This is a genomic window from Streptomyces sp. NPDC085927 (assembly GCF_044540975.1).
Classification (GTDB): Bacteria; Actinomycetota; Actinomycetes; order Streptomycetales; family Streptomycetaceae; genus Streptomyces; species Streptomyces hirsutus.
Map to the genome: position 1 here is coordinate 56,563 of NZ_JBITSN010000001.1, position 55,102 is coordinate 111,664.

The following is a 55,102-nucleotide window of genomic DNA, read 5'->3' on the forward strand; positions in this document are numbered from 1 at the left end:
CACGTCCACGTGGCCCACGACCCGTCGCCGTACTGGTCGGCCCCCACCTGCGGGATCTGACGGACCGGCCCGGCGCACCGGAGCCGGACGGCACGACGGGCGGGCCCGCACCGGGACCCGCCCGTCGTGGCACCCGGACCCGTCCGCCCGTCGGGGTCTTGGGACCCGCCTTGCCGCCGCACCGTTCGCGCCGGGGCGCAACTAAGGTGGGCCGTATGGTCAATCTGACGCGTATCTACACCAGGACCGGCGACAAGGGCACCACGAACCTGGGTGACATGAGCCGGGTCCCCAAGACCGATCTGCGGATCTCCGCCTACGCCGACGCCAACGAGGCGAACGCGGTGATCGGCACGGCGCTCGCCCTGGGCGGCCTGGAGACGGAGGTCGCCCAGGTCCTCACCCGCGTCCAGAACGACCTGTTCGACGTGGGCGCGGACCTGTCGACGCCGGTCGTGGAGAACCCGGAGTACCCGCCGCTGCGGGTCGAGCAGTTCTACGTGGACCGGCTGGAGGCGGACTGCGACCGCTTCAACGAGCAACTGGAGAAGCTGCGCTCGTTCATCCTGCCGGGCGGGACGGCGGGCGCCGCCCTGCTCCACCAGGCGTGCACGGTGGTCCGCCGCGCGGAGCGCTCCACATGGGCCGCGCTGGAGGCGCACGGCGACGCGATGAACCCCCTCACCGCCACCTACCTCAACCGTCTCTCCGACCTCCTGTTCATCCTGGCGCGCATCGCCAACAAGGAGACCGGCGACGTACTGTGGGTGCCGGGCGGGGAGCGCTGAGCCCTACCGGGACCCGGCCGAGGTCCGCGCGGCCCGGTACAAACCCAGCAGGAACTCCGCACCGCCGACGCACATCATCACCACCCCCGCCTTGGTGGGGGTGACCACCGGCAGGTCCACTCCCTCGGCGAACAGCCACAGCCCCAGGCCCGCCACCAGCGTGGCGGCCCCCGCGGAAAGATTCCTGGACGCCCGGGTCATCGGCCCACACGCTCCTCGGCGATGTCCGTCCCGGTCCGGGACCCGCCCGCCGGGGCCTTCTTCGGCCAGATCCAGTAGGCCAGCGCCACCAGTCCGTGGATCCCGGCGATGCGCAGGGCGGCGAAGCGCCAGTCCTCCAGCGGGCCGGAACGGCTCGCGTCACCGACGTACCAGACGGCGAGCTGGAGCAGCGCGACGGCCACGGCGGCGCCCGCCAGCGTGCCCAGCCACAGCTTCGTCTCGTACCGGGCGCGGGCCGTTCCGTAGCGCGGCGGTCCGGCCGGCTTCGGGGCGCCGCCGAAGCGGTGGGCGGCATGGCCGTCCAGCCACTTCACGGTGCGGTGGCCGTGCCCGACGGTGTAGCCGATGTAGAGCGCGGCCAGGCCGTGCGCCCAGCCCGGCTCGGCGCCGTTCCTGAGGTCGACCGCGGTGGCGACCAGCAGGACGACCTCCAGCAGCGGCTCGCACAGCAGCAGCGCCAGGCCGGTGCGCGGCATTTTCAGCAGGTAGCGGAAGGCCAGTCCGGCGGCCAGCAGCACCCAGAAGCCGATCTCACAGGCGGCGATCAAGGCGACGATCACGGTTCGCTCCTCTCGGTCACTCTTTCAGGCTCCCGCGCGCACCGGCCGTCGGCGCCGTCGCCGCCGACGAACTGCCTGTACATCGAAAGATGCAGTCCAGCGGCCCCGAGGAACGTTCTCGGGCATCAGGCGGCGGCCGCGCGCAGCGTGTTGGATGGGGTCATGGCCCTACGACCACCCCGGTCCCACCGCTTCGACGTGTGGGCGTCGCTCGCCGGACTGCTCGGCGGGCTGCTGCTGTGGGGCATCGGGCTGGGCATGCGGCCCGCCGACGCGAGCTACGTGGTCTTCGACGGCCGGTGGCCGGTCCTGCTCCCGCTCGCCGTGATCGCCGGCTGCGAGCTGCTGCGCCGGAGCGCACCGCGCACCGCGCTGCTCACCGGCACCGCGGCGCTGCTCGCGGACTGCCTCACCCAGGGCAGCCTGGCCACGATCATCATGTACACCGACCTCATGTACGCCGCCGTCCTCTACGGCACCCCCGCCGCCGCCCGTCTCCTCCCCCGGCTCACCGCGCTGCTCACGGTCGTGGGGACACTGGTGCCGTACGCGCTGTGGCGGGTGCCCGAGGCGCTGCTGGTCGGGTTGATCATCGGTGGCGTCGCGTTCACGCCCGCGTCGACCGGGCTGATCGTGCGCAACCACCGGGAGGCCGCCGAGGCCGCCCGGCTGCGCGCCGAACAGACCGCGCTGCTGGCCGAGATGGACCGCACCCAGGCGGTGACCGCGGAACGCGCGCGGATGGCGCGGGAGTTGCACGACATGGTCGCCAACCACCTGTCCGCGATCGCCATTCACTCCACGGCCGCGCTCTCCCTGGACGACGAGGACGCCTCCCGGAACGCGCTCACCGTGATCCGGGAGAACAGCGTCCAGGGACTGGCCGAGATGCGCCGTCTCATCGGCATCCTGCGCGACCGCGCCGACGACCGGGAGCCGGCCGCCACCCCGACCCTGGACGGTCTCGGCGCCCTGGTGGAGGGGGCCCGCGCCAACGGCCTGGAGGTCGTCCTCGATCCCCTGCCCGACGCCGGGCACGGCGTTGTCCCGCCGCCGGTGGAGCTGGCCGCGTACAGGCTCGTGCAGGAGGCGCTGACCAACGCGCTGAAGCACGCCGACAAGGGGCCGGTCACCGTGCGGCTGCGCCGTGCGGCCGACGCCCTGGACATCCGCGTGGTCAGTCCGTACGGCGGCCGGGACGCCCCGCGCGCCCCGGGCTCCGGGGCCGGTCTGGTGGGGATGCGGGAGCGGGTCGCCCTGCTGCACGGCACCTTCGGGGCCGGCCCGGAGGACGGCGCAGACCCCGCGCACCCCAAGGTCTGGGTCGTGCGCGCCCGCCTGCCCCTCACCGACACCCCCGCGGGCGCCACGGCCACCACCTCCGCGCCCACCCCCCGAGGAGAGACCGAATGATCCGCGTCCTGGTCGCCGAGGACCAGTCCGCCGTCCGTGCCGGACTGGTGCTGATCCTGCGCAGTGCGCCCGACATCGAGGTGGCGGGCGAGGCGGCGGACGGTGAGCGGGCGGTGGCGCTCGCCCGTGAGCTGCGGCCGGACGTGGTGCTGATGGATGTGCAGATGCCCCGCCTGGACGGGGTGTCGGCCACCCGGCAGGTGGTCGCGGAGGAACTCGCCGACGTGCTGGTGCTGACCACCTTCGATCTCGACGAGTACGTCTTCGGGGCGCTGCGGGCCGGCGCCTCGGGGTTCCTGCTGAAGAACACGGAGGCGAAGGACCTCATCGCGGCCGTGCGCACGGTGGCGCGCGGTGAGGGAATCGTCGCCCCGGCCGTCACCCGGCGGCTGATCGCGGAGTTCGCCGCGAAGCCCGCCCGCGCGTCCACGGCCGATCCGGCGGTGCTGGGCTCCCTCACCCGGCGTGAACGGGAGGTGCTGGCCTGTCTCGGCGAGGGTCTGTCCAACGCCGGTGTCGCCGAGCGCCTCGACATGGCGGAGGCCACGGTGAAAACGCACGTCAGCCGCCTGCTGGGGAAGCTGGGCCTGCGCAGCCGGGTGCAAGCCGCGGTACTGGCGCAGGAGTTGGGTGTCCAGGGGCCATAACGGCTTAGTGGTCCAGACCTATTGACCCGTGGTCCAGACCTTTCTATCCTCACGGCACCGCGGGTGTGATGGCTCAGTCATACCCCCGACGACATCCGTCACCACAAAGGAGGCGCAGCATGCGCTTCAGACACAGAGCCGTGGCCGGGTTCGCCACCCTCCTCCTCCCCCTCTCCGCCCTCGTCGCCCTCGCGAGCCCCGCCCAGGCCGCGACCTCCGCTACCGCCACCTACGCCAAGACCCAGGACTGGGGCTCCGGCTTCGAGGGCAAGTGGACGGTGAAGAACACCGGCACCACCGCCCTGAACTCGTGGACCGTCGAGTGGGACTTCCCCTCCGGCACCTCCGTCACCTCCGCCTGGGACGCCGACGTGACGTCCTCGGGCAACCACTGGACCGCCAAGAACAAGTCCTGGAACGGCACCCTCGCCCCCGGTGCCTCCATCAGCTTCGGCTTCAACGGCTCCGGCACCGGTGCTCCCGCCGGCTGCAAGCTCAACGGCGGCAGCTGCGACGGCACCTCCGTCCCCGGTGACAAGGCGCCCTCCGCGCCCGGCACGCCCTCCGCCTCCAACGTGACGGACACCTCGGTACGGCTGTCCTGGTCCGCGGCCACCGACGACAAGGGCGTCAAGAACTACGACGTCCTGCGCGACGGTGCCAGGGTCGCCACGGTGACCGGCACCTCGTACACGGACAGCGGCCTGAGCAAGGGCACCGACTACTCGTACAGCGTGCAGGCCCGTGACACCGCCGACCAGACCGGCCCGGTCAGCGGCTCGGTGCGGATCCGCACCACCGGCAACACCGAGGAACCGCCGCCCACCGGCGACAAGGTCAAACTCGGCTACTTCACCGAGTGGGGCGTCTACGGCCGCAACTACCACGTCAAGAACCTGGTGACGTCCGGCTCGGCCGCCAAGATCACGCACATCAACTACGCGTTCGGCAACGTCGTCAACGGCCAGTGCAAGCTCGACGACGCCTACGCCGCCACCGACAAGGCCTACACCGCGGACCAGTCCGTCAGCGGCACCGCCGACACCTGGGACCAGCCGCTGCGCGGCAACTTCAACCAGCTGCGCCAGCTGAAGGCGAAGTACCCGCACATCAAGGTGCTGTACTCGTTCGGCGGCTGGACCTACTCCGGCGGCTTCGGCCAGGCCGCGCAGAACCCGGCCGCCTTCGCCAAGTCCTGCAAGGGCGTCGTGGAGGACCCGCGCTGGGCCGACGTCTTCGACGGCATCGACATCGACTGGGAGTACCCGAACGCCTGCGGCCTCACCTGCGACACCAGCGGTCCGGCGGCGTTCAAGAACCTCTCCCAGGCCCTGCGCGCCGAGTTCGGCAAGGACTACCTGGTCACCGCCGCGATCACCGCGGACGGCTCCTCGGGCGGCAAGATCGACGCGGCCGACTACGGCGGCGCCGCCCAGTACCTCGACTGGTACAACGTGATGACCTACGACTACTTCGGCGCCTTCGACAAGGACGGCCCCACGGCCCCCCACTCGCCGCTGACCTCGTACAACGGCATCCCGCAGGACGGCTTCAACTCCGCGGCCGCGATCTCCAAGCTGAAGGCGAAGGGCGTCCCGGCGAGCAAGCTGCTGCTCGGCATCGGCTTCTACGGCCGCGGCTGGACCGGCGTCACCCAGGCCGCCCCCGGCGGCGCGGCCACCGGCCCGGCGCCCGGCACCTACGAGGCCGGCATCGAGGACTACAAGATCCTCAAGAACAGCTGCCCGGCCACCGGCACCGTCGCCGGCACGGCCTACGCCCACTGCGGCGGCAACTGGTGGTCCTACGACACACCCGCCACCATCGCCGGCAAGATGAGCTGGGCCAAGAACCAGGGCCTGGGCGGCGCCTTCTTCTGGGAGTTCAGCGGTGACACCGCGAACGGTGAGCTGGCCACCGCCATCGACAGCGGTCTGAGGTAATCCACAGACCCGTGCGCCCCTGAGGCAATCCACAGGCCCATGGCAACAGTGCTCCCCCGGACCTCGTCCGGGGGAGCACGCGCGTGTCCGGCGCCCGGCTACGCGACGTTCACCCTCCCCCAACAGCTCCGCTGCCGGGGGCACCCCCACCCAGCGGGACCCTGAACGTCGCTCTACGCGACGTTCACCCTCTGGCCGGGCGGGGCCGCCTCCAGCCAGGCGAGGAAACCGGTCAGCGCGTCGTCGCTCATCGCGAGTTCCAGCCGCCTGCCCCGGTGCAGACAGGCGAGGATCACCGCGTCGGACAGCAACGCCAGTTCCTCCTCGCCCTCGGGCACCCGGCGGCCGGCCACCTCGATCGCCGAACGCTCCAGGACGCGGCGCGGACGCAGCGAGTAGGAGAAGACGCGGAACCACTCCACCCGGTCGCCGTTGTAGCGGGCCACCCCGTACGCCCAGCCCTTGCCGCCGGAGTCGCCCGGTTCCGGAGCGTCCCAGCGCAGGCTGCAGTCGAAGGTCCCGCCGGAACGCTGGATGAGGCGACGGCGCAGACCGAAGACGAAGAGTCCCACCACTACGAGAGCCACGACACTTCCGCACACAGTCAGAGCGAGGACCATCGACACCGACCTCCTCGTCTCCTAGGTAACGGAACGGAAAAATCATCCAGATCTGCCTCAGCCGCGACCGGGTCCGGATCGCTCCGGTCCCAGCCGCGGCTGAGTGACGTCATCGTACGGCTCCCCCCGGAGCCTAGACGGCCCGGAAGGTACCTCGGTCGTTCAGCGCCCCGTCGCCACCGCACGGAGTCGGACGTCCGCGCGACGCTCCGCCGAAGTGTCGTCCTGCGACTTCGCGCGCTCGCGCGCCTGCTCCGCGCGCGGGACGTCGATCTCCTCCGACAGCTCGGCGATCTCCGCCAGCAGCGACAGCTTGTCGTCCGCGAACGAGATGAAACCGCCGTGCACCGCGGCGACGACCGTCCCGCCCTCGCTCGTACGGATGGTCACCGGGCCCGACTCCAGCACACCGAGCAGCGGCTGGTGACCGGGCATGACGCCGATGTCGCCGGACGTGGTGCGCGCGACGACCAGGGTGGCCTCGCCGGACCAGACCTCTCGGTCGGCCGCGACCAGCGCGACGTGCAGCTCAGCAGCCAAGATGGCTCCTCGGGTCACCACCCGGCAGGTCCGCCGGGTGTTGGTTACAAGTCTAATGGGCGTGGATCGGGGGGCGGGACGGTGCCCCGCCCCCCGATTCAGATCACTCGAGCACGGGGCTCAGGAGACGCCCAGCTCCTTCGCGTTCTTCTTCAGGTCCTCGATACCACCGCACAGGAAGAACGCCTGCTCCGGGAAGTGGTCGTACTCGCCGTCGCAGATCGCGTTGAACGCGGTGATCGACTCGTCCAGCGACACGTCCGAACCGTCGACGCCGGTGAACTGCTTGGCGACGTGGGTGTTCTGGGACAGGAAGCGCTCCACGCGACGGGCACGGTGGACGGCGAGCTTGTCCTCCTCGCCGAGCTCGTCGATACCGAGGATCGCGATGATGTCCTGCAGGTCCTTGTACTTCTGCAGGATGTTCTTCACCCGCATGGCCGTGTCGTAGTGGTCCTGCGCGATGTAGCGCGGGTCCAGGATGCGGGACGTGGAGTCCAGCGGGTCCACGGCCGGGTAGATGCCCTTCTCGGAGATCGGACGGGAGAGCACCGTCGTCGCGTCGAGGTGGGCGAAGGTGGTGGCCGGGGCCGGGTCGGTCAGGTCGTCCGCGGGGACGTAGATCGCCTGCATCGAGGTGATCGAGTGACCGCGGGTCGAGGTGATGCGCTCCTGGAGGAGACCCATCTCGTCGGCCAGGTTCGGCTGGTAGCCCACCGCGGAGGGCATACGGCCGAGCAGGGTCGAGACCTCGGAACCGGCCTGCGTGAAGCGGAAGATGTTGTCGATGAAGAACAGCACGTCCTGCTTCTGGACGTCACGGAAGTACTCGGCCATGGTGAGGCCGGCCAGCGCGACGCGCAGACGGGTGCCCGGCGGCTCGTCCATCTGACCGAAGACCAGGGCGGTCTTGTCGATGACGCCCGACTCGCTCATCTCGTCGATGAGGTCGTTGCCCTCACGGGTGCGCTCACCGACGCCGGCGAACACGGACACACCGTCGTGGTTGTTGGCGACGCGGTAGATCATCTCCTGGATGAGCACCGTCTTGCCGACACCGGCACCGCCGAACAGGCCGATCTTGCCACCCTTGACGTACGGGGTGAGCAGGTCGATGACCTTGACGCCGGTCTCGAACATCTCGGTCTTCGACTCGAGCTCGTCGAAGTTCGGCGCCTTGCGGTGGATCGGCCAGCGCTCGCCCGTGTAGGACTCGTCGCTGTTCAGAACCTCACCGAGGGTGTTGAACACCTTGCCCTTGGTGAAGTCACCGACGGGGACGGAGATGGCCGAGCCCGTGTCGGTCACCGCGGCCTGGCGGACCAGGCCGTCGGTGGGCTGCATGGAGATGGTGCGCACCAGGCCGCTGCCCAGGTGCTGGGCCACCTCGAGCGTCAGCGTCTTGAGCTCGCCCGCGTTCGCCGGGTCGGCGACCTCGACGTGCAGGGCGTTGTAGATCTCCGGCATCGCGTCGACGGGGAACTCCACGTCGACGACCGGGCCGATGACCCGGGCGACACGGCCCGTGGCCGTCGCGGTCTCAACAGTGGTGGTCATTAATTGTCACTCCCCGCGTTTGCGTCGGCCAGAGCGCCTGCGCCACCGACGATCTCGCTGATTTCCTGGGTGATTTCGGCCTGGCGGGCCGCGTTGGCAAGACGGGAGAGCGTGTTGATCAGCTCGCCCGCGTTGTCGGTGGCCGACTTCATCGCGCGCCGCGTGGCGGCGTGCTTCGAAGCGGCCGACTGGAGCAGCGCGTTGTAGACGCGGCTCTCGACGTAGCGCGGCAGCAGGGCGTCGAGGACGTCCTCCGCCGAGGGCTCGAAGTCGTACAGCGGAAGGATCTCGTCCTTGGTGGACGACGTCTCCTCCGCGACCTCTTCGAGACGGAGCGGAAGCATCCGGGAGCCGACCGCGGCCTGCGTCATCATCGAGATGAACTCGGTGTAGACGATGTGGAGTTCGTCCACACCGCCGTCCGCCGTCTCCTTCTCGATGGCCTCGATCAGCGGCGCCGCGACCTTCTTGGCGTCCGCGTACGAGGGCTCGTCGGTGAAACCGGCGAACGACTCCACGACCGTGCGCTCGCGGAAGTTGTAGTGCGCCAGACCGCGGCGGCCGACGATGTACGTGTCGACCTCCTTGCCCTCACGCTCGAGACGCTCGGTCAGCTGCTCCGCCGCCTTGATCGCGTTGGCGTTGAAGGCGCCGGCGAGGCCGCGGTCGCTCGTGAGGAGCAGGACCGCGACACGCGTCGGGTTCTCCGCCTCCGTCGTCAGCGGGTGCTTGGCGTCCGAACCGGTGCCGACCGCCGTGACCGCACGGGTCAGTTCCTCGGCGTACGGCGTGGAGGACCGCACCTTGCGCTGCGCCTTGACGACGCGCGAGGCGGCGATCATCTCCATCGCCTTGGTGATCTTCTTGGTCGCGGTGACGGATCGGATGCGACGCTTGTAGACCCGGAGCTGGGCTCCCATGAGTCAGGTCCCTTCCTTGAACGTCACTTGGCGGCAGCGGCCGGAGCGTCCTCGCCGAGCAGCTTGCCGTCGCTCGTCTCGAACTGCTTCTTGAAGGCCGCGACCGCGTCGCCGACGGCCTGGAGGGTGTCGTCCGACATCTTGCCGCCCTCGCGGATGGAGGTCATGAGGCCCTGCTCGCTGCGGTGCAGGTACTCGAGCAGCTCCTTCTCGAAGCGGCGGATGTCGGCGACCGGCACCTCGTCCATCTTGCCGGTGGTGCCGGCCCAGACGGAGACGACCTGGTCCTCGGTGGCCAGCGGCTGGTACTGGTCCTGCTTCAGCAGCTCGACCAGACGCTGACCGCGCTCCAGCTGCGCCTTCGACGCGGCGTCCAGGTCGGAACCGAAGGCGGCGAACGCCTCCAGCTCACGGTACTGGGCGAGGTCCAGGCGCAGACGGCCGGAGACCTGCTTCATCGCCTTGTGCTGGGCGGAGCCACCGACACGGGAGACCGAGATACCGACGTTCAGGGCCGGACGCTGACCGGCGTTGAACAGGTCGGACTCCAGGAAGCACTGGCCGTCGGTGATGGAGATGACGTTCGTCGGGATGAACGCCGACACGTCGTTCGCCTTGGTCTCGACGATCGGCAGACCCGTCATCGAGCCGGCACCCATCTCGTCGGAGAGCTTGGCGCAACGCTCCAGCAGACGGGAGTGCAGGTAGAAGACGTCGCCCGGGTAGGCCTCGCGGCCCGGCGGGCGGCGCAGCAGCAGGGAGACGGCGCGGTAGGCGTCGGCCTGCTTCGACAGGTCGTCGAAGATGATCAGGACGTGCTTGCCCTCGTACATCCACTGCTGGCCGATGGCCGAACCGGTGTACGGCGCCAGGTACTTGAAGCCGGCCGGGTCGGACGCCGGGGAGGCGACGATGGTCGTGTACTCCAGGGCACCGTTCTCCTCCAGCGCGCGGCGGACCGACGCGATGGTGGAGCCCTTCTGGCCGATGGCGACGTAGATGCAGCGGACCTGCTTGTTCACGTCGCCCGTGCGCCAGTTGTCACGCTGGTTGATGATCGTGTCCACGGCCAGCGCGGTCTTGCCGGTGCCGCGGTCGCCGATGATCAGCTGACGCTGACCGCGGCCGACCGGGGTCATGGCGTCGACGGCCTTGTAGCCCGTCTCCATCGGCTCGTGCACCGACTTGCGGTCCATGACCGTGGGGGCCTGCAGTTCGAGGGCGCGGCGGCCCTGGGTCTCGATCTCGCCGAGGCCGTCGATCGGGTTGCCGAGCGGGTCGACCACGCGGCCGAGGTAGCCCTCGCCCACGGCGACGGACAGGACCTCGCCGGTGCGGGAGACCGGCTGGCCCTCCTCGATGCCGCTGAACTCACCGAGGACGACGGCACCGATCTCGCGCTCCTCGAGGTTGAGGGCGAGGCCGAGGGTGCCGTCCTCGAACTTCAGCAGCTCGTTGGCCATGGCCGAGGGAAGACCCTCGATCTTGGCGATACCGTCGCCGGCGACGGTGACCGTGCCGACCTCCTCGCGCGAGGCCGCGTCCGGCTTGTACGACTGGACGAAGTTCTCCAGCGCGTCCCGGATCTCCTCCGGCCGGATCGTGAGCTCCGCCATCTGAGTTCCCTGCTCTCCTTGTTGGGCCCGAAGTTTCACTTTGGGGGGATGTGGACTCCCCCCGGAAAGAGGTGAATCCTCTGCACGGCCCAACCAGGGCCGTAGGTACGTTCTACGTGTTCAGTTGCCGCGTCCGCCGCGTCATGCGCGACTGCCGCGTGAGGGCTAGCTCGCCAGTCGGCGGCTCGCGTCCTCCAGCCGGTCCGCGAGGGAGCCGTTGATGACCTCGTCGCCGACCTGCACCCGCATCCCGCCGACGACCGAGGGGTCGACGTCGAGGTTGAGGTGCATGGGGCGGCCGTAGAGCTTCGCGAGGGCGGCGCCGAGGCGCTGCTTCTGCACGTCGCTCAGCGGCACCGCGGAGGTGACGACGGCCACCATGCGGTTGCGGCGCTCGGCGGCGAGCTTGGACAGGGACTCGAGTCCCGCTTCCAGGCTACGTCCGCGGGGCGCGTTGACCAGACGCGTCACCAGACGCTCGGTGGTCGCGTTCGCCCTGCGTCCGAGCAGGCTGTGCAGCAGCTCGCTCTTGGCCGGGGCGGTGGCCTTGCGGTCGGTCAGCGCGGCGCGCAGGTCGTTGTTCGCGGAGACGATCCGGCCGAACCGGAACAGCTCGTCCTCGACGGTGTCGAGTGCGCCCGCCTTCTGCGCGGCGGTGAGGTCGGCGAGGTCGGCCAGCTCCTCGAGTGCGTCCACCAGGTCGCGGGGCTGCGACCAGCGGGAGCGCACCATGCCGGCGACCAGGTCGGCGGCGTTGCCGCTGAGCTGGGTGCCGAGCAGGCGCTGGGCCAGGTCCGCCTTGGTCTCACCGGGCTGCGCCGGGTCGGTGAGGACCCGGCGCAGCGACACCTCGCGGTGGAGCAGCGCGGTGACGGCGGCCAGCTCTTCGGCGAGCGAGCCGGCGTCCACGGACGTGGAGTCCGTCAGCGCATCGAGACGCTCACGTGCGGCTGCCAGGGCCTCGCGGCTCGCTCCGTTCATCGTGCGGCCTCGGCCTTCTGGTCGAGGTCGTCGAGGAAGCGGTCGATCACACGGCTCTGCCGGGCGTGGTCCTCGAGGGACTCGCCGACGAGCTTGCCGGCCAGGTCGGTGGCGAGCTTGCCCACGTCCTGGCGCAGCACCGACGCGGCGGCCTTGCGGTCCGCCTCGATCTGGGTGTGACCTGCAGCGATGATCTCCTCACGCTGCCGCTGGCCTTCCGCGCGCATCTCTGCGATGAGCGTGGCGCCCTGCTCCTGCGCCTCCTGGCGCAGACGCGCGGCTTCGTGCCGGGCCTCGGCGAGCTGAGCCTTGTACTGCTCAAGGACGCTCTGTGCCTCGGTCTGGGCGGCCTCGGCCTTCTCGATACCGCCTTCGATGGACTCGCGACGCTCTTCCAGAACCTTGTTGATGTTCGGGAGGAGCTTCTTGGCGAGGATGCCGAAGACGATGACGAAGGCGAGCAGGCCGATGACGAGCTCGGGAATCGGCGGGACGAGGGGGTTCTGCAGCTCCTCGGCCGCGATATGAAGCTGTGGGCTCATATCAGAGTGCCTTTCGTCTGGTGAACCGGTCGCGGATCAGCTGATCACGTGCCGTAGACGAACGGCATGACCAGGCCGATGAGGGCGAGCGCCTCACAGAAGGCGAAGCCGAGGATCTGGTTGGCGCGGATCAGACCGGCGGCCTCGGGCTGCCGGGCGAGCGCCTCGGTGCCCTTGCCGAAGATGATGCCGACGCCGATACCGGGGCCGAAGGCGGCGATGCCGTAACCGATGGAAGCAATCGAGCCGCTGACGGCGGCCAGGGTGTAGGACATTCCGGTTCTTCCTTTTCTTCACGGGCCGGTGGGGATGGGCCACCGGACGACTGGGGCAGGAGGGGGACGCTCAGTGCTGCTCGGAGAGCGCGCCCTGGATGTAGGTGCAGGTCAGCAGAACAAAGACGTACGCCTGCAGGGCCTGGATGAAGAGCTCGAAGACGGTCATCACGAGGACCATCACGAACGAGACGCCGGCGTAGGCGATCCCGATGCCGTTCAGCAGGTACCAGCTGGCGATGGTGAAGAGCACCAGCAGGATGTGGCCCGCGAACATGTTCGCGAAGAGTCGCACGGCGTGGGTGAAGGGCCGCACGAGCAGGTTCGAGAAGGCCTCGATGATCATGACGACCGGCAGTGCCGCACCGAGCGACTTGTCGTAGCCGGTGAAGTTCTTCAGGGCGCCGACGAAGCCGTGCCGCTTGAAGGTCAGCGAGACCCACACGACGTAGACGAGCAGCGCGAGTCCCAGCGGGTAGGCGAAGATCGACGTCACCGGGAACTGCGCGAGCGGGATGATCGACCAGAGGTTCATCATCCAGACGAAGAAGAACAGGGCGACGACCAGCGGAACGTACTTCTCACCCTGACGCTTGCCCATCGTCTCGTAGACGACGTTCTTGCGGACGAAGTCGTAGCCCGTCTCGGCGACCATCTGGAGCTTGCCGGGGACGACCTGGGGCCGGCGGAACGCCGCCCAGAAGAAGCCGACGATGATGATCGAGCCGAGCAGAGCCAGCAGCATCGTCTTGTTGAAGTACAGGTTGCTGTCGCCGTCGCCCCACATGGGCTCGAACAGGAACGAGTGCAGCCCGGGAGACGGGAAGCCACAGCCGTCGAAGATGTGGCAGTCGGTCTCGAAGGCGAGCACCTGTGTCGGGTCAGCACTCACCGCGGGCTCCTTCAGCGTGGCGCATGGATTCGGCAACCTCGTGGTGTCGGCGCGGCACGGGGCCGCGGTTCGGCACGGGACTGGTGTTACGGATGGGGGGGCGGCGATGGGGCATCTCGCCTCGCGATGTGACAGGCGTCAGCGTGGATGCCCGCGCCCGCGATGCCGCAGTTGGCACCGGACGATAGCAGGGTCCGTCATGCGCGCTTATCCCGGCCCTACGTCTCACGACGGCCGCTCCGCGGGTTCCTTCTTCTCCGCCGTGTCACCGGTCGTCGCCGGAGCGGGGTCCACGTAGAAGGTCTTGGCCTTCATCGTGGCCCGCGCCTGTGCGGCGACCCAGGTGAGGGTGGAGACGAGCAGCGAGAGGGCGAAGACCTTCGGGTGGAACAGCGTCGTGTCCTTGAAGAGCGCGATGAAGACGAAGATCAGCAGGATCTGCGTCATGTACATCATCAGCCCCATCGCCTGGAACAGATGAGGCACCGACTTCGCGATCCACTGGAGGACGTACAGGCCAGTGCCCATGAGCAGGATCACGAGCAACGCCCCGATGACCGCGCCGATCGCTCCCTGGCCGCCTTCGACGGCAGCACCGACCGCGACCGCGACCGCACCGACGGCAGCGGTGGGTACGGCGGCCTGAATCAGGATCCGGACGTCGTTGGACGGCATGGCGGAACTCCGCATGTTTGGAACAGGGGGCAAAGGATGGTCGTCAGGGACGAGCGTAGTCCCCCGGATGGAGTGTGATTTCCCCCCACCGACGAACCGTCGCACTGCGGTCCTTCGGCGCTCTCCGGCGAGACTCGTGAACGGTATCACAAACTATTTGATGCAGTCTTTACCTAATGACTCCGCATGGGGTCACGCATGAGGGTGACCCTGCCTGCCTGAGAGTGCAAGAGGTCGGCTTGTCTGGTATTAGGGCGCTTCGCACCCCCAAGGGTGCCCCATCGGGGCCCCACGACTTGGCAATGCTCTAGTCGGATTCTTACCTTGACCGTGATGCGGCCGTGCCCTCGGCGGGAGCTGCCGGCCTTTCCCGGTCGCCCCCCCGTGCGCGGTGGCCCAGGGCGGTCGCGCCGTTGACCCCGGAGACCCCGGAGACCCCGGAGACCCCGGCGGTCACCGGGGCGCGGTGGTCGTCCGCTTCCGGAGTGGCCGCCTCGGCGGCCGTACCCGTGGCTTCCTCCGCCGTTGCCCCGGTGACGGCCCGGGGGGCCTGTGCGGCGGCCCGGCGGCGCCGGTAGCGCGGCGGCACGATGTGCTGCGCCCACATCGGCGCGCGCGGGGTGAACCGGGGCAGCAGGAGCAGCAGCAGACCGAGGGCGCTCAGGATGACCACGCTCAGCACGATCCACATGGACGCCGAGTTGACCGAGTAGGCGAGTGCTCCGAAGCCGATCAGCGCGGACCAGAAGTACATGATCAGCACCGCCCTGCTGTGCGAGTGGCCGATCTCCAGCAGGCGGTGGTGCAGATGGCCCCGGTCCGCCGCGAACGGCGACTGGCCGCGCCAGGTGCGCCGCACGATGGCCAGGATCAGGTCGGCGGCCGGCACCGCGATGATCGTCAGCGGCAGCAGCAGCGGGATGTAGACCGGCACCGTCTGGTGCACGGCCTCCTTCTCCCCGCCCGCGTACAGGTTCAGCGCGTCCGGGTCGACCTGGCCTGTGATGGAGATCGCACCGGCGGCGAGGACGAGACCGATCAGCATGGAGCCGGAGTCGCCCATGAAGATCCGCGCGGGATGCATGTTGTGCGGCAGGAAGCCCAGGCACATGCCCATCAGGATCGCCGAGAACAGCGTCGCCGGGGCGGCCGCCTCGATGCCGTACGAGTACCAGATGCGGTACGCGTACAGGAAGAACGCCGCCCCCGCGATGCACACCATGCCGGCCGCGAGACCGTCCAGGCCGTCGACGAAGTTGACCGCGTTGATGGTGATGACGACCAGGGCGACGGTGAGCAGGGTGCCCTGCCACTGGGTGAGCGCGACCGAGCCGACGCCCGGGACGGGCAGCCACAGGATCGTCAGACCCTGCATGACCATCACACCGGCGGCGATCATCTGCCCGCCCAGCTTGATCAGGGCGTCGATCTCGAACTTGTCGTCCAGCACACCGATCAGCCAGATCAGCGCCGCCCCGGAGAGCAGTGCCCGCGGCTCGTTGGACTCGTCGAAGAGGTGGCCGAGGTTGGTGAGGTGGTCGGCGACCAGCAGTCCCGCGCACAGTCCGAAGAACATGGCGATCCCGCCGAGCCGCGGAGTGGGTTCCCGGTGCACGTCACGTGCCCGGATCTCCGGCATCGCCCCCGCCACGATCGCGAATTTCCGTACCGGCCCGGTCAGCAGGTACGTCACCGCGGCCGTGATGCAGAGCGTCAGCAGGTATTCACGCACGGGCTTCCCCACAGGTCTCGCTGGCCATCACAGCTCCACACCCTAGCGAGGGACGCATACGGGTGAGGACTTCCGGGTAGCGACGATGGTTGCACGTGTGGCTGTGCGGATGCCCGGGCACGTGGTGCGCCTCCCCCGCATCGGCACCGATACGGTACGAAACCGCGAACGGCCCGGGACGTCCCCACCGGCCCCGACCGGTCCCAACCGGCCCCAACCGGTCTCCGTCGGCCTCAGCCGATTTCCACGGGGGTCCTCAGCCGGGATACGGATGGGGCGGAAAGGCCGCGGTCAGTTCGCGTACGTCCGCGCGGGCCCGCGCCGGATCGGTGCCGCCCCGCAGGACGCTCGCCAGCAGCCCGGCGATCAGCGTCATCTCCGGCTCCCCCATGCCCTGCGTGGTCACCGCCGCGGTGCCCAGGCGCAGCCCGCGGTCGTCGGCGTGCGGCAGGGCGCAGCAGTCCAGGACCAGTCCGGCCGCCGCGAGCCGGCCGCGGGCGTCGCGCCCGTCGACGCCGAGCGGGGCCGGGTCGGCGGTGATCAGGTGGGTGTCCGTGCCGCCGGTGGTGACGACCAGTCCCTCGTCGGCCAGGCCCTTGGCGAGCGCCCGCGCGTTGGCGACCACCTGGTGGGCGTACGCGGCGAAGGCCGGGGTCGCCGCCTCCCCGAAGGCGACCGCCTTGGCGGCGACGGTGTGCATCTGGGCCCCGCCCTGGGTGAAGGGGAAGACCGCGCGGTCGACCCGTTCGGCCAGCTCCGCACCGCACAGGATCATGCCGCCGCGCGGCCCGCGCAGCACCTTGTGCGTGGTCGCGCAGACGATGTCCGCGTACGGGACCGGGCTGGGGGCGGCTCCCCCGGCGACGAGGCCGATGGGGTGCGCGGCGTCCGCGATGAGGTGGGCGCCCACCTCGTCGGCGACCTCGCGGAAGAAGGCGTGGTCGATGTGGCGGGGGTAGGCGATGGAGCCGCAGACGATCGCCTTGGGGCGGTGGGTGCGGGCGAGGGTACGGACCTGCGCGTGGTCGATCAGGCCGGTCTCGGCGTCCACGCCGTAGCCGACGAAGTGGAACCAGCGGCCGGAGAAGTTCGCGGGCGAGCCGTGGGTGAGGTGGCCGCCGTGGGCCAGGCCGAGGGCGAGGACGGTGTCCCCGGGGCGCAGCAGGGCGGCGTAGGCGGCCAGCACGGCCGACGAGCCGGAGTGTGCCTGGACGTTGGCGTGGTCGGCGCCGAAGAGTGCCTTGGCCCGCTCGACGGCGAGGCGTTCGGCGACGTCGACGATCTCGCAGCCGCCGTGGTGCCGGGCACCCGGGTACCCCTCGGCGTACTTGTTGGCGAGCGGTGAGCCGAGGGCGGCCAGCACGGCGGGCGAGGTGAAGTTCTCGGCGGCGATCAGCTGGAGCGTGGTCGCCTGCCGCTCCCGCTCGGCGTGCAGGATCCCGGCGAGTTCGGGGTCCTGCCGGCGCAGGACATCGGCCTCGAGGGGATGGGTGACCGTCATGGTGGGCTCCCGGACGTCGACGCTGACGTACGACCAATGTAGGCCCGCCACCCCCGCCCCGCTCGGCCGCCACACCCTCCCGGGGAGCCCCGGACACCATCCGGGGGACAGCGTCCTCATGACCCTTCACTCACGCCCGGGACGCCCCTGACGGCCCGTACGGGGCGCACAGGTGGCCGGAGCCGACAGGCGGGCCCACACCGACGGCCGGGCGGCCCTGAGGGCCTGTCCGGCGGGATCAGGTCGGAGCGGGGGGCCGGCACGCCCTCCTCCGCCGTGCGACCGAACGCACCGGACCCCGCTCGTCCCCCGCTGGACGGCTACCACCGGCCACCCCCGGCTCGGTCCGCCGGACAGGCCCCGCGGAGCGGTCAGGCGCGGGTGGGGACGCCCGTGAGGGCGGTGACGACCGGGTCCAGGGCCTGGTGTATCTCGTCCCCGATGGAGCGGAAGAACGGCAGGGGCGCCCCGTACGGGTCGTAGACCTCGTCCGCCTCGGCGGTCGGGGCCAGCAGCCAGCCGCGCAGTGCGGCGGCGGCGCGGACCAGGGCGCGGGCGCGCATGACCAGGCCCTCGTCCAGCGGGGGCAGGGTCGCCGGGTCGATCGCGTTCACCAGGCGGGTGAACTCCTTCAGCGTGAAGGTGCGCAGGCCCGCCGAGTGGCCCATGGAGATGACCTGGGCGCGGTGGTCGCGGGTCGCGGTCAGCACCAGGTCGGCGCGGATCACGTGCTCGTCCAGCAGTTCACGGCCGGTGAAGCCGGAGGGGTCCGCGCCGAAGTCGGCCAGCACGGTCTCCGCGTGGGACTCCATCGGCGCGCCCTCGTGACCCCAGGTGCCCGCGCTCTCCACGATCAGCCCGCCGCCCAGGATGCCCAGCCGCTGACTCACGAAATGCCGGGTCAGCCGCTCGGTGATGGGCGAGCGGCAGACGTTTCCGGTGCTGACGTGGAGGATGCGGAAGGTGTCGCGCGGAAATCCGAAGGTGGTCGTCTCTTCCGCGCTGCGTTCCCCGTTGCCTATGCCACGCCCCGACTCGGGGGCCGTCAATTCGCCACCTCGAGGTCGGGTACCACTTTGCGCAGCTCCTCCGGCGAGAGGGCGCCTTCGCGCAGCAGCACGGGCACGGGGCGCGTGACGTCGACGATCGACGAGGGGACGATGCCCGGGGTGGGCCCGCCGTCGAGGTAGACGGAGACGGAGTCGCCGAGCATCTCCTGGGCCGCGTCGCAGTTCTCCGGCGCGGGGTGGCCCGTCAGGTTGGCCGAGGAGACGGCCATCGGGCCGACCTCGGTGAGCAGCTCGATGGCGACCGGGTGCAGCGGCATCCGTACGGCGACCGTGCCGCGGGTGTCGCCGAGGTCCCACTGGAGGGACGGCTGGTGCCGGGCGACCAGGGTCAGCGCGCCCGGCCAGAACGCGTCGACCAGTTCCCAGGCCTGCTCGGAGAAGTCCGTGACGAGGCCGTGCAGGGTGTTCGGGGAGCCGATGAGCACGGGAGTGGGCATGCTGCGGCCGCGCCCCTTGGCCGCCAGGAGGTCGGCGACGGCCTCGCCGGTGAACGCGTCGGCGCCGATGCCGTAGACGGTGTCCGTCGGCAGCACCACGAGCTCGCCACGACGGACGGCGGACGCGGCTTCACGCAGACCGGTCGCGCGATCGGTCGCGTCGTTGGTGTCGTATCGCCGAGCCATCTGGCGGGCCTCCTCGTACACATGCGGCTGGGGTGGTTGAAGTCTGCCGGACGCTCACGGCACCGCCTTGCGGGCGGTGGCGAACCGGGGCCGGTTGTTCAGGTCGGGGTGGTCGGCGGCGTCGGTCCAGCCGCGGTCCTCGGCGAAGATCCACGGCACCTGGCCGCCCTGGGTGTCGGCGTGCTCGACGACGACCACGCCGCCGGGGCGCAGCAGGCGGTGCGCGGTGCGTTCCAGGCCCCGGATGAGCTGGAGGCCGTCCTCGCCGGAGAACAGGGCCAGCTCGGGGTCGTGGTCGCGCGCCTCGGGGGCGACGTACTCCCATTCGGTGAGCGGGATGTACGGCGGGTTGGAGATCACCAGGTCGACCTGGCCGTCGAGGTCCGGGAAGGCCGTCAGGGCGTCTCCCTGGCGCAGCTCGACGCGTGACCCCTCCATGTTCTTGCGGGTCCACACGAGGGCGTCCTCGGACAGCTCCACGGCGTACACGCGCGAGCGGGGCACCTCCTGCGCGAGGGCGAGCGCGATGGCGCCCGAACCGGTGCACAGGTCGACGACGCACGGCTCGACGACGTCCATGGCCCGGACCGCGTCTATGGCCCAGCCGACGACCGACTCGGTCTCCGGGCGAGGCACGAACACCCCGGGCCCCACCTGGAGTTCGAGGTAGCGGAAGTAGGCGTGGCCGGTGATGTGCTGGAGCGGTTCGCGCGCCTCGCGGCGGGCGACGACCTCCCAGTAGCGGGCGTCGAAGTCGGCGTCCCGCACCGTGTGCAGTGCGCCGCGCTTGACGCCGTGCACGAACGCGGCGAGTTCCTCCGCGTCGGTGCGCGGCGAGGGCACACCGGCGTCGGCGAGCCGCTGGGTGGCCTGGGCCACCTCCGCGAGCAGCACGCTGCGGGGGCTTGGGGGTCGCCCCCCACTATGTTGCTGCACGCTCATCCTCCGGAAGTTCTTGTGCGGCCGGTACGACGGCCCGGTGTTCGGGTCCGGTGCTCAGGCCCTGCGGGCCCGGGCCGGCGTCATGCCGCGGCGAGTTTGGCGGCCGAGTCCGCGTCGACACAGGCCTGGATCATCGCGTCCAGGTCGCCGTCCAGGACCTGGTCCAGGTTGTACGCCTTGAACCCGACGCGGTGGTCCGAGATGCGGTTCTCCGGGAAGTTGTAGGTGCGGATCTTCTCGGAGCGGTCGACGGTGCGGACCTGGCTGCGCCGGACGTCCGCGGCCTCCTTCTCCGCCTCCTCCTGCGCCGCCGCGAGCAGCCTGGAGCGCAGGATGCGCATCGCCTGCTCCTTGTTCTGCAGCTGGCTCTTCTCGTTCTGGCAGGAGGCGACGACTCCGGTCGGGAGGTGCGTGATGCGCACGGCGGAGTCGGTGGTGTTGACGGACTGCCCGCCGGGGCCGGAGGAGCGGTAGACGTCGATCCGCAGGTCGTTCGGGTTGATCTCGACGTCGACCTCCTCCGCCTCGGGCGTCACCAGGACACCCGCCGCGGAGGTGTGGATACGGCCCTGCGACTCGGTGGCCGGCACCCGCTGCACGCGGTGCACCCCGCCCTCGTACTTCAGCCGGGCCCACACGCCCTGGCCGGGCTCGGTGGCACCCTGGCCGCCCTTGGTCTTCACGGCGACCTGGACGTCCTTGTAGCCGCCCAGCTCGGACTCGGTGGCGTCGATGATCTCGGTCTTCCAGCCCACGCGCTCGGCGTACCGCAGGTACATGCGCAGCAGGTCGCCGGCGAACAGGGCGGACTCGTCGCCGCCCGCGCCCGCCTTGACCTCGAGGATGACGTCCTTGTCGTCGTTGGGGTCGCGCGGGACCAGCAGCAGGCGGAGCTTGTCGGTGAGCTCCTCGCGCTGCTTCTCCAGGTCCTTGAGCTCGGCGGCGAAGTCCGGGTCGTCGGCGGCCAGTTCACGCGCGGCCTCGATGTCGTCACCCGTCTGCCTGAAGGAGCGGTACGTGGTGACGATCGGGGTGAGTTCCGCGTACCGCTTGTTCAGCCTGCGCGCGTTGGCCTGGTCGGCGTGGACCGACGGGTCGGCGAGCTTCGTCTCCAGGTCGGCGTGTTCGGTGACGAGTTCCTCGACGGCCTCGAACATCTTGGGCTCCTGCTACTGCGTGGGAAGGGGAAGGCGGGCGACCAAAAACGCCGGTCCCGGCGCGCGCCCCTCCCACCTGCGCGGGGAGAGAAGTCGCGGCCGTGGACCGGCGGAATGGAGCTCGCTACTTCTTGGAGCCGGCGGCCTTGCCGAAGCGGGCCTCGAAGCGGGCCACACGGCCACCGGTGTCGAGGATCTTCTGCTTACCCGTGTAGAACGGGTGGCACTCGGAGCAGACCTCGGCCCGGACGGTGCCGGACTCGATGGTGCTGCGGGTGGTGAACGACGCGCCGCAGGTGCAGCTGACCTGCGTCTCGACGTACGCGGGGTGAATGTCGCGCTTCAAGGTGACTCCTAGGTTCGGGAGGGCGCCGGGTCGCAGCCGCGGGATGCGGGAGCGTGAACCGGAGCCGACGTACCAGTCTGCCAGGACTGGCGCCATCCCCCAAAACCGGGGGCCGCCGTCATTTGTTCCCGGGGCGGTGGCGGCGGCTCTCCCGGCGGTGACGGCGGCTCTCCCGGGAGGGTGAGGGCTCTCCGGGGCGTTGGCGGGCTTGCGGGGAGCGGCCCTCGAGGCGGTGCTCACGGGGCGCTGACGACGTCCTTGGCCTCGCCGGTGGCCGTGCGGTCCGTGGCCGCCCCCGGGACCGGCTCGTCGTTCCTCAGGGCGTCCCAGACCAGCCGCGCCTTCTCCGTCTCGGGAACGACGCGGTTGGGGTCGGCGGGGTCGTACCGTACCGGCATGGTCACCATGTGCAGGCCGGCGGGGTCGATGTCCCTCAGGCCGCTCGCGAAGGCCGTCAGGGAGTTCACCGAGCTCAGGCCGGAGTCGGTGGTGAGGGCCCTGGTGGCCGTCTCGGTGATGTCGTAGAGCTTCTTGGGGTCGGTGAGGAGGCCGATGTCGCCCACCTGCCGGACCAGGGCCCTGACGAAGGCCTGCTGGAGCTGGATGCGGCCGAGGTCGGAGCCGTCACCGACGCCGTGCCGGGTGCGGACCAGGCCGAGGGCCTGGGTGCCGTCGAGCCGATGGGTGCCGGCGGCGAGCTCCAGGTGGCTGTCGGGGTCGTCGATGTCCTCGGTGGTGGTGATCTCGACGCCGCCCAGCTCGTCGACGAGCTCCCGGAAGCCGCTGAAGTCGACCTCCAGGTAGTGGTCCATGCGCAGGCCGGTCATCGACTCGACGGTCTTCACCGTGCAGGCGGCCCCGCCCGTGGTGTACGCGGAGTTGAACATCACGCCGTTCGCGACGGGGTGGGTGCCGCCCCCGGGGCCGGTGCACTCGGGGCGGTTGACGAGGGTGTCACGCGGGACGGACACCACGGAGGCCTCGTCCCGCCCCTCGTGGACGTGCACGATCATCGCGGTGTCGGAGCGGGCCGTGCCGTCGTCGGTACCGCCGCCGAGCTCCTTGTTGCCGCCGGAGCGGGTGTCGGAGCCGAGGACGAGGATGTTCTCGGAGCCGTCGTCGGCCTTCCCGGGCCGGTCGGAGCCGAGTATCCGGTCGATGTCGACGCTCCTGAGGTTGCCGTTGAGCGTGACGTACACGTACCCGAGGCCGGCCCCGCCGAGCACGACGAGGGCGGCGGCGGTCCAGGCCACGGCCTTCATGCCCCGCCGCCACCTCCGACGGCCGTCCCCTGCCGGGGGACGGTCGGTCCGGCGTGTGCTCTCGGCAGACATAGGCTTCACAGCTCCCGTCCGCCCGAGTACCCCTTCGGCCGTACCGGAACCACTCCCGGACCGCGAGGGCCGACGCCCCGCGCCACAAGGGCCGCTCCCCGGATGTCCGGGGAGCGGCCCTTGCGGTGAGACAGGCGGGACGAACGTCAGTCGCCGTTGCCCGGCGTCGGCGTCGTCTTCTGGATCTGCAGCAGGAACTCGCCGTTCGACTTCGTCTGCTTCATCTTGTCGAGAAGCAGCTCGATCGCCTGCTGCGAGTCGAGCGCGTGCAGCACCCGGCGGAGCTTCCAGGTGACGGCCAGCTCGTCGCTGCCGAGCAGGATCTCCTCCTTGCGGGTGCCGGACGCGTCGACGTCCACCGCGGGGAAGATGCGCTTGTCGGCGAGCTTCCGGTCGAGCTTGAGCTCCATGTTGCCGGTGCCCTTGAACTCCTCGAAGATCACCTCGTCCATGCGGGACCCGGTATCCACCAGGGCGGTGGCGAGGATGGTCAGCGAACCGCCGTCCTCGATGTTGCGGGCCGCACCGAAGAAGCGCTTCGGCGGGTACAGCGCCGTCGAGTCGACACCACCGGACAGGATGCGGCCGGAGGCCGGGGCGGCGAGGTTGTACGCACGGCCCAGACGCGTGATCGAGTCGAGCAGCACGACGACGTCGTGACCCAGCTCCACCAGACGCTTGGCGCGCTCGATGGCGAGCTCGGCGACCGTGGTGTGGTCCTCGGCGGGGCGGTCGAAGGTCGAGGAGATGACCTCGCCCTTCACCGACCGCTGCATGTCGGTGACCTCTTCCGGACGCTCGTCGACGAGGACGACCATCAGGTGGCACTCGGGGTTGTTGTGCGTGATCGCGTTGGCGACCGCCTGCATGATCATGGTCTTGCCGGTCTTCGGCGGGGCCACGATCAGACCGCGCTGTCCCTTGCCGATCGGCGACACGAGGTCGATGATCCGCGTGGTGAGGACCCCGGGGTCGGTCTCCAGACGGAGGCGGTCCTGCGGGTACAGCGGGGTGAGCTTGTTGAACTCCGGTCGGCCGCGGCCGTGTTCGGGCGCCATGCCGTTGACGGAGTCGAGGCGGACCAGCGCGTTGAACTTCTCGCGCCGCTCGCCCTCCTTCGGCTGACGCACCGCGCCGGTGAGGTGGTCGCCCTTGCGCAGGCCGTTCTTGCGGACCTGGGCGAGGGAGACGTACACGTCGTTCGGGCCGGGCAGGTAGCCGGAGGTCCGGATGAACGCGTAGTTGTCGAGGATGTCGAGGATGCCCGCGACCGGGATCAGGACGTCGTCCTCGGCGATCTGCGGCTCCTGCACCTCGTCACGGCCGCGACGGCCGCGACGGTCGCGGTAGCGGCCGCGACGGCCGCGACGGCCGCCTCCGTCGTCGTCGTAACCGTCGTCCTGACGGCCGCCGCCCTGCTGCTGGTTCTGCTGACGGCCCTGGCCGCCCTGGTTCTGCTGCTGGTCGTCGCCCTTGCCGCGACGGTCCCCGCGGTCGCTCCGGTCGCTCCGATCGCCGCGCTCAGCACGGTCGTTGCGGTCACTCCGGTCGCCACGGTCGGTGCGCTCACCGCGGTCGGTGCGCTCACTGCGGTCGGTGCGCTCACCGCGGTCACGGCCGCGCTCGCGGCGGTCACGGCGGCGGCCGTCACCACCGTCGTTGTCGGACTTGGCGTCGCCCTGCGACGGGGACTGCTGCGACTGCGCCTGGCCCTCGGCCTTCGCGTCGCTCTTCGTCTCGGCGGGGGCCTGCTCGGCGGCGGCCGGAGCGCCCGCGTCCGCGGTGGCTCGACGGCGACGCGTGACGGGGGCCTGCTCGGCCGGAGCCTGCTCGGCCGCGGCGGAGGCCTTCGGGGAGGGCTGGCCGGGAATGTCGATCTGCTGCTGGGCGGTGGCCTGTTCGGCGGGAGCCTCGGCGGCGGACTTCTTCTCGGCGGTGTCACCCGTACGGGTCCGGGAGGTGGCGCGACGCTTGGGCTTGGTCTCCGCCGTCTCGGCCGGGGCCTCGCTCTTCGGCGCGGCGGAGCCGCCCGACGCCTGGGCCTCCTTGATGACCTCGATCAGCTGGCTCTTGCGCATACGCGCGGTGCCCCTGATGCCGAGGCCGGATGCGACCTGCTGAAGCTCGGCCAGCACCATGCCTTCGAGGCCGGTACCCCGGCGCCGCCGGGAGCCGGCACCGCTGGCAGGCGCGGAGGCGTCCGTGGCGGGCGCGGCAGCGGTCTCCTCGACACGTGCGCCCATCAGATCGGTGGTGTCGCTCACGAAGGGTCCTTCCCTGGAGCGGACGTCGGCCTGTCTGGCTCGGCGACCGGTTGTGCTGTCCGGCTTCGGTCCTTGCTGTGCGAACCGTGCCGGGGCGGTGGTCCGCCTCGACGGCGGAAGAGATATCTGGTGATGGCGCTTCCCGAGCCGTGGCATCCAGTGTCACGTGGCGTGGTCGCACCGGTTCCGGAGCGTGCCCGGCGGGCCGTTCAGTGTCCGCGTACGACGTACTGCTCGCGTACGAAGCAGAGAACACAGTTGGGCTTGGGGGGCTCCCGGAAGGATGTCTGTCCCGAGCGGGGACACGAGGCACCTCGCCATGGTGGGGTCGGGTGCAGACTTGAGGTTAACACTACCGGATCCAACAAACATTCCCCCTCTCCTTATCCGGCAACCGTGTGTCAGGTGGCGAGCGGAAGCACGCTCGCTCCCTGCAGATCGAGGCTGAGCCGGTTGGCGGCCCAGTCGTTGCCGGCCAGTGCTTCGACCTTGTCGGCGGTGTCCGCGTCGGCCAGTGCCATGACGGTGGGGCCGGCGCCGGAGATCACCGCGGGGACGCCGTCCGCGCGCAGCCGCTCGACCAGCGCCGCGCTCTCGGGCATGGCGGGGGCGCGGTAATCCTGGTGCAGACGGTCCTCGGTGGCGGGCAGCAGCAGTTCGGGACGCCTGGTCAGAGCCTCTACGAGCAGGGCGGCACGGCCCGCGTTGGCGGCGGCGTCGACATGGGGCACGGTGCGCGGCAGCAGGCCGCGCGCGGTCTCGGTGAGGACGGGTTTGCCGGGGACGAACACCACCGGCACGACGGATTCGGCGGGCTCCATCCTGATCGCGCGGGCCGCGCCGCTCTCCATCCAGGAGAGGGTGAAGCCGCCCAGCAGGCAGGCCGCGACGTTGTCGGGGTGGCCCTCGATCTCGGTGGCGAGTTCGAGCAGCGCGGTGTCGTCGAGCCTGGCCTCGGCGCCTATGGTCACGGCGCGGGCGGCGACGATTCCGGCGCAGATGGCGGCGGAGGAGGAGCCCAGGCCCCGGCCGTGCGGAATGCGGTTGGCGCAGACGATCTCCAGGCCGCGCGGCTGCCCGCCGAGCAGGTCGAAGGCGGTGCGCAGGGAGCGTACGAGCAGATGGTTCTCGTCGCGGGGAAGGGTTTCACCGCCCTCGCCGGCGATGTCGATGTGCAGCCCGGCGTCGGCCACCCGGACGACGACGTCGTCGTACAGGCCCAGCGCGAGGCCGAGGGCGTCGAAGCCCGGACCGAGATTGGCGCTGGTGGCGGGGACGCGCACCCGGACGGCGGCGGCGCGGAACGCGGGACCGGCCATCGCTCGATGACTCTCCTTGAGCTGAGGACTGTGACGGTGGCTGTCGAAGACTGTCGAATGACATTCGATGACGTGCAAAACCCCTGGGGTCGCCGCCGACCAGGGTGGCCGGCCGCTTCCCGAACCCCTCCGAGCCCCTCTGGACCATGGTCCGGACCACGGAGACGACGCGGGACCGCGGCATATGCGGCGGTGGGTTGAGTACAGACTATCGAAGGAAGGTTCTGTGTCGACATAGGGCGCACGGGAGGCGCACGATGCGTGTCTTAAGCCCCCTGTGCCCCCCTTCTGGGGAACTTCCCCGGGCAAGCGCCTTCTTACGCCTGTCCTGCTCAGGTCTGCCCCGCTTACGCCTGTCCTGCCGACGCGTGCCGCTTTCGCCAGGTGACGCGTACTGCTTTCGCCAGGTGCGGAACGCCCGGGGCGCGGTGACCGGAAGGCCCGGGGCGCACTGCCCCGGGCCTTCCGGTACCGGTGATCAGACCAGTCCGAGCCGCTCGGCGGCCGTCGCCGCGTCCACGGGGACGGTGACCGGCTGCGGCGCACCGGCGACGGCCCAGTCCGGGTCCTTCAGTCCGTTGCCCGTGACGGTGCACACGATGCGCTGGCCCGGGTCGACCTTGCCCTGCTCGGCGGCCTTCAGCAGGCCGGCGACCGACGCGGCGGACGCCGGCTCGACGAAGACGCCCTCCTGCGAGGCCAACAGCCGGTAGGCACGCAGGATCTCACGGTCCGTCACCTCGTCGATGAGGCCGCCGGACTCGTCCCGCGCGGCAAGCGCGTACTGCCACGAGGCGGGGTTGCCGATCCGGATGGCGGTGGCGATCGTCGCCGGGTCCTTGACGACCTCGCCGCGCACGATCGGGGCACTGCCGGACGCCTGGAAGCCCCACATCCGGGGGGTCCGGCTGGAGACGCCGTCGGCGGCGTACTCCCGGTAGCCCTTCCAGTAGGCGGTGATGTTGCCCGCGTTGCCCACCGGCAGGACGTGGATGTCGGGGGCGTCGCCCAGCATGTCCACGATCTCGAAGGCGGCCGTCTTCTGCCCCTCGATACGCACCGGGTTGACCGAATTGACCAGCGCCACCGGGTAGTTGTCGCTGAGCGCGCGGGCGAGGGTGAGGCAGTCGTCGAAGTTGCCGTCGACCTGGAGGATCTTCGCGCCGTGCACCAGGGCCTGGCCCATCTTGCCGAGGGCGATCTTGCCCTGCGGCACGAGCACCGCGGAGACCATCCCGGCGCGCACCCCGTAGGCGGCGGCGGAGGCGGAGGTGTTGCCCGTGGAGGCGCAGATGACGGCCTGCGCGCCCTCCTCCTTGGCCTTGGAGATGGCCATGGTCATGCCCCGGTCCTTGAAGGACCCGGTCGGGTTCGCGCCCTCGACCTTGAGGTGGACCTCGCAGCCCGTGCGCTCGGAGAGCACCTGCGCGGGCACGAGCGGTGTACCGCCCTCACGGAGCGTCACGACCGGCGTGGTGTCGGAGACCGGCAGCCGGTCCCGGTACTCCTCGATGATTCCGCGCCACTGGTGGGTCATTGCTGCTTACTCTCCTTCAACCCGCATGATGCTGGCGACACCGCGCACGGTGTCGAGCTTGCGCAAGGCGTCGACGGTGCCGCCGAGGGCCGCGTCGGACGCACGGTGGGTGACGACGACGAGGGAGGCCTCCCCGTCCTTGCCCTGCTGGCGAACCGTATCGATCGAGACACCGTGCTCGGCGAACACGGTCGCGACCTGGGCGAGAACACCCGGTTTGTCGGCCACGTCGAGGCTGATGTGGTAGCGCGTGACGACCTCGCCCATCGGGGAGACGGGCAGCGCCGCGTAGGCGGACTCGCCCGGTCCGGTCGTCCCGGCCAGCCGGTTGCGGCAGACGGCGACGAGGTCGCCGAGTACGGCGGAGGCGGTGGGCGCCCCGCCGGCGCCGGGCCCGTAGAACATCAGCTGTCCCGCGGCCTCCGACTCCACGAACACGGCGTTGTACGCGCCGCGGACCGAGGCCAGCGGGTGGGCGAGCGGGATCATCGCCGGATGCACCCGCGCGGTGACGGATCCACCGTCCGCGGCCCGCTCGCAGATGGCCAGCAGCTTGATGGTGCAGCCCATCTCCCTCGCGGAGGCGAAGTCGGCGGCGGTGACCTCGGTCATGCCCTCGCGGTGCACGTCGTCGAGCCGCACGCGCGTGTGGAAGGCGATCCCGGCGAGGATGGCGGCCTTGGCGGCGGCGTCGAAGCCCTCGACGTCGGCGGTCGGGTCGGCCTCGGCGTACCCGAGGGCGGTGGCCTCGTCGAGCGCCTCCTGGTAGCCGGCGCCGGTGGAGTCCATCTTGTCGAGGATGAAGTTGGTGGTGCCGTTGACGATGCCGAGCACCCGGTTGACCTTGTCGCCGGCGAGCGACTCGCGCAGCGGCCGGATCAGCGGAATGGCACCGGCGACGGCGGCCTCGTAGTAGAGGTCCTTGCCGTGCTCCTCGGCGGCGGCGTACAGCGCGGCCCCGTCCTGGGCGATCAGCGCCTTGTTCGCGGAGACGACGGACGCGCCGTGCGCGAAGGCGGTGGTGATCAGCGTCCGCGCGGGCTCGATCCCGCCGATGACCTCGACGACGACATCGAGGTCGCCGCGTTTGACCAGGGCGGTGGCGTCGGTGGTGACCAGCTCCGGGGCGATCCCCTCGCGCACCCGGTCCGGGCGCCGCACGGCGACCCCGGCGAGTTCCACCGGGGCCCCGATGCGGGCGGCGAGGTCGGCGGCCTGCGTCGTCATGATGCGCGCCACCTCTGAGCCGACCACTCCACAGCCCAGCAGCGCCACCTTCAGCGGACGCGTACGCATCATCCGACCTCGTTTCCTGATTACCGTCTAGGTTGCACCAGTCTCACTCACCGGACGGAAGTTTCTTCCCTTTGTCCGGATCGTGAGACATCAATTTCATCGGGAAGCCGGAAGAACCGAAGATCTTCCGCCTTCCCGCCCCTGTTGCTTCTGCTGTTGTTCTCTTCCGCCCCGCTCTTCCGCCGTTCCTTCTCTCCTCACCCGACGTCGAGACGGAGGAGGTCGTCCTCGGTCTCGCGGCGGACGATGACCCGCGCCTGGCCGTCCGCGACGGCGACGACGGGCGGGCGGAGCACGTGGTTGTAGTTGCTCGCCATCGACCGGCAGTACGCGCCGGTGGCCGGTACGGCGATCAGGTCACCCGGCGCCAGGTCCCCCGGCAGGAAGGCGTCGCGCACCACGATGTCACCACTCTCGCAGTGCTTGCCGACGACCCGGCAGAGCATCGGTTCGGCGTCGGAGCTGCGGGAGACGAGGGAGACGCTGTACTCGGCGTCGTACAGCGCGGTACGGATGTTGTCCGACATCCCGCCGTCGACGGAGACGTACGTACGCAGCCCGTCGAGCGGCTTGATGGTGCCGACCTCGTACACCGTGAAGGCGGTCGGGCCGACGATGGCCCGCCCGGGTTCGACGGAGATGCGGGGGGTGGCGAGGCGGGCGGCCTCGCACTCGCGGGTGACGATCTCGGTCAGCGCCTTGGCGATCTCGTGCGGCTCGCGGGGGTCGTCGTCGCTGGTGTAGGCGATGCCGAGGCCGCCACCGAGGTCGATCTCGGGCAGTTCGACCCCGTGCTCGTCCCGGATCTCCTTGAGCAGCCCGACGACCCGGTGGGCGGCGACCTCGAACCCGGACATGTCGAAGATCTGCGACCCGATGTGCGAGTGGATTCCGATGACCTCAAGACCGTCCAGCTGGAGCGCCCGCCGCACGGCCTCGGCGGCCTGCCCGCCGGCGAGCGGGATCCCGAACTTCTGGTCCTCGTGCGCGGTGGCGATGAACTCGTGGGTGTGCGCCTCGACGCCGACGGTGATACGGATCTGCACCCGCTGCCGCCTGCCGAGCGACTGCGCGATGTGCGCGACCCGGACGATCTCCTGGAAGGAGTCGAGCACGATCCGGCCGACGCCGGCCTCGATGGCCCGGTGGATCTCGGCCACGGACTTGTTGTTGCCGTGGAAGGCGATCCGGTCGGCGGGCATACCGGCGGACAGGGCGGTGGCCAGTTCCCCGCCGGAGCAGACGTCGAGGTTCAGCCCTTCCTCGTGGAGCCACCGTACGACGGCCCGGGAGAGGAACGCCTTGCCGGCGTAGAACACGTCGGCGTCGTCCCCGAAGGCGGTGCTCCAGGCCCGCGCGCGGGCCCGGAAGTCGGTCTCGTCGAGGATGTAGGCGGGGGTGCCGAACTCCTCGGCGAGCCGTGTGACGGGGATCCCGCCGACGGTGAGCGCACCGTCCTCGTCACGGCTGACGGTCTGCGCCCACACCTTCGGGTCGAGGGCGTTGAGGTCGGCGGGCGGTGCGGAGTAATGCCCCTCAGGAAGTACGTCGGCGTAACGGGGCCCGGCGGGATGTGCGGAACGGCTCATTCTTCGCGTGCTCTCTCAAAGATGGTCGGGGGCGTCGATGCCGAGCAGGGACAGGCCGTCGGCCAGCACCGTCCCGGCGGCTTCGGCGAGCGCGAGCCGGGCGCGGTGGACGGCCGAGGGTTTCTCCGCGCCGAGCGGCAGCACGGCGGGGAGCAGCGGCTGCGTGGCATCGGCGACGGTGACGAGATGCCGGGCGAGCCGGTCGGGGGCACGGTGGCGTGCGGCGGCCGCGAGAACGCGGGGGTGGTCGGCGAGGGCGGCGAGCAACGGCCGGGCCGCGCTCCCGCTCACGGGGCCGGGCTCGGGACCGAACCCGAGGTCGGCGGCGTTGCGCAGGAGGGCACGGGTCCGGGCGTGGGCGTACCGCACCCGGAAAAGGGGGTTGCTCTCCCGCTGGGCCAGGTGCTCCGCACCGATCCGCGGCCGGTCGTACGCCGCGGGCCGCAGCAACGCCCACCGCGCGGCATCCCGGCCGAGCGGCAGCGGGTCGGCGGGGGCGGGCACGGGGCGGATCTCGATCCGGGGGGTGTCGGGGGCCGCACCGGGCTGGTGATGGGCGGGCAGGTGCTCGACTCCGCCCCCGAGCACGGCGATCCACTCGGGCTCGGGCGGAACATCGCAGCCGGTCCGCACGAGGTGTCCCTGGGAGCGCAGGATCCGGGCAAGCGCATCCAGCTGGACGAAGGCACGCACCTCGGCCGCACCATGCAGCAGCAGACGCTCCCCGCTCGCCTCCGGCCGATGCCCGTAAGGGATGTCACCCGCGCCGAGGATCTCCTCCACGAGGGCGAGGGGGGCGGCGGACCCGCGCAGGCTGATGTTGATGAACCCGGGCCCGGTGATGACGACATCCCCGATGCCGTCGGCGCGCAGAAGACGGGTCCGGAGAACCTCGGCCACGTGCCGCGACGTCCGCCCGGCCGGGCGGGCCAGCTGAAGGGCGACGTTGGTGGCGTACTCCCCGCACCCCCCGGGCCCCGGCGGAGCGACGACGACCCGCTCGGGCACGGCCACCCGCAGCTCCCCGTCGTCGACAGCACAGCGCACCGCGCGCAGCACGGTACGGGAGAGCTCGACGGGGGTCACGGGACAAGGGTAGGGGAGGAGGGGGGTGGGGAGGCGAGTCGGTGCGGCCGCGATCCCGCCATGTGGACGCTCCGATGGACAGACCCGGGCCCGGCTACCCCGGAGCGTGCCCGGCGGCCCACTCGGCACCCCCGAGGCCACTGCCACCGCTCATCCCACCGCCACCCGCGCCGTTCCCACCGCTGCTCCCCCGCCTCCGCCGCTCGATCAACTGCCATACGATCCGCACGAGTTCAGTGGGCTCGAAGGGCTTGGCAAGGAAGACGTCAACGCCGACATCGAGCCCGCTCTCGACCTCGTACTGGGTACAGGCACTGATGATGGCGAGCGGAAGGTCACGCGTCCGGGGATCGGAACGCAGCCGGGCCGCGGTCCTGAGCCCGTCGAGCCGCGGCATGACGACATCGAGGGTGACGAGGTCGGGCCGCACCTGATGGACGACTTCCAGACACTCGGCACCATCGGCCGCGGTCACGACCTCGATGCCCTCAAGCTCGAGATTGACCCTGATCAACTGCCGGATGACCTTGTTGTCGTCCACAACAAGCACCCGGCGCGACGCCCCTGGCACAACTCGAGAGTAGGTGGAGACCGGCCACCGCGTCCGCGTTTTCCCCACTTCCACCCCCAGGGGTGGCTCCTCGAACGCACAGGGTGACTCCCACCTCCCCCGGCCCACGGAAAACCGGTTCATGACCACCCCACCAGAACTGGTACTGTTCTACCCGTCGAAGCGATCACCGCAACCGACACGCCCCCGTAGCTCAGGGGATAGAGCAACGGCCTCCGGAGCCGTGTGCGCAGGTTCGAATCCTGCCGGGGGCACCCTGCATGAGGTGCCCAAAGACCCCGTCACCAGCGGAAACGCTGAGGCCGGGGTCTTCGCGTATGTGCAGCCGTGTGCCGTCCTGAGCGGCCGTATGCCGGGGCCTGTGGACTATTCGTGGACAGGAACATGGGCTGTCTCCCCTGGTCAGCCCCAGGGTTTCCGGAGCATCCATCAGCCGGCGTCCGGCCACTCCTCAGGAGGCTGCTCCGGATCGTTCTGTCGCTCCACTTGCCGCGCGTTCTCCCCTCGCAGGGACGTCAACCACGGCCATAGATCCGGCAGAGGCTGCGCAGGGCAGGCGAGGCGGTGCTCGACGCGGCACCGCTGGAACTGATCCGGCGGACACACCCCGTAGACCGTCACCCGCCCATCGGACAGTTCGATCCACCGATGCTCCGCCGGCACCGTATGAGCCAGGGGATTCATGTCCGGCTCCAGCAGCACCCAGTCCTGCTCAAGCGTCGGCACCCGGTCCTGCAACAGCCCACAGTCAGGGCAACGGGACTGCCCACCACTCAGCCACCGCGGTTCCTTCTCTAAAAGCCCCATACCGTGAGGGTCGCCAGTCCGTCAGCCCAGGCGTAGAGCGTGAACCGGACGTACCCCCTGGGGCAGCAGTCCACCAGCGATACAAAATGCGACGCGGCAGGTGCAGCCAACAACCAGCGACCGACGACACGCGGCCGAGATACGGCGAAGCCCCCAGTCCATGCGGGCTGGGGGCTAACGACTCACGTACGTGTCACTCGTACTCGCGCAGCAACTCTTCGATCTTGCGATTGACAACCTCTTGCCGCCCGTCGATGCATTTTGCGTACCGGCTCAGCAAGACCTCCACGCTGTTACCTGCGCGTTCGGCGACCTCCGTCGGGTCGACACCGGCGTTGAGCCAGGTGGACAACGCCGAGTGTCGCAGGTCGTACGGACGGGCAGCGAGCGGTGAGGCCCCCGCGGCCGGCGGGAGAGCGAGCGCACGAGCCTCCTGCCATACGCGGTAGTACGTCGAGGAGCCGACCACTCCCCCACGCTCATTGGTGAACAGTCGCCCGTCCTCGGCGGTGCTGAAGGTATCGAGGTGCTGTCTAAGGACGGCAACGAGCTGGGGCGGGATCGGCACGAGCCGCACCTCCTCGGCAGGCCGATTCTTCAGGCCCCGGTCATCATGGGTCTCCCCCGAGTCCGTCCACTGCTTGCCGGCACTGGGGCGCGTCCGGTGCAGCAACGCCGTGCCCCAGCCTGTCTCCGGCAGCTTCAAATCTGCCGCGGTGAGGCCCACAGCCTCAGCGGGGCGGAAGGCCCCGTAATACATGCAGGCGAACAGGCCCACCAGTCGACGGCCGCGAGCCCGACCATACCCACCGACGTACGACACAGCAGTCAACAAGGAGCGCACCTGCTCTGGATTGGCCACCACCCGTGGATCGACTTCTCCGGCGACCTTCGGTTTCTTCCAGCGAATGCCAGTGATCGGGTTCTCTTTGAACTCCCCGAGGTCCACCGCGTAGTGCAGGGCGTTGACGAGTGTCCGGCGCTTGCGCCGAACAGTCTCCGCAGCTGCCGCTGTGCCGTCCAGTTTCAGCTTCAACGCGTCCAGCACGGCCCTGGCAATCGCAGCATCGCCGAGATCGGCGAGGGGACGGGAAGCCTTCGACACCCAGTGCAGCGCGTGCGCGATCTCATCCGGCAGTTCGCGGTCATCCGGACCCGGAAGGACAAAAGCCCAGTTACGGAGCGCCCTCCTGATCAGTTCCTCCGGCGGCCGGCCTGGTCGATCGTCGAGCAGGGTCATGGTCACCGCGGTCAGCGACTCGTTGATGCCATTACGCGTGTTGGGAGCGGCGTGCGGCCACTTCATGGCGAGGTACCTCAGAGCGAAGGCGTACCAGCTCATAGAGGACGCCTTTTCGACCATCGAGTCAGGCAGCCCCGTGACCGTGTCGAACTCCTCGCCTCCATGAGCGGCCCGAAGGAGCTTGGAACGGTAGTGATCCGCCAGCCCCTTGGTGCGGAACTGGTCGGAGAACACATTCCCGCCCACGATCCACCGGACGTCATAGGACGACTTTTTCGTGTTCCTCTTTCGAACCCCCCAGACCTTCACGTCGAGAGACTTCACGCGGCGGCCTCCAACTGCCGCAACCAGGTCCGGAAGTCGCTCCGCCAAACTCGCAGTTCCCCGTTGGGAAGCTTGAAGGCAGCTGGCCCCTGCCCGAGCTCGCGCCACCGGTAGAACGTCCGCCGCGACACTCCGCCGAGCTCATCAAGGATCTGCGGGACGGTCATCAGCTCGTCTTTCACGTCAGGCTCCTTCCAGGGCTGCGAGTTCTTCGCGGGCGGTTTGGCGATTGAGTTGGATGTCGCGGGCGATGGTGGCGGCGAGGGCGGATTCACCGGGGGTGTGGCCGTGTCCGGCGTACTGCCAGTCGGCGAGGACCAGGACGGTGTCCGGCTCGCGGTCGTGGTCGTCGAGGCCGAGGGCGGCGTGTTCCTGGGCGGCGCGGTAGTCGGCGCGGGCCTGGCGGAGGGCGCCGAGGGTGGTGGAGTAGCTGCGGGATTTCGAGGAGAAGTGGCCGCGGAAGCCGAGCATGTGCGCCCAGGCCCACAGACGCCGGTCCGGGTAGAGCGGGTCGAGCATCTTGCAGGCTTCGATGAGGCGGCGGGCGTGGACGGGGACGCCGTGGCGGTCGAGTTCGGATAGCTCCCCAATGCGGCGGTCGAGGGTGCCGGTGTTCTCGGCCGCCTTGGTGGCGTACTTGGCGACGTAGGAGGCGACGGCTTGCTCTGTGATGTCGGAGCCGTCCCCGAACGCCTTGACCGGCCGGACGTCGAGCTGGGTGCCCCACCGGAAGGTGCGGGCCGGTTGGCCGTCGACGGCCGGGACGGACACCGAGGTGTAGGAGTGCACGGCGGCGGCGCGGATCGCGTCGGCGAGCAGGCCGACGGTGGCCCAGGATGGCGGCGGGGTGTCGGGCCCGTCGGGTCCGTCGATGCGGATCACGGCGTGGAAGTGCACGGCGCCGCGTTTCTGGAACTCGGCGACCTTGCCGTACGACAGCCGGGCGCGCTCCTTCAGTTCCCGTTGGGTGAGGCCGGCGCGGGCGGCGATCTCGCGGCGGAGTCGGTTGGTGAAGCGCTGCCAGAGCTGTCCGGCGTGGTTGTTGAACAGCACGGCGCCCGCGTAGTCGTACGTGGCCGGGTCGAGGGCGGTGCCCAGCTCGGGCGTGTCCGGGGCGTGTTGGGTGCCGCAGCGGCAGGCGCCGCGGTCGGGCCGGTTGTGGACCGGGCCGAACGAGGGCGCGGTGAGGGTGGCGAACACGCGGGGATGGTCGCGGACGGTGGCGGGGATGTCGCGGCGGTCGTCCCCGGCCAGGCCCGCGCGGATCAGGTGGTAGGTGTCGCCCGCATACGTCCAGGCGCAGGCCGGACAGCGGGAGGCGCGGCGGTTGCCGCAGGCGACGCGGAGGCGTCCGCCCGGCTCAGTCTCGGTCGAGTAGTGGTGCAGGGTAGCGCCGGTGGTCTTGTCCTTGGTCAGGGTCCAGCCGGTCAGGTGGATGGGGTCGGCGCAGCCGCCGGTGCGGCGGATCTGGTCTTGCCAGCGGTCGAAGCCCGGGGACCCGGCCACCCGCAGCAGATCGCCGAGGGTGACCGGGTCCAGGCCCGCCGGGGTGGCGGTGTCGGTCACGTCCTTACCTCCCGGCCCGGACGGCGGCGGTGGGACGGGGGTGGCCGGTGCCCCGGCAGGTCGGGCAGGTGACGCGGAGGGTGGTGCGGGTGCCGTCGCGGTGGCGGGTGCCGGTGGTGATGGCGACGATGGGGAAGCCGTCGCAGTCGCGGCAGACGCGCGCGGCCGGGGTGCGCTGGGGCATCATGGGATCTCCCTTTTCGGGTCCGTTGGATCTGGAAGGGGTGGGCCCCCGGAGCGGCGGAAGTTTGGCGACCGAGGCCGCTCCGGGGGTTGGTCAGTTGCGGCCGTTACGCCTGCCGTGGCCCTTAGCCGCGTACATTGCGGCGTCGGCCGCGGACAGCGCGTCGGTGAGAGTCGGCACCGGCAGGTCGGTGCGGTGGCAGAAGCCAACCGAGGCGGAGACCGGCAGAAGGTGTCCGTCGTGAGCGACGGGCCGGCACAGGGCGGCGTGCAGTGCGCTCGCCCCCAAAGTGCGGGCGGGGTCGGTGACGATGGCCGCGAACTCGTCTCCTCCGAGGCGGGCGGCGACGCCATGGCGACCGCTCCAGTCCCGCAGCCGGCAGGCGGTCGCGGTGAGCACGGCGTCCCCGGCACCGTGGCCGTGCGTGTCGTTGACGCTCTTGAAGTCGTCCAGGTCGATCAGGACGACCAGCGCGGCCGGGTGCCGGGTGAGCAGGTGTTCGGCGCGGGTGGTCCATCCGGCGCGGGTGTGCAGGCCCGTGAGCGGGTCGCGGCGGGCGGTGGCCAGGCGGCGGACCAGGAGGCCGCCGTGAACGGCCCAGCCAAGCGCCGGTAGTGCGGCGGCGATCAGGGTTTCCACGGCTCACCGCTCCTTGTGCAGGTCGTTGACGAGCAGCCGCAGGACGACGGCGACCACGGCGACCGAAACCCCGGTGACGGCGACCGCCAGCAGCAGCGAGACCAGGACCGTGCCGACGACCAGGACCACGGCGGTGCCGCCGCCGACCAGGGCGAGCGCTGTGCCCGGGGTGAGTTGAACCGTCGGGCGGGACGGCGCCGGGACGACCGGGGCCGGCGGCGGGGTCGGGGTGGCGGGGGTGATGGTGGTCGGCTGGATGGCGGTGGGCGGGGTGAGGTGGCCGGTGGGCTGGGGCATGGTCGGGGGCTTGGGCCGGAGCATGGGCGGATCTCCTTTCGGGGGTTACTTGACGGCGGTGTCGATGACCGGGGCGAGCAGGCTGTCGGCGAGGAGGTAGCCGCCGAGGAGGAGCACGGCGATGAGCCACCAGGGCGGGCGGACGAGCTTGACGCCGAGGACTCCGATGCAGAGCAGGGCGAACCAGAGCGGGACGTCCATGGGTGGCCTCCTAGCGGACCTTGCAGCGGTGGGTGCGGGCGGCGAGCTGGGCGGCGGACTGGCTGGTGTAGTCGGCGGACCAGCCGCAGCCGTCGTTGGCGCAGACGGCGGCGTGCTTGGTGGTGCCGTGGCGGTCGCGGTGGGTGCCGATCTGCACCGGGCCGATCCGCATCACGGAGTGGAAGAAGTCGCGGGCGGGCATGTCAGTTGGTCTCCGTCCGGGTGGTGGTCGGGTCGGGGAAGGAGGCCCGGATGCCGGCGGCGGTAGCCGGGTCGGCGGTGCGGCGGGCGGCTTCCTCGGCGAGCAGGTGGGCGAGGTAGGGCCGGTCGGCGGCGGTCATCTCGCGGGCGGCGTCGAGGTGGTCGGCGGCGGTCAGGTCGGCCGGGTCACGGGTCACGGGTGTTTCTCCCTTCGGTGTCAGGTGAGTTGGGCGGCGATGGCGTCGGCCAGGTGCGGCGGGACGCCGAGGCGGGCGCGCAGGGTGTCGGGGTCGATCCGGGTGCCGGTGCGGGCGTGGTGGTCGGCGGCGACCTTGCGGGCGTGGTCGACCAGCGCGGCCGGGACCGGCGCCGCCGGCGGCGGGGTGGGAGCCGGGTCGGCGGCCGGGAGGGCCGGGGTGTCGTCGGCGGCAGCCACCGGGGCCGGGGTGGGGTCCGGGTCGGCGACGGCGGGCGGCTCCGGTTCCGCCTCGGGCACGGGGTCCGGGTCCGGTGCGGTGGGTGCCGGGGAGGTGTCGGCGGAGGAGTGGGCGAGGAGGGTGCCGCCCATGAAGGCCAGGGCGGGCCAGGCGGCGACGAGGATGCGCAGCCAGGCCGGGACGTCGTTCAGGTCGAGGAGTCCGGCGGTGGCGACGTTCGCGCCGAGGGAGGCGACCAGGGCGATCAGGAACCAGCACCAGGCCAGTTGGGACGGTCCGTCGGTGCGCAGCCGGCGCCAGGCGGCGACCAGCAGCAGATCCACGGAGACGGGGTAGGCCCAGGCCTTCCAGCCGTCCTGTCCCGCGGCGGCGGCGAGGTCGTGCAGGTGGGCGAAGGACAGGGCGCCGGCGATGACGGCCTGTACCAGGACGGCGTCCACGCGCAGGGCGGAGCGGGTCATGAGGCGTGTCCTTCCTGGCTCAGTCGGCGGCGTGGCCGGTGCCCCAGCAGGTGAGGCACAGGGCGGTCTGGTGGTTGTCGGTGGCGCGGCCCTTGCGAGCGCCGACGCGGACGGTTTCGGCGGTCTCGCCCTTGCCGTCGCAGTCGGGGCACTTCGCGGGCTCCGGCTTCGGCTTGGTCGTGCGGCGGGTGGCGGGCTTCTTCGCGGTGGGCATGAGGAACCTCCCGAGCGGGGTCAGGCGGCGGCCGGGGCCGACTCGACGGCCGGGGCCGGAACCGGGGCGAGGGTGCCGAGGACGGGCCGGAACGGGGCCAGGGCGGGCAGGTCCGGGGTCAGCTCGGCGTGCCGGTTGCAGGTGTTCACGGCCTGCCGCAGCGAGGTATGCGGGGCACGGATCCGGGCCCAGCCGCCGGACGAGTCACCGGTGACGGCGACGCCCGGGGTGTCGGTAGGGATCTGGATCGCGGCCAGCACGGCATCCGGGGCGATGTCGCCGAAGGCCATGTTCGCCGAGGATTCGTCGTTGACCCGGTGCGCGGTGCGGCCGGTGAGCTGGGCGCGGAGCATGGTGATGCCCTTGCCGAGTTCGGAGCCGAAGCGCTGCCCGCAGATCTCCAGATAGATCCCGGCGGCCCGGCCGAGCTGCGCGAGGCGGGCCAGGGCGGTGATGATCCGATCCCGCCGCTTCTCCTCCTCCTTGCTGGCGTACAGGGCGAGTTCGGCGACCTCGTCGACCAGCACCACGACCGGTGTCGGGCGCAGGTCCTCGGGCAGGTCCCAGATGTCGGCGGCGATCTCCGCGTCCGGCACGTCCGCGGTGATCCGCTGCTCGGCCCGGATGAGCCGATACACGTCCTGCATGTGGGCCACGAGGGCGTCGAGGAGTTCGGCGGCGGTGTCGGGGTTGTCGGCGAGCGCGGAGAAGCGGCGGGCCAGCGGGAACAGCTCGACCCCCTGCTTGCAGTCGATGCCGACCAGGGCCACGTGCTGCGGGGCGAGAGCGGCGACGAGGTTGCGCTGGTAGACGGACTTGCCGGACTCCGTGGCGCCCAGGGTGAGCGCGTGCGGCACGGCCCGGTAGTCGCGGTAGTGCACGGCCCCGTCCTCGCGCAGGGCAACCGGGACCCGCATCGGCCGGGTGTCGACCAGGGCCGGCATCTGCACCCGCTTGAGCACGTCATAGCCGGTCATCCGCACCTCGACCACGCCCGAGCGCAGCTCACGCGAGGTCACGCCGTACAGGGCGAAGGAGTGCCGCAGCCGGTCACACGAGGCGGCCACGTCGAAGGCGTCCTGACCAGGCCGGAGCTTGAGCCGCAGCACCAGGCCCGTCCGGGTCACCCGAAGGCGCAGGATGCGCGGAGCCCGCGGACCGGGAATCGGCCGGTTGGTCACCCGCGCCACGGTCAGGCGCCAGCGCGGGGCCGGGACGGTCAGGCCGCAGGCGTCCATGACCGAGCCGTAACGGAGAAGGATCCGCAGCGCGGCGAGGGTGACCCCGAAGGTCAGCCAGTACCAGGCGGGGCGCCGCCACCGCAGGAGACCCGCAGCAGCGACGACCAGCACCAGGGCGATTAACAGCCACGTCATGACTCAGGCCGCCTTCGGCTGCGAGGCGCCGGCGGCCAGCGAGGTCACCGCGACTGCGCGGAAGGCGATCCCGTGCCGCTTCTGGCCGTTGAACTCGTTCTCCCACGGCGAGGCGACCAGGCCCGTGAGGACCACGGGAGTGCCCATGGCCAGGTCCTCGGAGACGCCGGGCTGCGGAACGGTGAGCTTGAGGATCTCCACCTCGTCGGGCGTGGAGAACATGACCTCCACGACCATCAGCGTGATGCCGTCCTTGTCGACGGCGATCTCACCGGTACGGCGATCCTTCACCTTGGGCTGCGGGGCCTTGGCGACCATCACGGTGGCGTTTGCGGTGTCCACGGGGATCTGACGCATCGTCTTGTCTCCTGTAGCAGTGAGGCGTTGACCGACATCCCGTCGGTGAGATCAGGAGACCGTGAGAGAGGCTGGACGCATCACCGTCCGTATGGACGTTTGGGGACGTCTGAGCTACCGTCAAAACGTCCCTAGCGGTCCCAGTGAAGGGCACGTCATGGCGAACGAGCGTCTGCGCGCGGCGATTTCAGCGAAGGGCAAGACGATCCAGTCCGTTGCCGAACATGTCGGAGTGGATCCCAAGAGCGTCGAGCGGTGGATCACCACCAGCCGCACTCCGCACCGCGGACACCGCTGGAAGGCAGCGAGCTTCCTCGGAGTCGACGAGGTCTATCTCTGGCCGACGGTGGAGAAGCAGGCGGAGAAGGCCAGCACGTCCGAGCTGATCACGTACTACCCGCACCGTGGTGCAGTGCCCGCACCGCTGTGGTCATCGCTCATCGAGAAGGCGACGGATCAGCTCGACATCCTCGTCTACGCAGGCCTCTTCCTCTTCGACGGCCATCCCGATCTGCCGGACCTGTTGGCCGAGAAAGCGAAGGCCGGCGCCCAGGTCCGCATCCTGCTCGGAGACCCCGACTCCGAAGCAGTCCGCCAGCGCGGCGAAGAGGAGGGCATCGGCGACGACCTGGCCGCACGTGCCCGGATCACCCGTCGCTACCTCGAGCCCGCCATGTCGACGCCCGGGGTGGAAGTCCGGCTGCACGACACGATCCTCTACAACTCGATCTACCGCTTCGACGAGGACGTTCTCGTGAACCCGCACGTCCTCGGAGCCCCCGCCGGGCAGAACCCGGTGATGCACTTCCGGTACCTCCCCGGAGCGCGGACCTTCCGGCACTACATGCGGAGCTTCGACTACGCATGGGAGCGGGGCCGGGCGGCGTAGCAGGCCCGGGACGTGCGACGCTGAACACATGGCCCGTGTCGACTACTTCAACGATCCGAACGCCCCGAAGGCGAACAGCCTCGTTCCCTCCGTGACCGCCGTGGCGCGCAACGAGGCGGGGCACGTCCTGCTGATCCACAAGACCGACAACGACCTCTGGGCCCTGCCCGGCGGTGGCATCGACCTGGGCGAGTCAGCTCCGGACGCGGCGGTACGCGAGACGAAGGAAGAGACCGGCTTCGACGTGGAGGTGACCGGCCTCGTCGGCATCTACACCAACCCTGGCCACGTCATGGCGTACGACGACGGCGAGGTCCGCCAACAGTTCTCCATCTGCTTCCACGCCCGCATCACGGGCGGCCAGCTGCGGACGAGTAGCGAGAGCAAGGAAGTCGCATTCGTCGACCCGGGCAAGCTGGACGAGCTGAACATCCACCCGTCGATGCACATGCGGATCGAGCACGGCCTGACCGACCGGACAGAGCCCTACATCGGCTGATGCGCCATGCGGTCGAGAGTCCGTGAGACAGCGGCCTTGAGGTACGGCCGTGCCTTGCTGATCGCGTTGTGCACCTCAGTGCCCGGCTCGTAGCGGACGAGGATCTCGTCAATCCGGGTGTCGAAGTCGAAGGACTGCCCGGCGGGACCGGTCGTCATGTCGGCCAGAATGAGGGCATCCAGGACCGGCGAATCCTCCCGCTCATAGACGGCCAGCTCTGCCGAAAGCCCACGCTGTTCCGCCTCGTACACGGCTCCGGAGTGATGAGCGACGAGCCGCACCAGGCGCGCCGGCGCCCCCAGCGATTCGAGGTGCCGAGCGCCGTCGAGGGGATGGAACCCGGTGTCACGCAGCTCGGGCGCGTACCCGATGTCATGCAGCCATGCGGCAGCGACGAGGAGATCCCGGTCAGCCTCGGACACAGCCGCGGAAGCCTCACGGGCCCGAGCGGCCACGGCCTGAGTGTGCAGCCAGCGGTTCCCGAGCTGAGGAAGCAGGGACTCAGCGAGTTCGGCCGCTCCCTTGGACGTGTCCAGTGCAGAAGGCATGCATGGAACGGTAGCCGAGCAGAGCGGAGAGCCGACAGGCCACGATCGGGACCGGTGCTGATCATCGATGCGGTCAGACTTTCTCTACTTCATCAAGGCCCGCGCACGGCGCGGGCGCGCGCCGCCTTGTCGGCGGGGCCGCCGCCCTGTCTTCGCCAGCGGCGGCCCCGCCCGGCGGCGCGCTGCGTGCAAGCGGGCAAGGGCGAGACCTTATCCGCGGCCACAAGACGATGCCTCCGGCGGGGGCTCGGCCGGCACCGGGATGGAGGGGGCACCGTTCCCGGCCGCGGGCACGTCGTGGCGTGTGCGGGGTGCTCCCATCCCGCCCACCGTCGACCCAGGCAGAGCCGAGCAGACGCGGCCCAGGGGCGTCAAGGTCGTTCGTACAGTGGCGCGCTCCACCTTGACGCCCCTGAACCACGCCCGCTCCACGGTGTGTGGGTCGACGGCGAACGGGATGGGAGCCGGGGTGAGTGGTGGGCTGAGGAGGATGATGCCGCCATGTCAGATGAATCGAGACGCCCGCTCAGCGAGCTCCGTGAAGGCGAAACAGTCTGCGCCACGATCACTAGCCACCAACCATGGGGACTCACGGCGGCGCTCAACGGATACGAACCCGTAGGTGCCTCGCTGGACATGATTCGCCGCGGCAGCGAGCCTGGAGTGCAGCGACTCGCCCAGAAGCTGCCTCCTGTAGGGGCGACCGTTGACCTCGTCATAGGCAAAGTGCGTACGTGGCAGCACAAGCCATGGATATGGGTGGATCTCACCGCAACCGGCCATGATGAAGGCTGAGCGTGCGGCGGCTGACATCAGCGACTGACGCCAACAAGCACGGATACCAACGACCGACGCCGGACCCCAATGGACGATCGACCAAGGCACAGAAGCGGTTGGTCGACGTTGACAGACCCCCGTGATCGACCTGATAAGGATGAGGCTCGAACCTGTCCCAGGCGGGGCGCCGCCCTCAATCGATGGGCGGCGCCCCTCCGGCTCGACTCGGCCATTGAGACTCCACCGACCGCGACTGTGTGCCAGTCCATGCATGGTTCGATCAAAAACAGACAATCAGAGCCGACATGCCCTCACTACGTAGCATCTTGGCGACACTGACGTCCCAGTTCTCACGTAGCGCGGTAACTTCCTTGCCGTAGTACCTCGGCTACGTGAGATACCTGGAGGGGACGCCATGAGCGACTCGGAGCAGATGTTTGGCTACACCCCTTACCCCGCCATCTGGTACCGCATGGGCAATCGAGAGATGGCGGTTACTGCGATGACACCGGTTGCATACAACTCAGTAGTTGGACCGCGAGAGGCGTGGGACCCACTTTCCGGCACCGGAACCAACAGAAAGGAAGACAAGAACCACCGGCGAGCAATCGCACAGTACGTCGCCGACACTCCGGACTACGTACTCAACTCCCTTCTTGTTTACGTTGGAGCACAAGACGCAAAATTCGTCCCCGATCGGTCTCTGCCAGCGGACGCCCCGATCAAACCAGGAGTTCTCTACCTGCGCCCTGGGGCAACACTGAAAGTAGGGGACGGTGGGCACCGGACCGATGCGTACGGGGATGTAATTAGCGCACACAAGCCGTTGAATGACGAGGTATTCCAACGGCTCTCCACGAGCGGTCAACCTATCGTCGTAGTTCTGGACGACGACCAATTCCGGCGAGCCCAGGACTTCACCGATCTGCAGCGAAACGCCAAACCTCTTAACGCGAGCATCGGGCAGTCTATGGATCGGCGGCAGTCGATCAATCGCATCTTGATCGAAGATGTGATCAAACGAGACGATATCCCGATCTTTGGCGTAGGAAGGAAGGTTGAGTTCCTCTCTGACACACCCGGCAAACTGAGCGCCAAGACCATGGGGTACAAGACGCTGCGCTATGCCAGCGGCACGCTCCTCATCGGCACTTCTGTACGAGATGCGCGCGGCTGGGACGCGTCAGTAGAGTTGGAGATTGCCAGCGACGAGGCCCGCGCCATCACCAGCATTGTCGACTTCTGGAAAGGCTTCAGTCAACTTCCTGACTTTGTATCGGCCCTGTCAGCACCCGCCCGCGGCATCGAGCTCCTCCGCAGCAAAACATGGCTATTGAGCGCAAACCTGATCTACGCTGCAGCGGCCGCCACTCACGCAGTAACTTCCGAGGAAATCCCGGAGTGTGACATCCCTACCGCGATGAAAGCGCTACAAAGCTTCGACTTCTCACGGGGAGAATCAACGCCATTGATCGGCACCCTGGTGGATCCAGATACGGGGAAGTCCGTAACAGGCCGGACAGCATGGGAGGGGGCCACTGCCACCCTTGTGGCACATATTCGCGACGAGCTGGCCTCCACCCCGTGATCCGCAGTCCCCACGCTTGCCGCGCGGGCACAGATCCACCTTTCATTACGCGTCCTGCAGCAGGGGCACCCCAAGCGCTCCAGCCACTTCAAACGGCGTGTCTTCGTGACGTACGTTGAAGGTGAAGGAGAGTTTCTCAATGGCGCGAAGATGACCCTCTATTGCCGAGGACCTCTCTCCTTTACCTACATCGTAAAGCGTCACAAAGGAAGGATTACGGATCGGCCCACCCTGCTGAAGATGCTCGATACGAAACAGCAAGTCATTTACGCGCTGGCTCGCCAATTTATCTGGCGCGGACAGCGTGATTTTGTCTAGCAGTGTAGTTCGACCATTCTGATAACGATAGTCGAAAGATAGGTTACGGGGCTCCCCATGCAGGTTTACCCGGTAATTTACGTCCTTCTCAATTCGATGGCCGGCGGGAAATCGCAATCTCTTGAAAAGAAGCTGGTTCGCCAAGTCATCGATTGTTTGAGGTGAAGGATCGGGATCGCCGACTAGCTCACGAAAGAGTTCATTAACTGCCCCTTGGGGATCGCTGCCGAGCAATGCTCCACGACGCTCAATGCGGTAGGACTGGGCGGAACGGGCTGAGACGGCTTCCACCTCTTCAGAGAGCGTGCCGGCCTGGAGGTGGTACTCGATGTATTCCATCCAGGCGCGCAGCGTTTTCGTGCTCCGGACCAGGCCGCGGGCTTTGCGTCCATCAAACCCAGACTTTGTCTGTCCCACGAAGCGCATGAAGCCACCCGAGTCGGATTCCACGACAACGCCTACATTTCTTGGCTCATCCCGGAATGGGTCGGGCACGTACTTTACGAGGTACCAACTAGCTGTCACGATCCACCTCCTCGGTGTCCAGCGTCCAATTCTTCACTTTCGCATATTCCGCGTAAGTGCGATCCACATAGGAGCGGATTCGAGTTTGGCGATGCTCGATGAAGTCAATCAGAGCATCCCGCAGAGAAGCGTCTACCAACCGCGCCGAATGACAGGTATCTACGATCTGCATGATTTCTCGCCGGGTCACAGAGGCAATGCGCTCGAACCACTCAGGGAAATGCGACATATCCACGACATGGGGTGGCAGGCAATGCCCTTTACACTCCAAGTCAAGACTGCCTGCAAGAGCCGCTTTAGCATCTGCAGATGGGTGATAGTGGTTGATCAAAGCAAGATCGTGATCAAAGGCCGCGACACCCACATCTGCCACGTAGGCCAAATTACGATTGTGGCGGTCAGTGTTGGCCACCCACTGATCAAAAGCAATGATGCCGCAGGCTTCCCACGGGCGCTCTACGCAGAAGGTCGGCGGAATTACCGGCGGCGCCGTGTCACCGCGCTCACCGAAAGCCATAGCCACATAACCGTACCCACCGCCGTGCAGCCCAAGCAGGTTTCCTGGCGGCACAGGTACACCCGCGGCCGCGCCCAGCTTACTTGCGATGTAATCGTTAACGACGGCGTACGGGCGCTCTGCGGTATTTTGTCGGGCGAAGGCATTGAGCCTTACGTGGTGAACGCCCCCCGAAGACTCTTCAATAGCTGCCCCATGAAAAGCGACGTCAAAATACCCGACACCATACTTCGGCCTTCTGGATCCGGTCGGCACCGCACCTCCCCCGCTCCCCCCGACACGCTCACCCAGCCAGCCTAGCGATCGAGCAGCCTGACGTGGTCCCAATCGAGCAAACCGGTACCTCGGGCTCGCCGGCAGCCGCCGTGCGACCCTAGCCCTTGCGTTCGTACCGTGCGCGCATCCAGGGGAACGGAGGGTGACGTATGGGCGCCCTGCGCAGGCCCTTCCGGCCTCACCGGCTGAACGCTTGTCCGTCCTCACCACCACTCCTCCGACGATAGAACGTGCTGGCGGCCTCGGCACGTCTCGAAGTGACAACGAACAAACGCAGAGACAGGTATGCCCAAGATGGGTGAGCGGTACGCACCCCTCCTACTAGACCACTGAGCCTAGGGCGCCTACGTCAGAGGAGCCAGATCAGCCTCTTTCTCCGCAAGGCCAGCCTCGACTGCTTCCCGGGATCCAGCCCACCCGTCCTCTGTGGGCCAGACCGACACGATTCCCTGATGAGCAAGCAGACTTACGTAGAGATCGCCGATCGGTTCATTGAAGAGAGCCATGGAACGAGGTTGCTTATCTGCTGGGTAAAGAAGGTATGCATACGTGACGAGCTGACCAATGGCTTCCCGTACAGCATGACTCACGTTGCCGCGACGTACCACCTTCGCTTCAATGAGCCATTCCTCCCCATTAGTCCGAGCAACCATGTCGCGGGGGTGTACGTTCGTTCCAGCATCGCACCCAACCGCGTTAAGGAAGTCACCGTATCGCCGGACCAATGTCTCATGTTTTCGACTCTTCTTGAGGACTTTTCCGACAATCCTTTGCACATACTCACCATCACTCTTGGGTGCGAAATGGAGAAGCGGATCGCCCTCATCACCGACCGACTGCTGTTTGATGGTCGTGATGACGTCACGGGTAGTGCTGCGCAGTTGCTCTCGTAGCATCAATGCGTCCTGATACAGTTCGATCATCCGCCGAAGGTCCGTCTTCAGCGATTCCTCGTCTGGCAACGCTTCGACCTCGTAAATGCGCGCAAGGATGTTACCCGCCTCGTAAGCCCGCGGCAGGCCGGCACGACCCCCCAGGTTGATAGCGTCACTCAGACCGACCACCTTGTCGCTGGGCAAGGCCGCCCGAATTGCCGTAGCCTCGCCTCGGAGTAGCTCGTGAGCCCTCCGTGTACCGAATGCCTTCTGTAGCTCGGTGACGCCCTGGTTCAAACTGAGCGAGACCGTCTTCATATTCTCGGCGAAGAGGTAGACCACGTACATACCTCGTGTTGCCGTGTCCGTCTCGTCGGGGTCGAAAAAGGACACCCAAGGGACAAACGCGCCTGCGCCGTTTCCTGCACTGCCCTTGATGAGGTGACCTGCTGGGATGTGCGGCTCGAAGACAGGAAGTGCCCCTCGCAGTAGCTTCGCTGCAGGCGATCCTGTACCGTCCGCGCGGTTGTAAGTGGACCCGACCTCGTGCAAGTAGCCCCGTAGCATCATGGCTTGAGCCTAGGGCGCACCTCTGACAACGCGGCTCGCGCCGTCATGTCGCGCTGCCTTGAGGGGAGTCAGACCTCGAAGCCCCGGCTGGCGTCTCCTCCTCGCTGAGCGGACGCTGGTCACGGAGACATGGACCATTCGTGGACGGATCCCCGGCAGTCGAACGCTTGCAGGGCGCCGACCAGGAACTTCCTCCGGCAAGCAAGGGGCCTCCGGAGCCGTGTGCGCAGGTTCGAATCCTGCCGGGGGCACCTCGCACGAGGTGCCCAAAGACCCCGCCATCAGCGCTTTCGCTGAGAACGGGGTCTTCGCGTATGTGCGGGCGGATGCCGCCGGAAGCAGCCGTTTGCCAGTGATCACGTTGTAATAGCGTGTTGATCTTGAGTGGCTCCGCAGCAGGTCAGCGCGGGTTCCGAAGGCCCTCAGCGTAGCTCTGTGGACTATGCGTGGACGGGCCGGAAGCCCCGGATCTCTCCGGGGCTTCCGGCCCGTTGGTCATGACTGTCTTCAGCTCTCGGTGTCGTCCTCCCCCAGCCCCTGCATGATCCGGTCGTTCATCTCCTGTTCCTGGCCGTCGATGCACTTGGCGTAGATCTTCAGGAGCACGTCCACAGAGTGACCGGCCCGTGCGGCGACCTCCGGGGCGGGCACCCCCGAGTTGAGCCACTGAGAGACGCCCGCGTGCCGGAGGTCGTACGGCCGGAACGCGAGGACCGAGGACACCTGATCGGGGACGAGCGCCAGTTCCCGAGCCTGTTTCCAGGCACGGGAGTACGACGACGCGGCGATCACGTTGCCCCGCTCGCTGGAGAACAGCCGACCGTCCTCCGCCGTGCCGAACTCGTCCAGGTGCTCGCGGAGCAGCCTCACGAGCGGGGGCGGAATCGGCACGGTGCGTACCTCTCCCTGGGCCCGTTGCTTCAGACCCCGCCGGTCGTGCGCCTCACCGGAGTCGGTCCACGCCTTCCCCGCCGTGGGGCGGGTCTCCACCAGCTCGATACGGCCCCAGCCCTGTGCCGGAAGCGTGCAGTCGGAGCGGCGAAGGCCCAGCGCTTCGCCCGGTCGCATGGCCGCGTAGTACAGGCACCCGAAGAAGGCCCGCAGCCGCCGGCCACTGGCCCGTTCGTAGCCGCCCACGTAGGTGAGTGCGGTCAGCAGCTCCCGGGCCTGCCGCGGGTTGACCACCACCCGGCGATCAACCTCCTGCACCGCCCGCTTGCCCCGCTTGCGCCGGACGCGGCTCAGCGGGTTGGAGGTGAGGTGCTCCAGCTCCACCGCGAACTCTAGGGCGTTGAAAACGACGGCTCGCCGACGCCGGTAGGTCTGCGTCGCCGCGGGCTTGCCGTCCAGCCTCCGGCCTAACCCGTCGATCAGCTCGTGTACGCGGGTGATCTCTTGCAACTCCCCCACCGGAAGCGACGCCCTTTCGATCCACCGCACCGCCGAGGCGATCTCCTCCGGCCGATCCCTCTCCCTGCGCGGCACGGGCAGGACGTATGAGCGCAGTGCCCGGCGCAGCACCTCCGGGGCGGGCCGCCCCCGTGCCGGTTTGACCAGGACGGGAACAACTGTCGCCAAGGCGTCCGTCATGCTGTCCCGCTGCTTGGCGGACGCCTCCGCCCACCGGGCATCGACGTATCTGATCGCCAAGTCGAGGAAGGACAGCGCCGCCTTGCCACCCCGCAGGGAGTCGGGCAACCCGGTCACGGTGTCGAACGGCTCGCCCTTGTCGAGCGCCCGGACGAGCTTCGCGCGGAAACGGTCGGCCAGTGCCTTGGTCTTGTGCGACTCGCTGAAAGGCTGGCCGTCGACCACCCAGCGCACCAGGTAGGTCGGCTTCTTGGTGGTCTTGTTGACCGAGAGCTTCCACACGGAAGCCTTGTAGGACTTCACGATGCCGCCCCCTCCGCCCGTTCCTCCAACCACTCGTCGAGCACGTCACGCCGGACCCGCAGCTCACCGTTCGGAAGGCGGATGCAGGCCGGCGCGAGACGCAGTTCCCGCCAGCGGTAGAAGGTGCGCCGGGAGATGCCGCCCAGCTCGTCGAGCACCTGCCGCACGGTGAGCAGTTCGGCCGTCCTCGTACGGGTGTCACGCGCCATGGCGAGCACCGCCCTCCCGCACGGAGGCCGCCAGGAGCGCCGCTTCCGGCGAGTAGCCCCGCCCCGCGTAACGCCAGTGGCCGACCGTGACCGTCGAGTGCTCCGGCAGGCCGAGGGCGTTCCGTTGCTGCTCCGCGCGATGGTCGGCACGGGCCTGCCGGAGGGCGGTCAGCGTGGTCGAGTAGCGGCGCGACTTGGTGGAGAAGTGGCCGCCGTACCCGAGCATGTGCGCCCAGCGCCGCAGCCCGAGCGGAGCGAACTCCGGCAGGCCACCGAGCCACCAACACGTACTGATCATGCGCAGCACGTGCGCGCGTACCGGCAGCATGACCATGTCCCGTGCGTGGTGGATCCGGCCGTCCACGGCGCCGGTGGTCTCCGCACCCTTGGTGGCGTACTTGGCGATGTAGCCCGCCACGGCCGCAGCGGAGGCAGGCCGCTCCCCCGCTGTCCGCCCGTACGAGGTGACCGGCCGTACGTCGACCTGGGTGCCGAAGCGCAACACCCGGGGCCCGATGACGTCCGAGCCGGGGGCGGTCAGCCGCACCTTCTCGACCACGACGCGCACGGAATCGACAAGGAGGGGAACCGTGGTCCAGCCGGGCGGATGCGAGTCGGGTCCGTCCGGGCCGTCGAGGCGGATCACGGCATGGAAGTGGACCAGGCCCCGACGCTGGTACTCGGCGACTTTCGCGTACGAGAGCCGGGCGACCTCCCCGAACTCCGTACGCGACAGGCCGACCCGTCGGGCGACCTCCCGCCGCAGCTCCAGCCCGAACCTGTGCCAGAGCCGACCGGCGAACGCATGCCAGAGGACCGCACCCGCGTAGTCGTAGCAGCGCGGGCAGAGAGGTTCGCCGAGACGAGGGTCGTCCGCCGGGTGGCGGTCCCGGCATCCGGCCGGAGTCCCGTGCGGGCAGCGGTCACCTGCCCGGCGAGGCCGGCAGGGTCGCACGCGTCCGTCACGCTCGCGGCGCGTGTGCACCGGGCCGAAGCCGGGGGCGGTGAGGGTGGCGAATACCTGCGGGTGATCGCTCACTGCCTCAGGGACGTTCTTGCCGCCGACGAGTCCGGCCCGGACGAGTTGGTACGTGTCCGCCCGGTACAGCGCCGAGCAGGTCGGACAGACCGTCGCCCGCCGGTTGCCGCACGCAGTGAGCAGACGACCGCCGTACGCATCCGATCCGTAGGAGAGCAGAGCCGCACCGGTCGTCGTGTCGTAGACGGTGGCCGCGCCGACCAGGTGAATCGGGTTCGTGCAGCCACCGAGGCGAACGATGTTCCGGCGCCATGCCGCAAATTCCGGCTCCGACGCCCTGGTGACGAGAGCTGAGACGCTCCGCGGAAGGGCTGTGGTCATCGCTGACCACCTCCGCCGCCGAACGCCTGCCCCATCACGGCCGAGATCCCTTCCGGCCGTGTCTTGGCGCTGAAGCGCAGCGTCGGGTTGGTGAGCCAGACAGCGGCGGCATGCGCGGGGCACAGCCACTGCTCGGCTCCGTCGAGTTCGACGAGGACGATCTGTTCCCGTCCGGCGCAGGTCGGGACCTGTGCGTCACGCTGCCTGAGGTCGCAGGCGAGCGGCGGGGATTTGCGCGGATGATGCGCGGTGGACAAAGTGTGAGTGCTCCTTTCACTGCTCACGTGGCGGATGGAGTGGGTTCCTGACGGGGTCGGGTTTGGCGACTTCGCGCCCCGTCGGGAGCCCGTCATACGGGCGATCACTGCCGTTCCTCGGGAGGAACAGCGACTACGCCGTACGAGATCGGTCCGAAGGCACGGCGGGCTCCGAAGTAGCCCCGGCCGATGTCCTCCGCCGGCGCACCGAGCGGAGCGGCGGCGAACTCCACGCCGTCGAGGCGAGCGGCGGAGTCGGAGGCGTCGACCAGGACGACGACGGACGCGTGACGCGGTACGAGCACGGCCGGATTGACGGTCAGGAAGTCGATCAGCTCCCGCAGACCGGCCAGGAAGGCGGCGCGGTCACCGGAGCGGATGACGTAGTCGGACACAGGAAGTCCCCTTGTCAGGTTGGTGGTGGGGCGTTTCAGAAGCGGAGTTGGCCGAGGAAGCCGTTCACTCCGTCGAGGAGGGTCTGAACCACGGGCGCGGCCACGGTTCGGGCAAGCAGGAAGCCGAAGGTTCCGCAGAGCAGCGCGTCGGCCCACCTGAGGTACCGAATGCGCAGGAGGAACCAGATCAGCAGGCCGAGCAGCAGAACAGCCGACATGGACACCAGCACGGCAAGCCCCTCTCACGGTTCGACGTGCAGTTCGGGCAGGACGGGAGTCAGGTGCGCGCACTCGGCGGCGACGGCTTCCGCCTCGGCTTCCGTGATCAGGTGGGACCGGGCGCGCTCCCAGCCGTCACCGGAGGCGAGGACGGCCGTCCCCGCCTGTTCCGGGGCGATGGCCTGCGCCGCCTTCAGCGCGTCGGGGTTGAGGTCGCCGAGGGCCATCTCTGCGGTGCCGGGGTCGGCCACGCGGTGGCACACCCGGCCGCCCAGTTGCGCCCGCAGAGCCGTGACGCCGGGCCCGAGATCGGAGCCGACACGCTGGCCGGCCACGACGAGGAACACCCCGAGTGCCGCACCGAGTTGGGCCAGCCGGATCAACGCCGTACCGGCCGCGTGCGCTTCGTCCTTCTCGTTCCGGCTCGCCACGAGGAAGAGTTCCGCGATCTCGTCGACGATCACGACGACGGGGACCGGGCGTTCCTTGTCGGACAGGCCCCAGATGTTTCGAACCCTGGCCGCCCGACAGAGGGACATCCGGTCGAGGGTCAGGTCGACAAGGGCGGTCAGCAGCCGCACCGCTTGCTCTCGGTTCGTCGCGAGGGCGGACAACCGCGGCTCGTAGAGGGACAGTTCCATACCGCCCTTGCAGTCGATGCCGACCAGGGCGACGGGCTGCGGGGCGAGGCCCGCCACGAGGGCATTGATCAGCGTCGACTTTCCCGAGCGTGTGGCCCCGACGATCAGCCAGTGAGGGACGCGCCGCAGGTCGACCACCCACGCAGCCCCGGTCTCCAGGGCGCCCACGGTCACCCGGAGCAGATGACCGGGCCCCCGCTGCTTCGGTACCTGCGGGTCGGCCAGCGGGTCGACCGCCGACGCGACGATCCGTACGACCCCCGGTTTCCAGGAGGTCACCCGCACCGCGTGCACCTGCCAGCTCTCCGCCATGGCGGGGGCCGCTTTGACGAAGTGCTCCGGCACTTGACCCGGTAGCAGCCTCACGAGCAGGACGAAGCCGCCGGAGGTCGGGCGTATAAGCCCTCGGCGAGGCACCCGCGGCTGAGGCGGAGGCGCCCCCTTGCCGACGAGCCCGGACACCACGGTCAACGCCGGCCGACGGCTCACGGCGAGCCCGCAGCCCGCCATCAGGGGCCGCCAGGTCTGCACGACCCGGAAGGCCACAGCAGGGAAGCCGCATAACAACCACCAGGCGCCGGGACAGCGGCTGCGCAGGGCCGGGCCCGCCAGAAGCAGACCCGGCACCAGCACGACGGCCACCACCAGAACCCAGCTCGGCCACGCCACGTCGGCCGAAGCAGCGGAGGCCAGTTCCCTCACTGCCCGGCCCCCTTGCCCGCCGAGGTGGCGGGAGTGCTCAGGGGCCGGATCTCCGCCGCACGGAACGCGATCCCGTGCCGCCCGTCGTTCTCCCACGGCGTGGCGACCAGGTCCCGCACGGCCACGGGCATACCGAGCTGCACACCGGCCGGCTCACCGGCCACGCTCACGTTCACGACGTCGGCCGACGTCCCCGCCATCAGGCAGAGACCGACCTGGTACACCGTCTTGCCGGTCTCGCGGTCGACGCGAAGCTGACCGGTCTCACGGTTGGCGACCCGCGGCGCCGGGGGGACTGCGCAGATGATCCCCGTGTACTTCGCGGTGTCGATCGGAAGGCTTGCCACAGTTCGGTTCTCCTCATCACTTGGGCACCCGAAGAGGGATCCTTCGGGTTGCTAGACCACCCGTAGTACGGGTGACTCAGGCAAGGTTGCCCACCCGTAGTACGGGTTGTCAACCGTCTTCGAGTGGGAGAAGCTATGTTCCGTCCGTGGTCGGCACGTTCCGCCCTCGGACAGAAGAAGCAGTGACCATGGTCGTGGAGGGCCCGCATGCCGCCGAAGAGCACGCAGCCGAAGTATCGGCAGATCGCCGACTACCTGCGCGAAGGCATCCTGGACGGCACCTTCCCCGCCGGCCAACCGCTCCCCTCCGAGGAGGCGTTGGCGAAACAGTTCGGCGTGACGCGCCCCACGGTCCGTCAGGGCCTGAGCGAACTACGGGCATCCGGTCTCGTCGAAGCCATCATGGGCCGCGGTACCTTCGCCCGCTCCCCCCACAGCCGCCCCAGCCACACGCGCCCGCGCGGCGTACGCCGCACCCCGGACGGCCGCTACATCGAGGCGGACGGCATCCGCTGGACAGACGCCGAGCCACCGGTAGCCACCCGCACCGACGCCCCGCTTGCCCTCGCGGACCTACTCCGCATCCCACCGGGCGAGCCGATGTTCACCTACGACGCGTTGCAGACCGCAGACCACGGCCGCCTCCGCCAACTCCACAGGACGTACGTCCCGTTCTCAGTACTCATCGACACCAAGTACGAAGAGGAGGCCCCACCGCCGGCACCAGAGCTCTACACCGCTCTCGCCGGCCTGGGCCACGAACTCCACTTCACGGAGTACGTCCGCACCCGTATGCCCCTGCCGGACCAGGGCCAAGCGCTGCGGCTCGCCG

General features: G+C 69.4%; 62 protein-coding genes and 1 tRNA gene (2 of these 63 running past the window's edge). 10 read left to right on the forward strand and 53 right to left on the reverse strand.

Annotation, left to right across the window (positions count from 1 at the left end):
- Positions 1 to 60: the 3' end of a D-Ala-D-Ala carboxypeptidase family metallohydrolase gene (locus tag ACIF80_RS00250; RefSeq protein ID WP_399797405.1), read on the forward strand. The gene continues 675 nt to the left of window position 1, outside the view; only the last 60 of its 735 coding nucleotides appear in the window; the start codon falls outside the window, past its left edge; the stop codon is at positions 58 to 60.
- 155 nt (positions 61 to 215) lie between these two features.
- On the forward strand, positions 216 to 788 hold the full coding sequence (locus ACIF80_RS00255) for a cob(I)yrinic acid a,c-diamide adenosyltransferase (RefSeq protein ID WP_399797407.1): 573 nt from the start codon (positions 216 to 218) through the stop codon (positions 786 to 788).
- 3 nt (positions 789 to 791) lie between these two features.
- Here ACIF80_RS00255 and ACIF80_RS00260 read toward each other — a convergent pair whose 3' ends face one another.
- Together ACIF80_RS00260 and ACIF80_RS00265 are read right to left on the reverse strand one after the other, a co-directional pair.
- Complete coding sequence (locus tag ACIF80_RS00260) at positions 792 to 989, reverse strand: DUF5708 family protein (protein ID WP_055625857.1); 198 nt, start codon at positions 987 to 989, stop codon at positions 792 to 794.
- Entirely contained in the window at positions 986 to 1,570 is a 585-nt protein-coding gene (locus ACIF80_RS00265; RefSeq protein ID WP_399797410.1) for a hypothetical protein, read from the reverse strand. Before ACIF80_RS00265 ends, ACIF80_RS00260 begins: the two co-directional genes overlap by 4 nt.
- A 162-nt stretch (positions 1,571 to 1,732) precedes the next feature.
- Here ACIF80_RS00265 and ACIF80_RS00270 point away from each other — a divergent pair, with 162 nt between their 5' ends.
- The 3 genes from ACIF80_RS00270 (at position 1,733) to ACIF80_RS00280 (ending at position 5,573) form a co-directional block, all read left to right on the forward strand.
- Positions 1,733 to 2,983 carry a sensor histidine kinase gene (locus ACIF80_RS00270; RefSeq protein WP_399797413.1) on the forward strand — a complete coding sequence of 417 codons (1,251 nt, stop codon included), beginning with the start codon at positions 1,733 to 1,735 and terminating at the stop codon, positions 2,981 to 2,983.
- Positions 2,980 to 3,630 carry a response regulator gene (locus ACIF80_RS00275; RefSeq protein ID WP_399797415.1) on the forward strand — a complete coding sequence of 217 codons (651 nt, stop codon included), beginning with the start codon at positions 2,980 to 2,982 and terminating at the stop codon, positions 3,628 to 3,630. Before ACIF80_RS00270 ends, ACIF80_RS00275 begins: the two co-directional genes overlap by 4 nt.
- Positions 3,631 to 3,749: 119 nt before the next feature.
- Positions 3,750 to 5,573 carry a glycosyl hydrolase family 18 protein gene (locus ACIF80_RS00280; protein WP_399797417.1) on the forward strand — a complete coding sequence of 608 codons (1,824 nt, stop codon included), beginning with the start codon at positions 3,750 to 3,752 and terminating at the stop codon, positions 5,571 to 5,573.
- Positions 5,574 to 5,746: 173 nt separating this feature from the next.
- Here the strand turns inward: ACIF80_RS00280 and ACIF80_RS00285 are convergent, their stop codons facing one another.
- The 25 genes from ACIF80_RS00285 to ACIF80_RS00405 all read right to left on the reverse strand — a co-directional run bounded on the left by ACIF80_RS00285 (position 5,747) and on the right by ACIF80_RS00405 (position 32,681).
- A complete protein-coding gene (locus ACIF80_RS00285; protein ID WP_399797419.1) occupies positions 5,747 to 6,193 on the reverse strand; it encodes a DUF2550 domain-containing protein in 447 nt (148 codons plus the stop codon).
- Positions 6,194 to 6,355: 162 nt separating this feature from the next.
- A complete protein-coding gene (locus ACIF80_RS00290; protein WP_399797422.1) occupies positions 6,356 to 6,733 on the reverse strand; it encodes a F0F1 ATP synthase subunit epsilon in 378 nt (125 codons plus the stop codon).
- 120 nt (positions 6,734 to 6,853) lie between these two features.
- Positions 6,854 to 8,290 (reverse strand): F0F1 ATP synthase subunit beta, encoded by a 1,437-nt coding sequence (gene atpD, locus ACIF80_RS00295; protein ID WP_388638506.1) that lies wholly within the window; start codon positions 8,288 to 8,290, stop codon positions 6,854 to 6,856.
- A complete protein-coding gene (locus ACIF80_RS00300; RefSeq protein WP_399797425.1) occupies positions 8,290 to 9,210 on the reverse strand; it encodes a F0F1 ATP synthase subunit gamma in 921 nt (306 codons plus the stop codon). Before ACIF80_RS00300 ends, atpD begins: the two co-directional genes overlap by 1 nt.
- A gap of 23 nt (positions 9,211 to 9,233) precedes the next feature.
- Complete coding sequence (atpA, locus tag ACIF80_RS00305; protein ID WP_399797428.1) at positions 9,234 to 10,826, reverse strand: F0F1 ATP synthase subunit alpha; 1,593 nt, start codon at positions 10,824 to 10,826, stop codon at positions 9,234 to 9,236.
- Positions 10,827 to 10,991: 165 nt separating this feature from the next.
- The gene (locus ACIF80_RS00310; RefSeq protein WP_399797431.1) at positions 10,992 to 11,807 is read right to left on the reverse strand and encodes a F0F1 ATP synthase subunit delta; all 816 of its coding nucleotides are present in this window, start codon (positions 11,805 to 11,807) and stop codon (positions 10,992 to 10,994) included.
- Positions 11,804 to 12,349, reverse strand: coding sequence for a F0F1 ATP synthase subunit B (locus tag ACIF80_RS00315; protein ID WP_399797433.1), 546 nt, complete (start codon positions 12,347 to 12,349; stop codon positions 11,804 to 11,806). Before ACIF80_RS00315 ends, ACIF80_RS00310 begins: the two co-directional genes overlap by 4 nt.
- A gap of 44 nt (positions 12,350 to 12,393) precedes the next feature.
- Positions 12,394 to 12,624, reverse strand: a complete 231-nt coding sequence (atpE, locus tag ACIF80_RS00320) for an ATP synthase F0 subunit C (RefSeq protein WP_399797436.1) — start codon at positions 12,622 to 12,624, stop codon at positions 12,394 to 12,396.
- A gap of 70 nt (positions 12,625 to 12,694) precedes the next feature.
- The gene (atpB, locus tag ACIF80_RS00325; RefSeq protein ID WP_399797439.1) at positions 12,695 to 13,516 is read right to left on the reverse strand and encodes a F0F1 ATP synthase subunit A; all 822 of its coding nucleotides are present in this window, start codon (positions 13,514 to 13,516) and stop codon (positions 12,695 to 12,697) included.
- A 225-nt stretch (positions 13,517 to 13,741) separates the two neighbouring features.
- Positions 13,742 to 14,191 carry a hypothetical protein gene (locus ACIF80_RS00330; protein ID WP_399797442.1) on the reverse strand — a complete coding sequence of 150 codons (450 nt, stop codon included), beginning with the start codon at positions 14,189 to 14,191 and terminating at the stop codon, positions 13,742 to 13,744.
- Positions 14,192 to 14,510: 319 nt separating this feature from the next.
- Positions 14,511 to 15,923 carry an MraY family glycosyltransferase gene (locus ACIF80_RS00335; RefSeq protein ID WP_399797444.1) on the reverse strand — a complete coding sequence of 471 codons (1,413 nt, stop codon included), beginning with the start codon at positions 15,921 to 15,923 and terminating at the stop codon, positions 14,511 to 14,513.
- Positions 15,924 to 16,179: 256 nt separating this feature from the next.
- Positions 16,180 to 17,424: a serine hydroxymethyltransferase gene (gene glyA, locus ACIF80_RS00340; protein ID WP_399797447.1), complete on the reverse strand. Its 1,245-nt coding sequence runs from the start codon at positions 17,422 to 17,424 to the stop codon at positions 16,180 to 16,182.
- 371 nt (positions 17,425 to 17,795) lie between these two features.
- The gene (locus ACIF80_RS00345; protein WP_399797450.1) at positions 17,796 to 18,473 is read right to left on the reverse strand and encodes a protein-tyrosine-phosphatase; all 678 of its coding nucleotides are present in this window, start codon (positions 18,471 to 18,473) and stop codon (positions 17,796 to 17,798) included.
- Complete coding sequence (locus tag ACIF80_RS00350) at positions 18,470 to 19,117, reverse strand: L-threonylcarbamoyladenylate synthase (protein ID WP_055591789.1); 648 nt, start codon at positions 19,115 to 19,117, stop codon at positions 18,470 to 18,472. The genes ACIF80_RS00345 and ACIF80_RS00350 overlap by 4 nt, the downstream gene beginning before the upstream one ends.
- Before the next feature lie 54 nt (positions 19,118 to 19,171).
- Complete coding sequence (prmC, locus tag ACIF80_RS00355) at positions 19,172 to 20,059, reverse strand: peptide chain release factor N(5)-glutamine methyltransferase (RefSeq protein WP_386402178.1); 888 nt, start codon at positions 20,057 to 20,059, stop codon at positions 19,172 to 19,174.
- An 80-nt stretch (positions 20,060 to 20,139) separates the two neighbouring features.
- Entirely contained in the window at positions 20,140 to 21,216 is a 1,077-nt protein-coding gene (gene prfA, locus ACIF80_RS00360; RefSeq protein ID WP_399797453.1) for a peptide chain release factor 1, read from the reverse strand.
- A 124-nt stretch (positions 21,217 to 21,340) separates the two neighbouring features.
- A complete protein-coding gene (gene rpmE, locus ACIF80_RS00365) occupies positions 21,341 to 21,562 on the reverse strand; it encodes a 50S ribosomal protein L31 (protein ID WP_007499053.1) in 222 nt (73 codons plus the stop codon).
- Between the two features lie 236 nt (positions 21,563 to 21,798).
- Positions 21,799 to 22,896 carry an LCP family protein gene (locus tag ACIF80_RS00370; RefSeq protein WP_399797456.1) on the reverse strand — a complete coding sequence of 366 codons (1,098 nt, stop codon included), beginning with the start codon at positions 22,894 to 22,896 and terminating at the stop codon, positions 21,799 to 21,801.
- A gap of 146 nt (positions 22,897 to 23,042) precedes the next feature.
- Positions 23,043 to 25,160, reverse strand: a complete 2,118-nt coding sequence (gene rho / locus ACIF80_RS00375) for a transcription termination factor Rho (protein WP_399797459.1) — start codon at positions 25,158 to 25,160, stop codon at positions 23,043 to 23,045.
- Between the two features lie 401 nt (positions 25,161 to 25,561).
- Entirely contained in the window at positions 25,562 to 26,479 is a 918-nt protein-coding gene (thrB, locus tag ACIF80_RS00380; protein WP_399797462.1) for a homoserine kinase, read from the reverse strand.
- A 478-nt stretch (positions 26,480 to 26,957) separates the two neighbouring features.
- Positions 26,958 to 28,016 carry a threonine synthase gene (thrC, locus tag ACIF80_RS00385; RefSeq protein ID WP_399797465.1) on the reverse strand — a complete coding sequence of 353 codons (1,059 nt, stop codon included), beginning with the start codon at positions 28,014 to 28,016 and terminating at the stop codon, positions 26,958 to 26,960.
- 6 nt (positions 28,017 to 28,022) lie between these two features.
- Positions 28,023 to 29,315 carry a homoserine dehydrogenase gene (locus tag ACIF80_RS00390; protein ID WP_388911650.1) on the reverse strand — a complete coding sequence of 431 codons (1,293 nt, stop codon included), beginning with the start codon at positions 29,313 to 29,315 and terminating at the stop codon, positions 28,023 to 28,025.
- 194 nt (positions 29,316 to 29,509) lie between these two features.
- Positions 29,510 to 30,901, reverse strand: a complete 1,392-nt coding sequence (gene lysA / locus ACIF80_RS00395; RefSeq protein WP_399797469.1) for a diaminopimelate decarboxylase — start codon at positions 30,899 to 30,901, stop codon at positions 29,510 to 29,512.
- Between the two features lie 15 nt (positions 30,902 to 30,916).
- Complete coding sequence (gene nrtL, locus ACIF80_RS00400; protein ID WP_399797472.1) at positions 30,917 to 31,987, reverse strand: ArgS-related anticodon-binding protein NrtL; 1,071 nt, start codon at positions 31,985 to 31,987, stop codon at positions 30,917 to 30,919.
- Positions 31,988 to 32,081: 94 nt separating this feature from the next.
- Positions 32,082 to 32,681: a response regulator gene (locus ACIF80_RS00405; protein WP_399797475.1), complete on the reverse strand. Its 600-nt coding sequence runs from the start codon at positions 32,679 to 32,681 to the stop codon at positions 32,082 to 32,084.
- 59 nt (positions 32,682 to 32,740) lie between these two features.
- Here ACIF80_RS00405 and ACIF80_RS00410 point away from each other — a divergent pair.
- Positions 32,741 to 32,812 (forward strand) — tRNA-Arg (locus ACIF80_RS00410).
- Positions 32,813 to 32,987: 175 nt separating this feature from the next.
- Here ACIF80_RS00410 and ACIF80_RS00415 read toward each other — a convergent pair.
- From ACIF80_RS00415 to ACIF80_RS00480, 14 genes are all read right to left on the reverse strand, one after another.
- Entirely contained in the window at positions 32,988 to 33,365 is a 378-nt protein-coding gene (locus ACIF80_RS00415) for a DUF6083 domain-containing protein (protein WP_399797478.1), read from the reverse strand.
- Positions 33,366 to 33,558: 193 nt separating this feature from the next.
- On the reverse strand, positions 33,559 to 34,932 hold the full coding sequence (locus tag ACIF80_RS00420) for a tyrosine-type recombinase/integrase (RefSeq protein ID WP_399797480.1): 1,374 nt from the start codon (positions 34,930 to 34,932) through the stop codon (positions 33,559 to 33,561).
- The gene (locus ACIF80_RS00425; protein WP_161270550.1) at positions 34,929 to 35,099 is read right to left on the reverse strand and encodes an AlpA family transcriptional regulator; all 171 of its coding nucleotides are present in this window, start codon (positions 35,097 to 35,099) and stop codon (positions 34,929 to 34,931) included. Before ACIF80_RS00425 ends, ACIF80_RS00420 begins: the two co-directional genes overlap by 4 nt.
- Positions 35,100 to 35,115: 16 nt before the next feature.
- Positions 35,116 to 36,498, reverse strand: coding sequence for a replication initiator protein RepSA (gene repSA, locus ACIF80_RS00430; RefSeq protein WP_399797482.1), 1,383 nt, complete (start codon positions 36,496 to 36,498; stop codon positions 35,116 to 35,118).
- A 4-nt stretch (positions 36,499 to 36,502) separates the two neighbouring features.
- Positions 36,503 to 36,682 carry a hypothetical protein gene (locus tag ACIF80_RS00435; RefSeq protein WP_399799337.1) on the reverse strand — a complete coding sequence of 60 codons (180 nt, stop codon included), beginning with the start codon at positions 36,680 to 36,682 and terminating at the stop codon, positions 36,503 to 36,505.
- A gap of 93 nt (positions 36,683 to 36,775) precedes the next feature.
- Entirely contained in the window at positions 36,776 to 37,321 is a 546-nt protein-coding gene (locus ACIF80_RS00440) for a GGDEF domain-containing protein (RefSeq protein ID WP_399797485.1), read from the reverse strand.
- 3 nt (positions 37,322 to 37,324) lie between these two features.
- The gene (locus ACIF80_RS00445) at positions 37,325 to 37,642 is read right to left on the reverse strand and encodes a SpdD-like protein (protein WP_399797488.1); all 318 of its coding nucleotides are present in this window, start codon (positions 37,640 to 37,642) and stop codon (positions 37,325 to 37,327) included.
- A gap of 21 nt (positions 37,643 to 37,663) precedes the next feature.
- On the reverse strand, positions 37,664 to 37,819 hold the full coding sequence (locus ACIF80_RS00450; protein ID WP_399797490.1) for a hypothetical protein: 156 nt from the start codon (positions 37,817 to 37,819) through the stop codon (positions 37,664 to 37,666).
- A gap of 10 nt (positions 37,820 to 37,829) precedes the next feature.
- Complete coding sequence (locus ACIF80_RS00455) at positions 37,830 to 38,021, reverse strand: mobile element transfer protein (protein ID WP_399797493.1); 192 nt, start codon at positions 38,019 to 38,021, stop codon at positions 37,830 to 37,832.
- A gap of 1 nt (position 38,022) precedes the next feature.
- A complete protein-coding gene (locus ACIF80_RS00460; RefSeq protein ID WP_399797495.1) occupies positions 38,023 to 38,217 on the reverse strand; it encodes a hypothetical protein in 195 nt (64 codons plus the stop codon).
- Positions 38,218 to 38,237: 20 nt separating this feature from the next.
- Positions 38,238 to 38,918, reverse strand: coding sequence for a DUF2637 domain-containing protein (locus tag ACIF80_RS00465; RefSeq protein WP_399797498.1), 681 nt, complete (start codon positions 38,916 to 38,918; stop codon positions 38,238 to 38,240).
- 19 nt (positions 38,919 to 38,937) lie between these two features.
- Complete coding sequence (locus ACIF80_RS00470) at positions 38,938 to 39,132, reverse strand: hypothetical protein (RefSeq protein WP_399797500.1); 195 nt, start codon at positions 39,130 to 39,132, stop codon at positions 38,938 to 38,940.
- A 20-nt stretch (positions 39,133 to 39,152) separates the two neighbouring features.
- A complete protein-coding gene (locus ACIF80_RS00475; protein WP_399797502.1) occupies positions 39,153 to 40,508 on the reverse strand; it encodes an FtsK/SpoIIIE domain-containing protein in 1,356 nt (451 codons plus the stop codon).
- Between the two features lie 3 nt (positions 40,509 to 40,511).
- Positions 40,512 to 40,865 carry a hypothetical protein gene (locus ACIF80_RS00480; RefSeq protein ID WP_399797505.1) on the reverse strand — a complete coding sequence of 118 codons (354 nt, stop codon included), beginning with the start codon at positions 40,863 to 40,865 and terminating at the stop codon, positions 40,512 to 40,514.
- Positions 40,866 to 41,022: 157 nt separating this feature from the next.
- On the opposite strand from ACIF80_RS00480, the gene ACIF80_RS00485 reads away from it, so the two are divergent.
- Positions 41,023 to 41,754, forward strand: coding sequence for an XRE family transcriptional regulator (locus tag ACIF80_RS00485; RefSeq protein ID WP_399797507.1), 732 nt, complete (start codon positions 41,023 to 41,025; stop codon positions 41,752 to 41,754).
- A gap of 28 nt (positions 41,755 to 41,782) precedes the next feature.
- A complete protein-coding gene (locus ACIF80_RS00490) occupies positions 41,783 to 42,253 on the forward strand; it encodes an NUDIX hydrolase (protein WP_399797510.1) in 471 nt (156 codons plus the stop codon).
- Here the strand turns inward: ACIF80_RS00490 and ACIF80_RS00495 are convergent.
- Positions 42,241 to 42,801: an HDIG domain-containing metalloprotein gene (locus ACIF80_RS00495; RefSeq protein WP_399797513.1), complete on the reverse strand. Its 561-nt coding sequence runs from the start codon at positions 42,799 to 42,801 to the stop codon at positions 42,241 to 42,243. The genes ACIF80_RS00490 and ACIF80_RS00495 overlap by 13 nt on opposite strands.
- Positions 42,802 to 43,993: 1,192 nt before the next feature.
- Here ACIF80_RS00495 and ACIF80_RS00500 point away from each other — a divergent pair.
- Entirely contained in the window at positions 43,994 to 45,166 is a 1,173-nt protein-coding gene (locus ACIF80_RS00500; RefSeq protein ID WP_399797515.1) for a DNA sulfur modification protein DndB, read from the forward strand.
- Positions 45,167 to 45,211: 45 nt separating this feature from the next.
- On the opposite strand, the gene ACIF80_RS00505 is transcribed toward ACIF80_RS00500, so the two are convergent.
- The 11 genes from ACIF80_RS00505 to ACIF80_RS00555 form a co-directional block, all read right to left on the reverse strand.
- Complete coding sequence (locus tag ACIF80_RS00505) at positions 45,212 to 45,823, reverse strand: hypothetical protein (protein WP_399797518.1); 612 nt, start codon at positions 45,821 to 45,823, stop codon at positions 45,212 to 45,214.
- Between the two features lie 175 nt (positions 45,824 to 45,998).
- On the reverse strand, positions 45,999 to 46,781 hold the full coding sequence (locus ACIF80_RS00510) for a hypothetical protein (protein ID WP_399797520.1): 783 nt from the start codon (positions 46,779 to 46,781) through the stop codon (positions 45,999 to 46,001).
- 365 nt (positions 46,782 to 47,146) lie between these two features.
- Positions 47,147 to 48,247 carry an MrcB family domain-containing protein gene (locus ACIF80_RS00515; RefSeq protein WP_399797523.1) on the reverse strand — a complete coding sequence of 367 codons (1,101 nt, stop codon included), beginning with the start codon at positions 48,245 to 48,247 and terminating at the stop codon, positions 47,147 to 47,149.
- A 507-nt stretch (positions 48,248 to 48,754) separates the two neighbouring features.
- Positions 48,755 to 50,140 (reverse strand): tyrosine-type recombinase/integrase, encoded by a 1,386-nt coding sequence (locus ACIF80_RS00520; protein ID WP_399797526.1) that lies wholly within the window; start codon positions 50,138 to 50,140, stop codon positions 48,755 to 48,757.
- Positions 50,137 to 50,349, reverse strand: coding sequence for a helix-turn-helix transcriptional regulator (locus ACIF80_RS00525; protein WP_399797528.1), 213 nt, complete (start codon positions 50,347 to 50,349; stop codon positions 50,137 to 50,139). The genes ACIF80_RS00520 and ACIF80_RS00525 overlap by 4 nt, the downstream gene beginning before the upstream one ends.
- The gene (locus tag ACIF80_RS00530) at positions 50,339 to 51,709 is read right to left on the reverse strand and encodes a replication initiator (RefSeq protein WP_399797531.1); all 1,371 of its coding nucleotides are present in this window, start codon (positions 51,707 to 51,709) and stop codon (positions 50,339 to 50,341) included. The genes ACIF80_RS00525 and ACIF80_RS00530 overlap by 11 nt, the downstream gene beginning before the upstream one ends.
- Entirely contained in the window at positions 51,706 to 51,966 is a 261-nt protein-coding gene (locus ACIF80_RS00535) for a hypothetical protein (protein ID WP_399797534.1), read from the reverse strand. Before ACIF80_RS00535 ends, ACIF80_RS00530 begins: the two co-directional genes overlap by 4 nt.
- A gap of 104 nt (positions 51,967 to 52,070) precedes the next feature.
- A complete protein-coding gene (locus ACIF80_RS00540) occupies positions 52,071 to 52,361 on the reverse strand; it encodes a hypothetical protein (RefSeq protein WP_399797537.1) in 291 nt (96 codons plus the stop codon).
- A 35-nt stretch (positions 52,362 to 52,396) separates the two neighbouring features.
- Positions 52,397 to 52,591, reverse strand: a complete 195-nt coding sequence (locus ACIF80_RS00545; protein ID WP_399797540.1) for a hypothetical protein — start codon at positions 52,589 to 52,591, stop codon at positions 52,397 to 52,399.
- Between the two features lie 12 nt (positions 52,592 to 52,603).
- The gene (locus ACIF80_RS00550; protein WP_399797543.1) at positions 52,604 to 53,923 is read right to left on the reverse strand and encodes an FtsK/SpoIIIE domain-containing protein; all 1,320 of its coding nucleotides are present in this window, start codon (positions 53,921 to 53,923) and stop codon (positions 52,604 to 52,606) included.
- Positions 53,920 to 54,270 carry a hypothetical protein gene (locus tag ACIF80_RS00555; RefSeq protein ID WP_399797545.1) on the reverse strand — a complete coding sequence of 117 codons (351 nt, stop codon included), beginning with the start codon at positions 54,268 to 54,270 and terminating at the stop codon, positions 53,920 to 53,922. Before ACIF80_RS00555 ends, ACIF80_RS00550 begins: the two co-directional genes overlap by 4 nt.
- Before the next feature lie 207 nt (positions 54,271 to 54,477).
- Here ACIF80_RS00555 and ACIF80_RS00560 point away from each other — a divergent pair, with 207 nt between their 5' ends.
- Positions 54,478 to 55,102: the 5' portion of a GntR family transcriptional regulator gene (locus ACIF80_RS00560; RefSeq protein ID WP_399797548.1), read on the forward strand. 116 nt of this gene lie beyond the right edge of the window; the window shows 625 of its 741 coding nt (coding positions 1-625); its start codon is at positions 54,478 to 54,480; the stop codon falls past the right edge of the window.

Coding starts and splice junctions, on each gene's coding strand:
- ACIF80_RS00255 (WP_399797407.1), top strand. CDS start 216: ATGGTCAATCTGACGCGTATCTACACCAGGACCGGCGACAAGGGCACC.
- ACIF80_RS00260 (WP_055625857.1), bottom strand. CDS start 989: ATGACCCGGGCGTCCAGGAATCTTTCCGCGGGGGCCGCCACGCTGGTG.
- ACIF80_RS00270 (WP_399797413.1), top strand. CDS start 1,733: ATGGCCCTACGACCACCCCGGTCCCACCGCTTCGACGTGTGGGCGTCG.
- ACIF80_RS00275 (WP_399797415.1), top strand. CDS start 2,980: ATGATCCGCGTCCTGGTCGCCGAGGACCAGTCCGCCGTCCGTGCCGGA.
- ACIF80_RS00280 (WP_399797417.1), top strand. CDS start 3,750: ATGCGCTTCAGACACAGAGCCGTGGCCGGGTTCGCCACCCTCCTCCTC.
- ACIF80_RS00285 (WP_399797419.1), bottom strand. CDS start 6,193: ATGGTCCTCGCTCTGACTGTGTGCGGAAGTGTCGTGGCTCTCGTAGTG.
- atpD (WP_388638506.1), bottom strand. CDS start 8,290: ATGACCACCACTGTTGAGACCGCGACGGCCACGGGCCGTGTCGCCCGG.
- ACIF80_RS00300 (WP_399797425.1), bottom strand. CDS start 9,210: ATGGGAGCCCAGCTCCGGGTCTACAAGCGTCGCATCCGATCCGTCACC.
- atpA (WP_399797428.1), bottom strand. CDS start 10,826: ATGGCGGAGCTCACGATCCGGCCGGAGGAGATCCGGGACGCGCTGGAG.
- ACIF80_RS00310 (WP_399797431.1), bottom strand. CDS start 11,807: ATGAACGGAGCGAGCCGCGAGGCCCTGGCAGCCGCACGTGAGCGTCTC.
- ACIF80_RS00315 (WP_399797433.1), bottom strand. CDS start 12,349: ATGAGCCCACAGCTTCATATCGCGGCCGAGGAGCTGCAGAACCCCCTC.
- atpE (WP_399797436.1), bottom strand. CDS start 12,624: ATGTCCTACACCCTGGCCGCCGTCAGCGGCTCGATTGCTTCCATCGGT.
- ACIF80_RS00330 (WP_399797442.1), bottom strand. CDS start 14,191: ATGCCGTCCAACGACGTCCGGATCCTGATTCAGGCCGCCGTACCCACC.
- glyA (WP_399797447.1), bottom strand. CDS start 17,424: ATGACGGTCACCCATCCCCTCGAGGCCGATGTCCTGCGCCGGCAGGAC.
- ACIF80_RS00350 (WP_055591789.1), bottom strand. CDS start 19,117: ATGGCTCGGCGATACGACACCAACGACGCGACCGATCGCGCGACCGGT.
- prmC (WP_386402178.1), bottom strand. CDS start 20,059: ATGAGCGTGCAGCAACATAGTGGGGGGCGACCCCCAAGCCCCCGCAGC.
- prfA (WP_399797453.1), bottom strand. CDS start 21,216: ATGTTCGAGGCCGTCGAGGAACTCGTCACCGAACACGCCGACCTGGAG.
- ACIF80_RS00370 (WP_399797456.1), bottom strand. CDS start 22,896: ATGTCTGCCGAGAGCACACGCCGGACCGACCGTCCCCCGGCAGGGGAC.
- thrB (WP_399797462.1), bottom strand. CDS start 26,479: ATGGCCGGTCCCGCGTTCCGCGCCGCCGCCGTCCGGGTGCGCGTCCCC.
- thrC (WP_399797465.1), bottom strand. CDS start 28,016: ATGACCCACCAGTGGCGCGGAATCATCGAGGAGTACCGGGACCGGCTG.
- ACIF80_RS00390 (WP_388911650.1), bottom strand. CDS start 29,315: ATGATGCGTACGCGTCCGCTGAAGGTGGCGCTGCTGGGCTGTGGAGTG.
- lysA (WP_399797469.1), bottom strand. CDS start 30,901: ATGAGCCGTTCCGCACATCCCGCCGGGCCCCGTTACGCCGACGTACTT.
- ACIF80_RS00405 (WP_399797475.1), bottom strand. CDS start 32,681: ATGAACCGGTTTTCCGTGGGCCGGGGGAGGTGGGAGTCACCCTGTGCG.
- ACIF80_RS00415 (WP_399797478.1), bottom strand. CDS start 33,365: ATGGGGCTTTTAGAGAAGGAACCGCGGTGGCTGAGTGGTGGGCAGTCC.
- ACIF80_RS00425 (WP_161270550.1), bottom strand. CDS start 35,099: ATGACCGTCCCGCAGATCCTTGATGAGCTCGGCGGAGTGTCGCGGCGG.
- ACIF80_RS00435 (WP_399799337.1), bottom strand. CDS start 36,682: ATGCCCCAGCGCACCCCGGCCGCGCGCGTCTGCCGCGACTGCGACGGC.
- ACIF80_RS00445 (WP_399797488.1), bottom strand. CDS start 37,642: ATGCTCCGGCCCAAGCCCCCGACCATGCCCCAGCCCACCGGCCACCTC.
- ACIF80_RS00450 (WP_399797490.1), bottom strand. CDS start 37,819: ATGGACGTCCCGCTCTGGTTCGCCCTGCTCTGCATCGGAGTCCTCGGC.
- ACIF80_RS00455 (WP_399797493.1), bottom strand. CDS start 38,021: ATGCCCGCCCGCGACTTCTTCCACTCCGTGATGCGGATCGGCCCGGTG.
- ACIF80_RS00465 (WP_399797498.1), bottom strand. CDS start 38,918: ATGACCCGCTCCGCCCTGCGCGTGGACGCCGTCCTGGTACAGGCCGTC.
- ACIF80_RS00470 (WP_399797500.1), bottom strand. CDS start 39,132: ATGCCCACCGCGAAGAAGCCCGCCACCCGCCGCACGACCAAGCCGAAG.
- ACIF80_RS00475 (WP_399797502.1), bottom strand. CDS start 40,508: ATGACGTGGCTGTTAATCGCCCTGGTGCTGGTCGTCGCTGCTGCGGGT.
- ACIF80_RS00480 (WP_399797505.1), bottom strand. CDS start 40,865: ATGCGTCAGATCCCCGTGGACACCGCAAACGCCACCGTGATGGTCGCC.
- ACIF80_RS00485 (WP_399797507.1), top strand. CDS start 41,023: ATGGCGAACGAGCGTCTGCGCGCGGCGATTTCAGCGAAGGGCAAGACG.
- ACIF80_RS00490 (WP_399797510.1), top strand. CDS start 41,783: ATGGCCCGTGTCGACTACTTCAACGATCCGAACGCCCCGAAGGCGAAC.
- ACIF80_RS00495 (WP_399797513.1), bottom strand. CDS start 42,801: ATGCCTTCTGCACTGGACACGTCCAAGGGAGCGGCCGAACTCGCTGAG.
- ACIF80_RS00500 (WP_399797515.1), top strand. CDS start 43,994: ATGAGCGACTCGGAGCAGATGTTTGGCTACACCCCTTACCCCGCCATC.
- ACIF80_RS00505 (WP_399797518.1), bottom strand. CDS start 45,823: ATGGAATACATCGAGTACCACCTCCAGGCCGGCACGCTCTCTGAAGAG.
- ACIF80_RS00515 (WP_399797523.1), bottom strand. CDS start 48,247: ATGATGCTACGGGGCTACTTGCACGAGGTCGGGTCCACTTACAACCGC.
- ACIF80_RS00525 (WP_399797528.1), bottom strand. CDS start 50,349: ATGGCGCGTGACACCCGTACGAGGACGGCCGAACTGCTCACCGTGCGG.
- ACIF80_RS00530 (WP_399797531.1), bottom strand. CDS start 51,709: ATGACCACAGCCCTTCCGCGGAGCGTCTCAGCTCTCGTCACCAGGGCG.